This is a genomic window from Kribbella sp. NPDC048915 (assembly GCF_040649595.1).
GTDB lineage: Bacteria > Actinomycetota > Actinomycetes > Propionibacteriales > Kribbellaceae > Kribbella.
In genome coordinates this window covers 1-56,049 of record NZ_JBEZFT010000043.1, presented here as the reverse complement: position 1 = coordinate 56,049, position 56,049 = coordinate 1, and the positions used below count along the sequence as shown (strand labels likewise).

Annotated in this window: 50 protein-coding genes and 1 pseudogene; 27 read left to right on the top strand and 24 right to left on the bottom strand. The window is 69.3% G+C overall.

Annotation, left to right across the window (positions count from 1 at the left end):
• Positions 1-169: 169 nt before the first annotated feature.
• Both AB0B82_RS21750 and AB0B82_RS21745 read left to right on the top strand, forming a co-directional pair.
• Positions 170-1,570, top strand: a complete 1,401-nt coding sequence (locus AB0B82_RS21750; RefSeq protein ID WP_360171249.1) for a 3' terminal RNA ribose 2'-O-methyltransferase Hen1 — start codon at positions 170-172, stop codon at positions 1,568-1,570.
• Positions 1,570-4,086 carry a polynucleotide kinase-phosphatase gene (locus tag AB0B82_RS21745; protein WP_360171246.1) on the top strand — a complete coding sequence of 839 codons (2,517 nt, stop codon included), beginning with the start codon at positions 1,570-1,572 and terminating at the stop codon, positions 4,084-4,086. Before AB0B82_RS21750 ends, AB0B82_RS21745 begins: the two co-directional genes overlap by 1 nt.
• Here the strand turns inward: AB0B82_RS21745 and AB0B82_RS21740 are convergent.
• Positions 4,083-4,652: a hypothetical protein gene (locus AB0B82_RS21740; protein ID WP_360171243.1), complete on the bottom strand. Its 570-nt coding sequence runs from the start codon at positions 4,650-4,652 to the stop codon at positions 4,083-4,085. The two genes, AB0B82_RS21745 and AB0B82_RS21740, sit on opposite strands and share 4 nt — an antisense overlap.
• A 180-nt stretch (positions 4,653-4,832) precedes the next feature.
• Here AB0B82_RS21740 and AB0B82_RS21735 point away from each other — a divergent pair, with 180 nt between their 5' ends.
• The 4 genes from AB0B82_RS21735 to AB0B82_RS21720 all read left to right on the top strand — a co-directional run bounded on the left by AB0B82_RS21735 (position 4,833) and on the right by AB0B82_RS21720 (position 8,332).
• On the top strand, positions 4,833-5,747 hold the full coding sequence (locus AB0B82_RS21735) for an ATP-binding cassette domain-containing protein (RefSeq protein ID WP_360171240.1): 915 nt from the start codon (positions 4,833-4,835) through the stop codon (positions 5,745-5,747).
• Positions 5,744-7,021, top strand: coding sequence for an alpha/beta fold hydrolase (locus tag AB0B82_RS21730; protein ID WP_360171237.1), 1,278 nt, complete (start codon positions 5,744-5,746; stop codon positions 7,019-7,021). The genes AB0B82_RS21735 and AB0B82_RS21730 overlap by 4 nt, the downstream gene beginning before the upstream one ends.
• Before the next feature lie 41 nt (positions 7,022-7,062).
• A complete protein-coding gene (locus AB0B82_RS21725; protein ID WP_360171234.1) occupies positions 7,063-7,749 on the top strand; it encodes a GntR family transcriptional regulator in 687 nt (228 codons plus the stop codon).
• Between the two features lie 268 nt (positions 7,750-8,017).
• Complete coding sequence (locus AB0B82_RS21720) at positions 8,018-8,332, top strand: hypothetical protein (protein WP_360171231.1); 315 nt, start codon at positions 8,018-8,020, stop codon at positions 8,330-8,332.
• A gap of 143 nt (positions 8,333-8,475) precedes the next feature.
• Here AB0B82_RS21720 and AB0B82_RS21715 read toward each other — a convergent pair whose 3' ends face one another.
• On the bottom strand, positions 8,476-9,456 hold the full coding sequence (locus AB0B82_RS21715; protein WP_360171228.1) for a carbohydrate kinase family protein: 981 nt from the start codon (positions 9,454-9,456) through the stop codon (positions 8,476-8,478).
• Between the two features lie 109 nt (positions 9,457-9,565).
• Here AB0B82_RS21715 and AB0B82_RS21710 point away from each other — a divergent pair, with 109 nt between their 5' ends.
• The 6 genes from AB0B82_RS21710 (at position 9,566) to AB0B82_RS21685 (ending at position 13,732) form a co-directional block, all read left to right on the top strand.
• Positions 9,566-10,201 (top strand): class I SAM-dependent methyltransferase, encoded by a 636-nt coding sequence (locus AB0B82_RS21710; RefSeq protein WP_360171225.1) that lies wholly within the window; start codon positions 9,566-9,568, stop codon positions 10,199-10,201.
• Between the two features lie 13 nt (positions 10,202-10,214).
• On the top strand, positions 10,215-10,859 hold the full coding sequence (gene ccmA, locus AB0B82_RS21705; protein WP_360171222.1) for a heme ABC exporter ATP-binding protein CcmA: 645 nt from the start codon (positions 10,215-10,217) through the stop codon (positions 10,857-10,859).
• Complete coding sequence (locus AB0B82_RS21700; protein ID WP_360171219.1) at positions 10,856-12,457, top strand: DUF6297 family protein; 1,602 nt, start codon at positions 10,856-10,858, stop codon at positions 12,455-12,457. Before ccmA ends, AB0B82_RS21700 begins: the two co-directional genes overlap by 4 nt.
• A 71-nt stretch (positions 12,458-12,528) precedes the next feature.
• A complete protein-coding gene (locus AB0B82_RS21695; protein WP_360171216.1) occupies positions 12,529-12,870 on the top strand; it encodes a PadR family transcriptional regulator in 342 nt (113 codons plus the stop codon).
• Entirely contained in the window at positions 12,867-13,169 is a 303-nt protein-coding gene (locus tag AB0B82_RS21690; protein WP_360171213.1) for a hypothetical protein, read from the top strand. Before AB0B82_RS21695 ends, AB0B82_RS21690 begins: the two co-directional genes overlap by 4 nt.
• Entirely contained in the window at positions 13,166-13,732 is a 567-nt protein-coding gene (locus AB0B82_RS21685; protein WP_360171210.1) for a hypothetical protein, read from the top strand. The genes AB0B82_RS21690 and AB0B82_RS21685 overlap by 4 nt, the downstream gene beginning before the upstream one ends.
• On the opposite strand, the gene AB0B82_RS21680 is transcribed toward AB0B82_RS21685, so the two are convergent.
• From AB0B82_RS21680 to AB0B82_RS21670, 3 genes are all read right to left on the bottom strand, one after another.
• A complete protein-coding gene (locus AB0B82_RS21680) occupies positions 13,720-14,025 on the bottom strand; it encodes a pyrophosphatase (protein ID WP_360171207.1) in 306 nt (101 codons plus the stop codon). The two genes, AB0B82_RS21685 and AB0B82_RS21680, sit on opposite strands and share 13 nt — an antisense overlap.
• Positions 14,026-14,079: 54 nt before the next feature.
• A complete protein-coding gene (locus AB0B82_RS21675; protein ID WP_360171204.1) occupies positions 14,080-14,952 on the bottom strand; it encodes a peptidoglycan recognition family protein in 873 nt (290 codons plus the stop codon).
• A 108-nt stretch (positions 14,953-15,060) separates the two neighbouring features.
• Positions 15,061-16,110 (bottom strand): LLM class flavin-dependent oxidoreductase, encoded by a 1,050-nt coding sequence (locus tag AB0B82_RS21670; protein ID WP_360171201.1) that lies wholly within the window; start codon positions 16,108-16,110, stop codon positions 15,061-15,063.
• 735 nt (positions 16,111-16,845) lie between these two features.
• Here AB0B82_RS21670 and AB0B82_RS21665 point away from each other — a divergent pair.
• Positions 16,846-18,738, top strand: coding sequence for a glycoside hydrolase family 76 protein (locus AB0B82_RS21665; RefSeq protein ID WP_360171198.1), 1,893 nt, complete (start codon positions 16,846-16,848; stop codon positions 18,736-18,738).
• Between the two features lie 3 nt (positions 18,739-18,741).
• Here AB0B82_RS21665 and AB0B82_RS21660 read toward each other — a convergent pair whose 3' ends face one another.
• Positions 18,742-19,755: an aldo/keto reductase gene (locus AB0B82_RS21660; protein ID WP_360171195.1), complete on the bottom strand. Its 1,014-nt coding sequence runs from the start codon at positions 19,753-19,755 to the stop codon at positions 18,742-18,744.
• A 121-nt stretch (positions 19,756-19,876) separates the two neighbouring features.
• Here AB0B82_RS21660 and AB0B82_RS21655 point away from each other — a divergent pair, with 121 nt between their 5' ends.
• Positions 19,877-20,710 (top strand): helix-turn-helix transcriptional regulator, encoded by an 834-nt coding sequence (locus AB0B82_RS21655; protein WP_360171192.1) that lies wholly within the window; start codon positions 19,877-19,879, stop codon positions 20,708-20,710.
• On the opposite strand, the gene AB0B82_RS21650 is transcribed toward AB0B82_RS21655, so the two are convergent.
• Entirely contained in the window at positions 20,707-21,282 is a 576-nt protein-coding gene (locus AB0B82_RS21650) for a helix-turn-helix domain-containing protein (RefSeq protein WP_360171189.1), read from the bottom strand. The two genes, AB0B82_RS21655 and AB0B82_RS21650, sit on opposite strands and share 4 nt — an antisense overlap.
• 80 nt (positions 21,283-21,362) lie before the next feature.
• Here AB0B82_RS21650 and AB0B82_RS21645 point away from each other — a divergent pair, with 80 nt between their 5' ends.
• Positions 21,363-22,235, top strand: a complete 873-nt coding sequence (locus tag AB0B82_RS21645) for an aldo/keto reductase (protein WP_360171186.1) — start codon at positions 21,363-21,365, stop codon at positions 22,233-22,235.
• 202 nt (positions 22,236-22,437) lie between these two features.
• On the opposite strand, the gene AB0B82_RS21640 is transcribed toward AB0B82_RS21645, so the two are convergent.
• From AB0B82_RS21640 to AB0B82_RS21630, 3 genes are read right to left on the bottom strand one after another with little or no spacing between them, the layout of a single operon-like run.
• A complete protein-coding gene (locus tag AB0B82_RS21640; RefSeq protein WP_360171183.1) occupies positions 22,438-23,382 on the bottom strand; it encodes an alpha/beta hydrolase in 945 nt (314 codons plus the stop codon).
• 11 nt (positions 23,383-23,393) lie between these two features.
• Complete coding sequence (locus AB0B82_RS21635; protein WP_360171180.1) at positions 23,394-23,918, bottom strand: alpha/beta fold hydrolase; 525 nt, start codon at positions 23,916-23,918, stop codon at positions 23,394-23,396.
• Positions 23,915-24,049 carry a hypothetical protein gene (locus AB0B82_RS21630; protein WP_360171177.1) on the bottom strand — a complete coding sequence of 45 codons (135 nt, stop codon included), beginning with the start codon at positions 24,047-24,049 and terminating at the stop codon, positions 23,915-23,917. Before AB0B82_RS21630 ends, AB0B82_RS21635 begins: the two co-directional genes overlap by 4 nt.
• Before the next feature lie 195 nt (positions 24,050-24,244).
• Here AB0B82_RS21630 and AB0B82_RS21625 point away from each other — a divergent pair, with 195 nt between their 5' ends.
• From AB0B82_RS21625 to AB0B82_RS21615, 3 genes are all read left to right on the top strand, one after another.
• Positions 24,245-24,907: a sigma factor gene (locus AB0B82_RS21625; protein ID WP_360171174.1), complete on the top strand. Its 663-nt coding sequence runs from the start codon at positions 24,245-24,247 to the stop codon at positions 24,905-24,907.
• Between the two features lie 95 nt (positions 24,908-25,002).
• The gene (locus AB0B82_RS21620) at positions 25,003-27,756 is read left to right on the top strand and encodes an AAA family ATPase (protein WP_360171171.1); all 2,754 of its coding nucleotides are present in this window, start codon (positions 25,003-25,005) and stop codon (positions 27,754-27,756) included.
• An 85-nt stretch (positions 27,757-27,841) separates the two neighbouring features.
• Positions 27,842-28,744 carry an SDR family NAD(P)-dependent oxidoreductase gene (locus AB0B82_RS21615; protein WP_360171168.1) on the top strand — a complete coding sequence of 301 codons (903 nt, stop codon included), beginning with the start codon at positions 27,842-27,844 and terminating at the stop codon, positions 28,742-28,744.
• Positions 28,745-28,821: 77 nt separating this feature from the next.
• On the opposite strand, the gene glnA is transcribed toward AB0B82_RS21615, so the two are convergent.
• Positions 28,822-30,246, bottom strand: a complete 1,425-nt coding sequence (gene glnA, locus AB0B82_RS21610; RefSeq protein WP_360171165.1) for a type I glutamate--ammonia ligase — start codon at positions 30,244-30,246, stop codon at positions 28,822-28,824.
• Between the two features lie 210 nt (positions 30,247-30,456).
• On the opposite strand from glnA, the gene AB0B82_RS21605 reads away from it, so the two are divergent.
• Positions 30,457-30,918: an RDD family protein gene (locus tag AB0B82_RS21605; RefSeq protein ID WP_360171162.1), complete on the top strand. Its 462-nt coding sequence runs from the start codon at positions 30,457-30,459 to the stop codon at positions 30,916-30,918.
• 6 nt (positions 30,919-30,924) lie between these two features.
• Here the strand turns inward: AB0B82_RS21605 and AB0B82_RS21600 are convergent, their stop codons facing one another.
• The 3 genes from AB0B82_RS21600 to lipA all read right to left on the bottom strand — a co-directional run bounded on the left by AB0B82_RS21600 (position 30,925) and on the right by lipA (position 34,035).
• On the bottom strand, positions 30,925-32,220 hold the full coding sequence (locus tag AB0B82_RS21600; RefSeq protein ID WP_360171159.1) for a cyclopropane-fatty-acyl-phospholipid synthase family protein: 1,296 nt from the start codon (positions 32,218-32,220) through the stop codon (positions 30,925-30,927).
• A 121-nt stretch (positions 32,221-32,341) separates the two neighbouring features.
• A complete protein-coding gene (locus tag AB0B82_RS21595; protein ID WP_360171156.1) occupies positions 32,342-33,037 on the bottom strand; it encodes a DUF4191 domain-containing protein in 696 nt (231 codons plus the stop codon).
• 59 nt (positions 33,038-33,096) lie between these two features.
• Positions 33,097-34,035: a lipoyl synthase gene (gene lipA, locus AB0B82_RS21590; protein ID WP_360171153.1), complete on the bottom strand. Its 939-nt coding sequence runs from the start codon at positions 34,033-34,035 to the stop codon at positions 33,097-33,099.
• An 87-nt stretch (positions 34,036-34,122) separates the two neighbouring features.
• Here lipA and AB0B82_RS21585 point away from each other — a divergent pair, with 87 nt between their 5' ends.
• The 5 genes from AB0B82_RS21585 (at position 34,123) to AB0B82_RS21565 (ending at position 39,391) form a co-directional block, all read left to right on the top strand.
• Positions 34,123-35,487, top strand: a complete 1,365-nt coding sequence (locus AB0B82_RS21585) for a sensor histidine kinase (RefSeq protein WP_360171150.1) — start codon at positions 34,123-34,125, stop codon at positions 35,485-35,487.
• Entirely contained in the window at positions 35,480-36,154 is a 675-nt protein-coding gene (locus AB0B82_RS21580) for a response regulator transcription factor (protein ID WP_360171147.1), read from the top strand. The genes AB0B82_RS21585 and AB0B82_RS21580 overlap by 8 nt, the downstream gene beginning before the upstream one ends.
• 126 nt (positions 36,155-36,280) lie before the next feature.
• On the top strand, positions 36,281-37,162 hold the full coding sequence (locus tag AB0B82_RS21575) for an ATP-binding cassette domain-containing protein (RefSeq protein ID WP_360171144.1): 882 nt from the start codon (positions 36,281-36,283) through the stop codon (positions 37,160-37,162).
• Positions 37,159-38,325, top strand: coding sequence for an ABC transporter permease (locus AB0B82_RS21570; protein ID WP_360171141.1), 1,167 nt, complete (start codon positions 37,159-37,161; stop codon positions 38,323-38,325). Before AB0B82_RS21575 ends, AB0B82_RS21570 begins: the two co-directional genes overlap by 4 nt.
• Positions 38,326-38,434: 109 nt before the next feature.
• Positions 38,435-39,391, top strand: coding sequence for a LysR family transcriptional regulator (locus AB0B82_RS21565; RefSeq protein WP_360171138.1), 957 nt, complete (start codon positions 38,435-38,437; stop codon positions 39,389-39,391).
• A 23-nt stretch (positions 39,392-39,414) separates the two neighbouring features.
• Here the strand turns inward: AB0B82_RS21565 and AB0B82_RS21560 are convergent, their stop codons facing one another.
• The gene (locus AB0B82_RS21560; RefSeq protein ID WP_360171135.1) at positions 39,415-40,479 is read right to left on the bottom strand and encodes a hypothetical protein; all 1,065 of its coding nucleotides are present in this window, start codon (positions 40,477-40,479) and stop codon (positions 39,415-39,417) included.
• Between the two features lie 118 nt (positions 40,480-40,597).
• Here AB0B82_RS21560 and AB0B82_RS21555 point away from each other — a divergent pair, with 118 nt between their 5' ends.
• A complete protein-coding gene (locus AB0B82_RS21555) occupies positions 40,598-41,986 on the top strand; it encodes a sulfatase-like hydrolase/transferase (protein WP_360171132.1) in 1,389 nt (462 codons plus the stop codon).
• Here AB0B82_RS21555 and lipB read toward each other — a convergent pair.
• Entirely contained in the window at positions 41,968-42,684 is a 717-nt protein-coding gene (gene lipB / locus AB0B82_RS21550; RefSeq protein ID WP_360171129.1) for a lipoyl(octanoyl) transferase LipB, read from the bottom strand. The two genes, AB0B82_RS21555 and lipB, sit on opposite strands and share 19 nt — an antisense overlap.
• Before the next feature lie 163 nt (positions 42,685-42,847).
• On the opposite strand from lipB, the pseudogene AB0B82_RS21545 reads away from it, so the two are divergent.
• Positions 42,848-43,291, top strand: a pseudogene (locus tag AB0B82_RS21545) (protein kinase); the annotation flags it as partial.
• 756 nt (positions 43,292-44,047) lie between these two features.
• On the opposite strand, the gene AB0B82_RS21540 reads toward AB0B82_RS21545, so the two are convergent.
• Entirely contained in the window at positions 44,048-44,287 is a 240-nt protein-coding gene (locus tag AB0B82_RS21540) for a hypothetical protein (RefSeq protein WP_360171254.1), read from the bottom strand.
• Between the two features lie 1,209 nt (positions 44,288-45,496).
• Here AB0B82_RS21540 and AB0B82_RS21535 point away from each other — a divergent pair.
• Positions 45,497-45,754: a hypothetical protein gene (locus AB0B82_RS21535; protein ID WP_360171251.1), complete on the top strand. Its 258-nt coding sequence runs from the start codon at positions 45,497-45,499 to the stop codon at positions 45,752-45,754.
• A gap of 1,188 nt (positions 45,755-46,942) precedes the next feature.
• Here AB0B82_RS21535 and AB0B82_RS21530 read toward each other — a convergent pair.
• The 7 genes from AB0B82_RS21530 to AB0B82_RS21500 form a co-directional block, all read right to left on the bottom strand.
• Complete coding sequence (locus AB0B82_RS21530) at positions 46,943-49,048, bottom strand: DUF222 domain-containing protein (protein ID WP_360171126.1); 2,106 nt, start codon at positions 49,046-49,048, stop codon at positions 46,943-46,945.
• 277 nt (positions 49,049-49,325) lie between these two features.
• Positions 49,326-49,646 (bottom strand): hypothetical protein, encoded by a 321-nt coding sequence (locus AB0B82_RS21525; RefSeq protein ID WP_360171123.1) that lies wholly within the window; start codon positions 49,644-49,646, stop codon positions 49,326-49,328.
• Between the two features lie 272 nt (positions 49,647-49,918).
• Complete coding sequence (locus tag AB0B82_RS21520) at positions 49,919-51,085, bottom strand: hypothetical protein (protein WP_360171120.1); 1,167 nt, start codon at positions 51,083-51,085, stop codon at positions 49,919-49,921.
• Positions 51,082-51,597 carry a SigE family RNA polymerase sigma factor gene (locus tag AB0B82_RS21515; RefSeq protein WP_360171117.1) on the bottom strand — a complete coding sequence of 172 codons (516 nt, stop codon included), beginning with the start codon at positions 51,595-51,597 and terminating at the stop codon, positions 51,082-51,084. The genes AB0B82_RS21520 and AB0B82_RS21515 overlap by 4 nt, the downstream gene beginning before the upstream one ends.
• A gap of 80 nt (positions 51,598-51,677) precedes the next feature.
• Entirely contained in the window at positions 51,678-52,565 is an 888-nt protein-coding gene (locus AB0B82_RS21510; protein WP_360171114.1) for a TIGR01777 family oxidoreductase, read from the bottom strand.
• Positions 52,566-52,776: 211 nt separating this feature from the next.
• The gene (gene sucB, locus AB0B82_RS21505; RefSeq protein WP_360171111.1) at positions 52,777-54,708 is read right to left on the bottom strand and encodes a 2-oxoglutarate dehydrogenase, E2 component, dihydrolipoamide succinyltransferase; all 1,932 of its coding nucleotides are present in this window, start codon (positions 54,706-54,708) and stop codon (positions 52,777-52,779) included.
• A gap of 150 nt (positions 54,709-54,858) precedes the next feature.
• The coding region (locus tag AB0B82_RS21500) for a dihydrolipoyl dehydrogenase (RefSeq protein WP_360171108.1) at positions 54,859-56,049 on the bottom strand (1,191 nt) is incomplete at its 5' end.

Sequence of the window (56,049 nt, the reverse complement as noted above, 5' to 3'; positions counted from 1 at the left end):
ACCACTCCCCGAACACCTACGAAACCCTCTACCCCGCTACCCTCCCGTCAGCGGCGTAATCGACCACCCGTGTCCACGAACCGGGGGTAAGGCCCCTAGAACCAAACCGCCCGAACACGCCAGACCCAATCCCGCGTGTCTTGATCCGTGGGCGTGATCGAATACCTCAGTGTTCCTGACGCTTGGCACCGATCTGGCCGGAGTGGACGCGCCCGCGAGTGATTTCGGGTTCCTGTTGCACAAGAATCCGGCGCGACCGCAGGCGATCGACGTCACCGGCGGCTCGGCGCACGTCTTCTACCCCGAGGCGACCGACGAGCGCTGTACGGCGGCCGTGCTGCTCGAGATCGACCCGATCGGCCTGGTAAAGGCCGGCCGCGGCAAGGCCGGCGAAGGATTCACGCTCGGGCAGTACGTCAACGACCGCCCGTACGCCGCTTCGAGCCTGCTCGCCGTCGCGCTCGGAAAGCTGTTTCGGACCGCGATGAACGGCCGCTGCGACGCCCGCCCGGAGCTGGCCGCGCGGCCGATCCCGCTCAACGTGCACATCCCCGCGCTGCCGTGCAACGGCGGCGCCGACCTCGCCGAACGCCTGTTCGCGCCGCTCGGCTGGACAGTCGACGCACGCCCGGTGCCGCTCGATCCGGAGATCCCCGCGTGGGGCGATTCGCGGTACGTCGACCTGCGGCTGGCCGGCGTACTGCGGCTCGCGGACGCACTCAATCACCTGTATGTACTGCTCCCGGTCCTGGACGACGCGAAGCACTACTGGGTCGGGACCGACGAGGTCGACAAGCTCGTCCGCGCCGGCGCGGGCTGGCTGGCAGCGCATCCGGACAAGGACGTGATCTCGCACCGCTACCTGGCGCACCGCCGCTACCTGAGTGATGCGGCCCTCGAGCGGCTGTCCGAATCCGACGGTGTGGAGCTGGCCGAGGAGTCGCCCGAGGAGGGCTCGGTCTCGCTGGCTGTGGAGCGCCGTACGACGGTGGCGGCCGTGCTGAAGGAGCTCGGCGCACGCCGGATCGCGGACATCGGCTGCGGCGAGGGTGCGTTGGTCGGCGAACTCCTGAAGGACCCGATGATCGGCGAACTCGTCGCGACCGACGTGTCGGCGCGGGCGCTGATCGCGGCGAAGCGGCGGCTGCACTACGACGACCTCCCGGACCGCCAGCGGGACCGGTTGAAGTTCCTGCAGTCGTCGGTGACGTACGCCGACGACCGGCTGGCCGGTCTGGACGCGGTCGTCCTGATGGAGGTCGTCGAGCACGTCGATCCGCCGCGACTGCCGGCTCTGGCGAACTCGGTCTTCCGGGCCGCGCGTCCGGCCGCGGTCGTCGTCACTACACCGAACAGCGAGTACAACGTGCGTTTCCCGTCGCTGCCCGCCGGTAGGTTCCGGCACCCCGACCACCGCTTCGAGTGGACCCGCGCGGAGTTCCGTTCCTGGGCGCAGGACGTGGGTGCGACCTACGGTTACACGGTCGAGTTCCGTCCGATCGGGACCGTGGATCCCGAGGTCGGTGCGCCGACCCAGCTGGCGCTGTTCCGGCGGGAGGTGAACGGCTGATGGAGATCCCGAGCCTGGCACTTGTGGTGCTCGTTGGGGCCAGCGGCTCCGGCAAGTCGACGTTCGCGCGTAAGCACTTCCTGCCCACCGAGGTGATCTCGAGCGACTTCTGCCGTGGTCTGGTCTCCGACGACGAGAACGACCAGGCCGCGACCAAGGACGCCTTCGAGGTCCTGCACTTCATCGCCGGCAAGCGGCTCGCGGCCGGTCGGCTGACCGTGATCGACGCGACCAACGTGCAACCGGAGGCCCGCAAGGAGCTGGTGCAACTCGCCCGTGAGTACGACGTTCTCCCGGTCGCGATCGTGCTGGACCCGCCGGAGCGGGTGTGCATCGAGCGCAACGAGCGGCGGGCCGATCGGCAGTTCGGGTCGAAGGTGATCACGCGGCAGCGGTCGCAGCTCAAGCGCGGGCTCCGCAGCCTGAAACGCGAAGGGTTCCGCACGGTCCACGTGCTGAACAGTGTCGAGGAGATCGATGCCGTCAGCATCGAACGGACGCGGCTCTACAACGACCTCACCGATCGGACCGGCCCGTTCGACATCGTGGGCGACGTCCACGGCTGCCGCGACGAGCTCGAGCAGCTGCTGACCGACCTCGGGTACACGCTGGTCCGCGACGACGCCGGCCGCCCGGTCGACGCCGTCCATCCCGAGCGGCGGGCGATCTTCGTCGGTGACCTTGTCGACCGCGGTCCGGACAGCCCCGGCGTACTGCGGCTCGTGATGGGGATGGTCGCAGCAGGCCATGCGTACTGCGTGCCGGGCAATCACGAGGACAAGCTGCTGCGCGCGCTGCGCGGCCGGAACGTGCGGATCAGCCACGGCCTGGAGACCACGCTTGAGCAGCTCGCCGCGGAGCCGCCGGAGTTCCGGGCCGAGGTCGAGGCGTTCATCGACAGCCTGATCTCGCACTACGTGTTCGACGGCGGCAACCTGGTCGTCTCGCACGCCGGCCTGGTCGAGCGGATGCACGGCCGGACGTCGGGGCGCGTCCGCTCGTTCTGCCTGTACGGCGAGACGACGGGGGAGACCGACGAGTTCGGGCTGCCGGTGCGCTACCCGTGGGCCAACGACTACCGCGGCCGCGCGACCGTCGTCTACGGTCACACGCCGACCCCTGAGCCGGAGTGGATCAACAACACGATCTGCGTCGACACCGGCTGCGTCTTCGGCGGATCGCTGACCGCGTTGCGCTACCCGGAGCGTGAGCTGGTGTCGGTGCGGGCGGCCCGTGAGTACTACGCACCGGCGAAACCGTTGCACGTAGCAACCGCACCGACGCGCGAACCCGATGTCCTGGAGCTGACCGACGTGACCGGTCGCCGGGTGATCGAGACGGCGACGCACGGGCGGTTGAGCGTCCGCGCGGAGCAGGCGGGTGCGGCGCTCGAGGTGATGAGCCGGTTCGCGATCGATCCGCACTTCCTGCTGTACCTGCCGCCGACGATGAGCCCGGTCGCGACCTCGCCGGAGCCCGGGCTGCTGGAGCACCCGCGGCAGGCGTTCGAGGCGTACCAGGCGCAGGGCGTGACCGAGTTGGTGTGCGAGGAGAAGCACATGGGTTCGCGGGCCGTCGTGCTGCTGATGCGCGACGACGACGTGGCGGAGAAGCGGTTCGGCCTGGCCGGCCGAGGCGCGATCCACACGCGTACCGGGCGCTCGTTCTTCGATCCGTCGCTGACTGACGAGTTGCTGCTCCGACTGCGTGGGGTCGCCGAGCGGGCCGGGATCTTCGACGAGCTCGGCACGTCCTGGCTGCTGCTCGACGCCGAGCTGCTGCCGTGGAGCGCGAAGGCCGAAGACCTGCTCCGGAACCAGTACGCCGCCGTCGGCGCGGCCGCCCGTACGTCGTTGCCCGCAGCAACTGCAGCGCTGCGATCGGCTGTGGACGCAGGGCTCGAGGTGGGGTCGTTGCTGGAGTCGGTCGAGCGGCGGTCGGTGAACGCGGAGCGGTTCACGGCGGCGTACCGGCGGTACTGCTGGCCGACCGACGGGCTGTCCGGCGTCCGGCTCGCGCCGTTCCAGGTGCTCGCGTCGGAAGGTGCGACGTACCACGATCGACCGCACGCTTGGCACCTGGCGCTCGCCGATCGGATGGTGGCCGACGGCCCGGAGCTGATCACGCCGACGCGCAGGCTGTACGTCGACGGTGACACGTGGGACGCCGGTGTCGCGTGGTGGGAGGAGCTCACGAGTGCCGGGGGAGAGGGCATGGTCGTGAAGCCCGCCGCGAACCTGACCCGCACGGCGAAGGGGCTCGCCCAGCCGGGTCTGAAGGTGCGCGGGCAGGAGTATCTGCGGCTCATCTACGGTCCGGACTACACCGAGCCCGCCAACTTCACGCGCCTCCGCGACCGCAACCTCGGCCACAAACGGTCGCTCGCGCTCCGCGAGTACGCGCTCGGTCTGGAGGCGCTGGAGCGGGCGGCCCGCGGGGAGCCGTTGTGGCGCATTCACGAATGCGTCTTCGCCGTACTCGCCCTGGAGTCGGAGCCGGTCGACCCGCGGCTTTAAGTGGTACGGCGGCGGACGATCAGGAGTGTGCCGACGCCGATTGCCAGCATCACCGCGGGGATCGCCATCGGGAATCCGAGCGGGTCGTTCCTGATCAGGAGTGCGTTGCCGAGCGCGGTCGGGGCGAGCCCGGCCGCGACGAGCAGCGCTCCGGTCCGGTCGCCGCGGTGCACGACGTACAGCAGCAGCGGCACGAGTAACCACGCGCCGAGCACGATGAGGAACCCCAGCTCCGCCGGGTCGTAGCTCTTGCCGGCGCCGTTCTCCAGCAGCCAGCCGAAACTGGCGACCGCCAGCACCACGACCGCCACGGTCACCGGTGCCCAGCGCATGACTGCACGCAGGTCGAGCGTCCGGGCGGCGACGGCGTAGATCAGGTACCACCCGATCACCACCAGTTCCATCCCCACCGCCGCCAGGACCCCGTGCAGCGGCTCGACCGGCCCGCTGTGCCGGTCCACCGACGGCGGGCACGGCGCATCCATACAATCCGGCGGCTGCCCCGGCACGATCTGCCAAGCGAGCACCAGCAACGCAATGCTGAGTGCGCTGACGGCAGCTGTCACCCGGAAGAGATTGCCTGCGGCCGGTGACCTCGAGGCGTGGCGCAGGGCGACAGGAGTAATCACCCCACCACCCTCCAACCTCAGAGGTCCAGTTGGAGTGATCGGGTGGTTCGTTTCCGGGGTGTAAACGTCTGGCGTTACCACTTGGCAAGGTGTGACATTGCACTTAAGGTCTGTGCAATGTCACACCGTACAAAGCTGGAGAGTCCGTCGGTGCAGGTGACCGGCGGGCTGTTGCGCCAGTGGCAGGAGCGGAACCGACGGGCCACGATCCCGCACGCGATCGCCGAGCTGCGCAAGGCCGGGAACGTCACCCGCGGCGAAGGAGTCAAGGCGCGCCGGACCACGTTCACCGCGGTCGACGACGTCAGCTTCGAGGTCGCACTCGGTGAGACGCTGGCGATCGTCGGCGAGTCGGGCAGCGGCAAGTCGACGACCGCGCGGATCGCGGCGCGGCTGCTCGAGCCGACCGCCGGTACGGTGCTGTTCGACGGACACGATGTGACGCGGGCGCGCGGCAAGGAGCTCGCGGCGTTCCGGAACAACGTGCAGGTCGTGTTCCAGGACCCGTTCTCGTCGCTGAACCCGCGGTACACCGTCGAGCGGATCGTCACTGCACCGCTGACCTACCAGGGCATCAGCCCCAAGGGCGGCCGGCGGGCGTTCACGCAGGAACTGATGGAGCGGGTCGGGCTGAACCCGGACCAATACTGCCGGTATCCGGCGCAGTTCTCCGGTGGTCAGGCGCAGCGGATCGGGATCGCGCGGGCGCTCGCGGTGAACCCGAAGCTGGTGATCTGCGACGAGGCGGTGTCCGCGCTCGACGTGTCGATCCAGGCCCAGGTGCTGGAGCTGCTGAGCCGGCTGCAGCGCGAGAGCGGGTTCAGCTACATCTTCATCGCCCACGACCTGGCCGTCGTCCGGCAGATCTCGCAGCGGGTCGCGGTGATGAACCGAGGCAGAATCGTCGAGGTGGGGACACGCGACCAGGTGTTCGGCAATCCCCGCCATGAGTACACCAAGACATTGCTGGCAGCCGTACCGCGGATCAATCCCGAGTGGGACGCACGACGCCGACTGAAAGAGGGCCGATGACGAGCTACACCATCCCTGGCATGCACGTCCGTGAGCACACCGTCGAGGTGCCGCTGGACTGGAACGCGCCGGGTGAGACGATCCAGGTGTTCGCCCGGGAACTCGTCGACCCGACGCGCAAGGACGAGGACTTGCCCTGCCTGGTGTTCCTGCAGGGCGGGCCGGGCGGGAAGGGGCCGCGGCCGACCGGACCGGACGGCTGGATCGGGCAGGCGCTGAAGAAGTACCGCGTCGTGCTGATGGACCAGCGCGGTACGGGCCGTAGTACGCCCGTGACCGGGCGGCGGATGGCGGCGATGTCGGCCGAGGCAGGCGCCGACTACCTGGCGTGCTTCCGGGCGGACTCGATCGTCGCGGACGCGGAGCACCTGCGGAAGACGGTCTTCGGCGGGAAGCGGTGGTCGACGCTCGGGCAGAGCTACGGCGGCTTCCTCACCCTCACGTACCTGTCGAAGGCGCCCGAGGCGCTCACCGCCTGCTACGTGACCGGCGGGCTTGCTTCGATCGACCCATCGGCGGCCGAGGTGTACCGGCGGACCTATCCGCGGGTCGCGGCCAAGAACCGTGAGTTCTACCGGCGGTACCCGCACAACGTGGAGCGGGTCGGCCGGATCGCGGACGTGCTGGCCGAGTCCGACGTACGGCTGCCGGACGGGGACCGGTTGACGGTACGCCGGTTCCAGTCGCTCGGGATCGACTTCGGAATGAAGCCGGGGTACGAGCGGATCCATTGGCTGATCGACGAGGCCTTCGACGGGAACGAGCTGTCCGACACCTTCCGCGCGCAGGTGCTCGGGCTCTCGGCGTACCTCGGGAACCCGCTGTTCGCGGCGCTGCAGGAGAGCATCTACGGCTCCGGCGACGGCGCGACCGCGTGGGCGGCCGAGGCGGAGCGGGCGCGGCATCCCGAGTTCGCCGAGGACGCCCGGCCGCTGCTGTTCACCGGCGAGATGATGTACCCCTGGATGTTCGCCGAGATCCGCGGGCTGCGGCCGTTCCAGGGCGCCGTCGAGGTGCTCGCGCAGCGGTCGCACTGGCCGGAGCTGTACGACCTGCAGCGGCTCGCCGCGAACGACGTACCCGTGGCCGCCGCGGTGTACTTCGACGACATGTACGTCGACTCCGGGTTGCAGCTCGACACCGCGCGCCGCGTCGGCAACGTGCAGGCCTGGGTGACGAACGAGTACGAGCACGACGGGATCGGGGCGCAGCGGGTCTTCGAGCGCCTCACCGAACTGGTCGACGCGATCGGGGGTGGCGTCCGCGACGCGTGACGATTGTCGTTCACAATAGGCGGCGACCCAGGAGGTGAACCATGGCTGCCGATTCGATCGGGCCGCTGCCGAGCGTACGGCGGCTGGCGCAGCGCGAGAACCTGCGCGACAGCGTCGCCAACGCGCTTCGGGCCGCGGTGATCTCGGGCGAACTCAAGCCGGGGGAGGTGTACTCGGCGCCGATGCTCGGTGCCCGCTTCGGGGTTTCCGCGACCCCGGTCCGCGAGGCGATGCTGGACCTGGTCCGCGAGGGCCTGGTGATCTCGCTGCGGAACAAAGGCTTCAAGGTCACCGAGGTGTCCGACGAGGACCTCGACAACCTGGCGGCGCTGCGCCAGCTGATCGAGCCACCGACGATCCGCGCCGTCGCCCCGGTGATCCCGGCGGCCGACCACCCGCGGCTGCGGCAGCTGGCCGAGGACATCGTGGTCGCGGCGGAGGCGGGCGATCTGATCGCGTACATCGAGGCGGACCGGGTCTTCCACGTCACGCTGCTCGCGTACTCCGGCAACTCCAAGCTCGTCGACGTGGTGTCGGACCTGCGCTCACAAACCCGGCTGCTCGGGCTGACCCCGCTGGTCGAGAGCGGTCGGCTGGTGCCGTCCGCCACCGAGCACCACGAACTGCTCGACCTCGTGGAGGCCGGCGACGCCAAGGGCGCCGAGCAGCTGATGCGCCGGCACATCGGGCATGTCCGGGGTCTGTGGGCGCGCTCCCAGGAGACCTGACGCAGCTGACCCAGCTGACGCTGACTGACAGCTTCCGGACACCCGGCCCCGCGGCGGCTCCGGCGTCGGCAGGCTGGTCGGCATGGGTGTTCTGCGATGGTCAGGCGTGGTGGTGGCGGCAGTCGTGCTGGCAGGCTGCGGCGGTACGGACCCCGGTGCCGGGGAGACACCATCCGCCGGTACGCCGACCCGCCAGGCGACCCCGTCCGTAAGCCCGTCAGTAAGCCCGTCAGTAAGCCCGTCGGTTGTCCCGTCTGTGGCCCCGAGTGTGACGCCCACGCCCATCCCCAGTCCCAAGCCGAAGCCGACGGCGCCGGCTGCGGACTGCACCGGGGCGTTCAAGGACGGGGCGTTCAACTTCTCCGGCCGGAACATCTTCATGTCCGACTACGGCTTCAGCTGCAACGGCGGGCCGATGGTCGGGTACCAGCGGAACCGATCGTCGATCACGTTCTCCGTGGGCTCGAAGCGGGTGACCCTCGGACCGAAGAAGTCCGCGACCATCGGTGGCTACCGGATCCGGGTCGGCCTGGCGAACAGCAGGCAGGCCACCTTCACCATCGACCGCGTCCGAGCGGCCTGATCAGTGTTTTGATCGGGTCTGCTGACTGATGTGGGGAGGTCGGGTTCTGCGGGAGCAGGTGTTGTCGGGGCCCGCCGGGTGTGGATCTTTGGAGGGTTTCTGCGTATCGCGGGCAGAGTCCTCCAGTGTCGTGCGCCGTTTGATCACAGTGACTTGAGGGCCTGCTTCGCGGTCGCGGCGGCCTCGTTGCCGTACGCGCTGGTAAGCCGATCGAGGAACGCTGGGTGGTCGAGCGTGTACTCCTGGGTGCCGACCGTCTCCAGGACGGTGGTCGCCAGCGTGCAGCCGAGCTGGGCGGACGCCTCGTGGTCCAGGCCCGAGGCACGGCCGGTGAGGTAGCCGGCGCGGAACGCGTCGCCGCCGCCGGTCGGGTCGACCAGGTTCGGCGCGGGCACCGCGGGCACCTTCGCGAGGATGCCGCCGGCGTCCTCGATCACGACGCCGTCGCCGCCGTGCGTGGTGACCCGGACACCGACCCGGTCCAGGATCTCAGCGTGGCTCCAGCCGGTCTTCTGCACCATCAGCCCGGACTCGTACTCGTTGCTGAACAGGTACGTCGCGCCGTCGAGCAGGGTCCGGATCGACTCGCCGTCCATCCGCGCCATCTGCTGTGACGGGTCGGCCGCGATCGCGATCCCGTGCCGCTTCGCGAGCTGGGTGTGCTTGAGCATCGCGTCCGGGTCGTCGGCGCCGATCAGCACCAGGTCGACGCCACCCGCGGCCTGGTGGATCGCGCCGAGGTCGAGCTCGCGGGCCTCGGCCATCGCGCCGGTGTAGAACGAGGCGATCTGGTTCGCGTCCAGGTCCGTCGTACAGGTGAAGCGGGCGGTGTGGACGTTCGCACAAACACGGACGTGGGAGATGTCGACACCGGCGGCCGTCAGCGCCGCGCCGTACTCGGCGAAGTCGGCGCCCACCGACCCGACCAGCAGCGACGGGAAGCCGAGCTGCGCCATGCCGTAGCAGATGTTCGCGCCGACGCCGCCGCGGTGCACGACCAGCTCGTCGACGAGGAACGACAGCGAGACCTTGTGCATTTGTTCCTCGAGGAATTGGTCCTTGAACCGGCCCGGGAACGTCATCAGGATGTCGGTCGCGATCGAGCCGGCGACGGCGATGCGCATACGGGGTGCTCCCTAGGAATTCAGCACTGCGGTGGGGTGGGTGAACTGCCAACGGACAACCCATAGAGACTACAGGCGACCGATCTAATACACAGAGGGGCGGATTTCCATGGGCCATCAGGTACCGGTGACCGAGGAACTGCACGAGTACATGCTCGCCCACGGCATGCCGCTGGACGAGATCGCCACCGAGTTGCGGGCCGAGACCGAGAAGCTCGGCGGCCCGGCCCGGATGCTCACCACCGCCGATCAGGCCGGTCTGCTGACCATGCTGACCCGGCTGATCGGCGCCCGCCGCGCCGTGGAGATCGGGACCTTCACCGGGTTCTCCGCGCTGGCCATCTCTCGCGGACTGCCGGACGACGGCGAGCTGATCTGCCTGGACGTGAGCGACGAGTGGACGTCGATCGGCCGCCGGTACTGGGAGCGGGCCGGCGTCGCGGACAAGATCGACCTGCGGATCGGCGACGCGCACGAGTCGGTGACCAAGCTGGACGGCGCGTTCGACCTGGCGTTCGTCGACGCCGACAAGGACTGGTACATCCAGTACTTCGAGACCGTCCTGCCGCTGATCCGCCCGAACGGGTTGCTGCTGTTCGACAACACGTTGGCCGGCGGCCGCGTGGTGGACGCGGACGGGCCGGCGGACCGCAAGGAGTTCAACGCGCACGTCGCGCGGGACGAGCGCGTCGACGTGATCATGCTCGGGATCGGCGACGGGCTGACCCTGATCCGGAAGAAGTGAGGACCAGCACTCCATGGCCACAAAGGCCGCACCTCGGCTCGCGGTGACGCAGCTGCAACACAAGTACGGCGACCGTCCGGTGATCGAGGGCCTCACGTTCACGCTCGCGGCCGGCCAGGCAGTGGCGCTGGTCGGCCCGAACGGCGCCGGTAAGACCACGGTGCTGAAGTGCATCGTCGGCGCGGCCGAGCCGGCGGCCGGGAAGATCCTGCTCGACGGGCAGCCGATCGACGAGCGCGCCGAGGCGGTCCGGCGGGACGTCGCCACGCTGCTCGACGACCTGGACTTCTTCCCGGACCTGACCGCGGCCGAGCACCTCGACCTGCTGGCCCGCGCGCACGGCAATCCCGCCCCGGAAGATCTGGTGGACACGACGCTGCACGACATCGGCCTGCTGCCGGCCGCCGATCAGCTGCCCGGGTCGCTGTCGTCCGGGCAACGCCGCCGGCTCGCGCTGGCCACGGCGCTGGTCCGGCCGCGCAAGTTGATGGTCCTCGACGAACCCGAGGCGCGCCTCGACACCGACGGCGTGCAGTGGCTGTCCGATCGGCTGCTCGAGGAGAAGAAGGCCGGTACGGCGATCCTCTTCGCCAGCCACGACCCGGACCTGGTCGAAACGGTCGCGGACTCCGTCGTCACGCTCACCCCGCTGCCATGAGCGCAGCCGACGAGCCGGTGCGGTTCGATCCGGCGGACTTCGGCGCGATCCCGTCATCGCGGTCCCTGCGGCAATGGATGCGCACCACCCGGCGCCGGCACGCGGACCGGTCGTTCTGGGAGATCTTCGAGAGCGCCTACCTGGTTCTGTTCACGATCGCCATGGTCGCCGCCACCGGCGGCAACGTCGTCCGGCAGCTGAACGCCGGCGCTGCCGGCTGCACCGGGCTCAGTTGCGGCCGGCTCATCGGCTCGACGCCGTGGATCGCCTTGCCGTTGCTGTTGGCAATCACCCTGCGGGTGCTACTGGCGGTCGGCCCGGTGTCCGCGACGCGCGCGACCGGTTTCTGGTTGCTGGGAACACCGGTCGACCGGGCTGCGCTCTTGCGCCCGACATACCGGTTCGTGATCGGGGGAGCGGTTGTCACCGGAGCGCTCATCGGTGCGGTGGGATGGGCACTGCTCGGCGCGCCACTGTACGAGGTGGTCCTCGCGGGTGCGCTGATCGGCGCGGCGCTGGTGTGCATGGCGGTCGCCACGGTGTGGGCCCAGCAGTCGACGGTCCGTTCGCGGTGGACACTGCGGATCGCTGATGGCTTGCTGGCGGTGGCCGTGATACCGGCGGTACAGCTCGCTGTCCAGCAGCCCAGGTCGACCATGACCACCACGATCATCAGCAGTTCGACCTTCTCCGGGGCCGACAATCACCGTGTCAACGGCGACGGCGTCGTCCTGGCCCTCGGGGAGGCGGGCGCAGCCGACGGTCCGAGCTCCACACAGCTTGCCGTCGTCGCACTCGCCGTGGCTCTCGTCGTCGGCGCTGTCGTACTGGCAGTGCGGACCTCGCGGCGGCTGGATCGGTTGGGGCGGGTGAGTGTGGTGGCGGGTGGGGAACTGCTGGCCGGGCTGGCCGGCGCGGCGAGCAGTTTGGACATCAGCATGCTCGGGGACGTGATCGCGAGTCGACACTGGCGCCTCAAGGGCCGGGTCCGGTCGCGGCGCGGCCGCGGGGCCCAGGGCGCGGCGATCGTGCACCGGGAGTTCCGGCGAATCCTGCGGTGGCCGCGGCGGCTTGCGGTTGCGGCAGCGCTCGTCGTCGTGCCGTACGCCATGCACGCCGCCGGTTTTCACGTCCTGGTTCCGATCGCGGCGGCGATCGCGGGCTTCATCGCCGTCCGTCCGATGCTCGACGGACTGCGCAGTGCGTGCCGCTCGACCGGGCTGGTGCGTGCGCTGGGCTGGGATCTGCGCGAGCTGCGCGTGGTGATGGCAGTCGTGCCGGGCCTGTTCACCCTCCTGTGGGCGGCGGCGGTGTTGCCGGCGATCGGCAGCGCTGCGGACACCTATGCGGTTGCCGCCGGCATCATCGCGGGCGCGGTACGGCACGCGTCGGCGCGACCGCCGTCGTACGCCGGTCCGCTGGTGACGTCGCCGATGGGCGCGATCCCGCCGGGCCTGTTCTCGCAGCCGGCCCGTGGGTTCGACCTGCTGGTCCTCTGTCTGGCGCCCGTTCTGCTCAACCTCAGCGACCTGTTGACGGTGGTGATCCCGTCGCTCGTGCTGGCGCTGATGTTCTCCGTCCGGCCGAAGACGGACTGATCGACCGGCCGACTGGCTGACGCGGCAAGCATCCTTGCTGGTTCTCGGTACGAACAGGTACCTTGTGTCGCATGGTAGCGGAGAAGGTCTTCACGCAGCTGCGTCGCGGGACCTTGGAGTTCTGCGTCCTGGCGCTGTTGCAGGGAGAGCCCCGTTACGGTTTCGAGTTGGTCAAGGCGCTCGGTGAGGTCGACGGACTCGTCACCACCGAGGGGACGATTTACCCGCTGCTCGCGCGACTGCGGCGCGAGGGGCTGGTGGAGACGAGTTGGCAGGAGTCCGAGTCCGGCCCGCCTCGGCGGTACTACACATCGACGGCCGAGGGGAGCCGGGCGCTGGCCGAGTTCACTGCGGACTGGCGCCGGTTCTGTACGTCGGTCGACAAGATCCTGCAGAGTGGGAGACAGGAATGAGCGAAGAAGCACTGAAGGCGGAACCGCGGCTGCGGCCGTGGGACTGGGGCGCGTTGGTGTTGCTGCTGTTCGGCCCGTTCCTGCTGATCGTCGGGTGGCTGGTCGGCGTCTGGTTGCTGTGGACGTCGAACCGCTGGACCGTGACCTGGAAGATCGCCGGCACCCTCGCGTGGCCGATCGGCTACCTCGCGATTGTCGGTGCCGAGTTCTTCCAGCCGCCGGTGTGGCTGGGCGTGCTGATCGGCACGGTGATCGAGCTGGCGGTTCTCGTCGCGCTGTACAAGGAGGCGCGGGCGTGAACGTGCGCCAGGACGGCGACCGGCTCGTCGACGCCTATCTGGCGAACCTGACGAAGGCCGCCGAGCCGTTGCCGGAAGCGCGGCGTGCCGATCTGATCGCGGACGTGACGTCGCACATCGCCGAGGCGCGCGCGGCCGGCGCGACCTCGGAGGACGACGTCCGGCGGATGCTGCAGAAGCTGGGCGATCCGGACGAGTTGGTGTCGGCGTCCACGGACGGGCTCGTCCTGGTCGAGGTGCCGACCTTCCGCGGCCGTGAGGTGCTGGCGCTCGCGCTGCTGCCGCTCGGCGGGTTCATCGCGGTCGTCGGCTGGGTCCTCGGCGCGGTGCTGCTCTGGACGTCGGACCGGTGGACACGCACCGAGAAATGGCTGGCCACACTCGTGTGGCCATTCGGCTTCGTGTCCGTGTTCGTGCTCGTCGAGGTCTCGCGGCGCGTCGATGTGAGTCTTCCGGACCCGCTGAGCCTGGTGGTCTGGCCCTTGATCGTGGTCGTACCGCTCGTCGTCCTCGGCCTGCTGTTCAAGAACGCCGAGCCGGGGCGCGGCGCTCAGGACTCGTGAACCAGCCACTTCCGCTCGACCTCGCGGGGGAGATCGACGTCATGGTGGCGAGCGAGCAGGAGGAGCTGGCAGAGGACGTCGGCGAACTCCTGGTGGAGCGTGTCACGGATGTCGTCGGGGGTCGCCCCCTTGCTGCGGGCGCGCCCGGTGTGCTGGAGGTAGGCCTGGGTCAGTTCGCCGACCTCTTCCTGGAGTTTGAGCAGGAACCAGTCGGCGTCACGCTCGAAGCCGAGGCGTTCGCCGTACCGGACCGAGATTTTCTCCAACCGCTCCGACAGCTCTTCGAGATCCACCTCGACACTCAACCAGACCCCACCGACAAAAGCCGAGTGGGGGCCTGGGACCGATCACTGGGGCGCGTCGGTTGCTTCGTCGGCCGGGACCGCCGGGAACGGTTCGAGGTCCGGGAGAGCCAGCTCGGGCTCGGCGCCCGGATCCGGCGTGGCCGGCTCCGCCTGGGTGGGCGCGCCGTCGGTCTGCAGGCTCTTCGGGGCGGTCGCCCAGACCGCGGCGGCCGCCCGGGCCGCGTCGGCGGCGTCGGTCTGCCGCTCGAAGTTCTTGATGTCGAGCGCGTACGCCTTCACCACCGCGGACAGATCCTTGCGCAACTGCCGGTGCGTCCACAGCGCGTAGGCCTGGGTGCGAGCCTCGATGAAGTTCTTCAGTTCCTGCATCTGGGCGGGGGTCATCTCGTCGTCCTCCGAGTGGCCGGGGGTGAATTCGCCGCGGGCGAGTGCGGCACGGGCAGCGGGGCCGGGGCAGTCGGTCCCGTCCGGGCGGACCGCGGAATGCGGCCGGATCGCCGTACCGCGCGGGTAGAGCTTGCGGAAATCGGCGATTACCGCGCGGGTGGTCGCCTTCATCGCGGCCGACGGCTGCTCCCCGGTGACCAGGATCAGCAGCACTGCGCCGTACCGTTCGTTCAGATCATTGTTGCCGTTAGCACCGGATTGGGTGCGTAGCCCGCGCAACGTCCAGGCCCGTCCGGCCTGGTCGACCGCGACCTGGTACGCGATGTCCGACCAGCCGCGGTCGTCCATGTGGTAGTTCTGCCAGCCGCGCAGTGCGGAGGCGACTGCTGCCTTGGAATGGATCGGGTTCGTCGACCCGGTGCCCGGCCAGTGGATGACGGCGCCCTCGACGCGCGACACGGTCAGGTTCCCCGGTCCGCCGTTGGGCGGTCGCGCGTTCCACGCGGACCGGGGCAGGTATTCGACCATCAGTGCTCCTCACATGCCTCACCACGCCACATACCCACAGCTGGCGCTCGGTAATCAACCGATCACAATCGGCATGCGCACGTCAAGCGACCGCCTCATCCAATCAGGTCAGGAGAGCAACGGGAGCAGTTGGTTGCCGATCCGGATGGTTTCTTCGCGGTACGGCGTGTCGGACAGGATGAAGTGGGTGATGCCGAGATCGCGGTAGCGCCGCAGCGACTTCGCGACGTCGTCGGCGGATCCGACCAGCCAGGTGGTGCCGGCCCCGCCACCGCCGTACTTCCCGGGCGCGGTGTAGAGGTTGTCGTCGAGGACTTCGCCGCGTTCGGTCAGCTCCAGGAGTCGCTGCTGTCCGACCGCCTTGAACCAGCGACCGTCCCGCGTCCCCGATTTCTCGGCCATCTTCGCGACCTTCGCCTCGGCGTCGGCCCAGGCCTGCTCGGTGGTGTCGCGCACGAGCGTGGTGATCCGCAGCCCGAATTCGAGTGGCGCGTGCTCCCGGACGAGCTCGTTCTCCAGTTCGCGCAGCCGGGCGATGCGCGCCGCGATCCCGTCGAGCGGCTCACCCCAGAAGAGTTGTACGTCGGCATCCGTCGCCGCCACGCGTTGCGCCGCGTCCGACGCGCCCCCGAAGTACAGCTTCGGATGCGGTCGCCCCTCCCGTACGACGGGGCGCGTCGCGACCGTGGAGTTCGTCACCGAGAAGTACTCGCCGGAGAACGTCACGTCCTCCTCGGTCCACAGCCGCCGTACCAGTTGGAGAAACTCCTTCGTACGGGCGTAGCGCTGCGGCTGATCGCCCTCGCTGTCACCGTACGCCGCGAGGTTGTCCTGGCCGGAAACGATGTTGATCAGCAGCCGCCCGCCGCTGAGCTGATCGAGCGTGCTCGCCGCGGACGCGAAGTGCGCCGGCTGCCAGTACCCCGGCCGAATCGCGGCCAACGGCTGGAACGTCGTCGTCCGCGCCGCCAGTGCGGTCGCCACCGTGAACGTGTCGGGCCGGCCCCACCCGGTCCCGATCAGCGCCCCGCCCCACCCGTGCTCCTCGGCGACCCGCGCCAGGTCGGTGAGCCGCTCGATGCTGTTGTGTCCCTGGACGGTGTCGTCCCCTCGATGCCCGGGGTCGACCTGGTTCGGGATGTACCAGAGAAAAGTCATACAAAGTAGTCTAAGTAGATTTATTTAGTAGACATTAAATGTCTCGCGGGCTGGGCGACGTCAACCGGACAGACCCCGACCCCCGCTCCGCCGACCCCTGACCTCCCACCGCAACCGTCCACACCCCACCGCGACCCTCCACAGTCCATCGGGACCTTCCATACGGTATTGCCTGTGGAAGGTCCGCCCGGTTTGTGCAACGTCAGCCAACGGTGTGGACCGGGGCCGCCAGGGGTGGAGCGTCACGCCATCCGGTCGCCACCCACACGACGCGGCCACCATCGACACCCCGCCGTGACCGCCCACGCCGTACGGCGACCGTCCACGCCGCACGGCGTCCCTCCACACTTCAGCGGGACCGTCCACACCGTACGGCGACCGTCCACGCCGCACGGCGTCCCTCCACGCTTCAGCGGGACCGTCCACACCGTACGGTGACCCTCCACGCGGTATTGCGTGTGGAAGGTCCACGCGGCCTGTGCAACGTCACCCAGTGGTGTGGAACGTGCCGGCGGGAGCGAGGCGCCGCGTTGCACGGACACGCCCTGTCGGTATCGAGATGTTCCGCAAGCTGCTCGACGAGGGCTCCGGCATTGACATCGTTGTCTGGGGCGGCTTTGATACATGCTCAAGCCCTGCTGAAACGTTTCCAAGCCGCCTTGGCCGGACCGTCGAGAGCGGGCTGGTTCCACCTCGAACAGCCCTGCCGCCACGAAGCACCTCGAGGAGATGTTCATGGTCCTACGTCCCTTTCTGCGCGTCGCGCTCGCCGCGGCGGTGATGCTGTCCTGCGGGCTGGCATCGCCCACGGCCGGCGCCGCCTCCGCCGATGCGAACGACGCGGCCGGCGCGCCTGGTGACGCGCCGGCCGCCGTCGCGCGCGCCCGCGTCGCCGCCGACCAGCTGATGAGTTCGTACGAGCCGAACAAGGCCTGGTTCCCGTCCAGCTGGTGGAACTCGGCCGTCGCCCTGCAGACGATCGGCGACTACATGCAGCGCACCGGCGACCGCCGGTACCTCTGGCACCTCGACAACACGTTCGAGAAGGACAAGGGTGCCTTTCCGGCCGGGTACCTGTCCGGCGACGAGCTGTGGGGCAACTTCACCAGTCGCGCCATCGACGACTCCGAGTGGTGGGGTCTGACCTGGATCCAGGCGTACGACCTCACGAAGGACCGCAAGTACCTCGACATGGCGGTGACGATCGCCCGCTTCGTCGAGGGCTACTGGGACGACACGTGCGGTGGCGGTGTCTGGTGGAACGGCGAACGCACGTACAAGAACGCCGTCACCAACGGCCTGTGGATCCGCCTGACCGCCGAGCTGCACAACCGCCTGCCGGGCGACAAGTACTGGCTCGGCCGCGCGAAGCAGGGCTGGAACTGGTTCAACGCCAGCGGGATGACGAACGCCGACGGTCTGGTGAACGACGGCCTCAACGACAACTGCGAGAGCAACGGCGACACGGTCTGGACCTACAACCAAGGTCTCGCGATCGGCGCCGGCCTCGAGCTCTGGCGCGCCACCCGCGACCCGAAGCTGCTGACCACGGTCCGTCGGCTGGCCGACGCCGCGATCTCGCCGGGCGGCCTGGTCACCGACGGCGTGCTGACCGAGTACTGCGACGCGCCCGGCCGGATCTGTGACGACAACGGCAAGCAATTCAAGGGCATCTTCCTGCGCTACTGGATGGACCTCGCCGACACCACCCATGACCGCCGGTACGTCGACTTCGTCAAGAAGCAGGCCACCACGATCTGGGAGCAGAACCGCGACGCCTCCGACCGGCTCGGCGTGCACTGGTCCGGTGCCACCCCGAACGTCTTCGACTGGCGTACTCAGGCCAGTGCGCTCAGCGCGCTGATCGCGGACGTGCCGAAGCAGGCGCCGCTGCGGTCGTTGTCCGCGACAACGGATCCGGCGCTGCCCGTCGTGATGCCGGCGACCGGTGCGACGACTCAGCAGAAGATCAAGGTCGACGTCCAGGCCACTGGTCCGGTCGGTGACCGGATCAAGGCCGACGTGAAGGCGACCGCTCCGGCCGGCTGGACGGTCACCCCGAGCCGCTCGACCGTGACCTTGCGGACGCGCGGCAACGCCGTACCGGTGCAGACGTCGGTCGAGCTCGACGTGACGATCCCCGCGGGGACGGCGGACGGCCTGCACTCGGTCACGGTGACGGCGACGTCGAAGTCGCTCCCGTCGTACAGCACGCGCGCCGACGTCCTCGTCGCGCACGACGCCGACTTCGACACCGGTACGCCGGCCGAGGTGCCGTGGTTGTACGACGCCGACGGTTCGCAGAGCAACGGCGTACAGAACCGGTTCGCCGACGGCAATTCGTACTTCGTGTACCGCTTCCCGTTCCCGTCCGACGCCACGTCGGCGTCCGTCGCGCTGACCATCGACAACTCGTACGTCGTCGAGGTCAGCGGTGACGGCGAGAACTGGACCGAGGTGGCGCGCGAGGCCAACGAGGTCCACGACGGTGAGAACAAGGCCACGCTGACCTTCGACCTGACGCCGTACCTGGGCGCCGGGAAGGCCGGCTACGTCAAGGTCTCGGACTCGTTCCCGAACGACGGCTGGGGCGGCCGGGTGTACCACGTCACGGCGTCGTACCAGTAACAGCTAGGCAGCAGCGCGATCGTCCACCGGGCGGCGGCGCAGGCTCGCGTCGAGGACTGCGGGAGTGTCGTAGTCCATGTCGAGGCGGCCGACGTCGGTGCCCGGTGGCACGATCTTGTCGATCTGGTCGAGGACGTCGTCGGCGAGGACGACGTCCGCACCGGCCAGCGCGTCGTCGAGCTGTTCCATCGTCCGCGGACCGATGATCGCGGACGTGACCGCCGGATGCGCAATCGTGAACGCCATCGCCAGATGGGTCAGCTTGAGCCCGGCCGCGTCGGCGACCGGCATCAGCTGCTCGACCGCCTCGAGCCGGCGCGGGTCGGACATGTGCTTGAAATGCGCCGTCCGGCTGAGCTCCTCGGGTGACCGGCCGGTGAGCTGTCCCTGCGCCAGTGGGCTCCAGACCAGTACGCCGAGACCGTACTTCTGCGCCATCGGCAGCACCTCGCGCTCGATACCCCGGTCGAGGATCGAGTACGGCGGTTGCTCGGTGCGGAACCGTTCGTACCCGCGGCGCTCGGCGACCCACTGCGCCTCGACGATCTCGCTCGCCGGGGTCGTCGACGAACCGATCGCGCGGACCTTGCCGCTGCGCACCAGGTCGGTGAGCGCGGACAGCGTCTCCTCGATGTCGGTGTCGGGGTCCGGGCGGTGCATCTGGAACACGTCGATGTAGTCGGTCTGCAGCCGACGCAGCGAGTCCTCGACCGCGGTCATGATCCAGCGCCGGGAGTTGCCGCGCTGGTTCGGGTCCTCGCCCATCGGCAGGTTCGACTTGGTGGCCAGGACGATCCGGTCGCGGCGGCCTTTGAGCGCCCGGCCGACGATCTCCTCGGATTCGCCGTGCGAGTACATGTCCGCGGTGTCGACGAAGTTGATCCCGGCCTCGAGTGCCTTGTCGACCATTCGCAGCGACTGCTCGTAGTCGTTGTTGCCGACGGCACCGAACATCATCGCGCCGAGGGCGTACGGGCTGACCTTGATGCCGGTCCGCCCGAGAGTGCGGTAACGCATGTGGTTCTCCTCCTTGGGTTACCTCCACTGTTGCCGTGGCGCGGGTGGGGGAGAAGGTCCACTTCATCCACGGACAGGTTGTCCCTGGATGGCGTTGGGGCGGTCACGCATGATGGAAGACGTGATCGATCGAGACGGGCTGGCCGATTTCCTTCGCCGGCGCCGCGAGCTGCTCCGGCCGGCGGACGTGGGGCTTCCGCCCGGTGCGCGCCGCCGTACGCCGGGATTGCGCCGTGAAGAGGTCGCGCAGCTGGCGGGGATGTCGACCGACTACTACTCACGTCTCGAGCAGTCCCGCGGTGCGAACCCGTCGGAGCCGATCGTGGCCGGGCTGGCCCGCGCTCTGCGGTGCAATCTCGACGAGCGCGACCACCTGTACCACCTGGCCGGCTTCAGTCCGCCGCTGCGGCGGGCCGACCGGCACATCCCGCCCAGCCTGATCTCCCTGGTCGAGCGGCTGACCGACATCCCGGTCGCGATCACCACGGACATCGAGGACGTGCTGTGGCAGAACCATCTGGCCGAGATCGTCATGGGCGCCCGTCTCGGGGTCGGCGTGGGGCGGAACGTCACCTGGGCCTGGTTCACCGAGCCGGAGACGCGCCGACTGTTCCCTGAGGAAGACTGGGCGGCGCATTCGGCGGGGCACGTCGCCTCGCTACGCGCCACGCACGCTCGTCGTCGGGGCGACCGCGATGTCACCGAGCTGGTCGACAACCTGCTCGCGGCGAGCCCGGAGTTCCGCGCGCTGTGGGAGGAGCACAGAGTCACCGGCAGTGCCATGGCGAGCAAGCGGATCCTGCACCCGGAGGTCGGCGTTCTCGATCTCAGCTGCGAACTGCTGCTGACCCCGGAGGCCGACCTGCGGATCCGTGCCTTCGTCCCACTCGAAGGCACCGACGCCCGCGAGAAGCTCGAGCTCCTCCGCGTGATCGGCACCCAAACCTTCGCCTAGGGCGGGTTTGGGTGGTGCCGGAGGCCGGCGATCAGCAGGTCGAGGAGACGTTCGGTCTGCTCGCGCTGCTGATCGGGGGCGGCGGTGAGGACGGCTCCCGCCATGGCGGCCACGACGTCGTCCGCGGGAACGTCGTCCCGCAGTACGCCGGTCCCGGCATCGAGAAAGTGCTGGATCGCCTCGGCCAGTCGCCGTCGGGTCTCGACCTGCCGAATAGCGCCGGAGGCGACCATGTTCCGCAGGTCGAGCCCCATGACCCGCTTGGAGTCGACCCAATCGAGGTACCGGTGCATCCACGCGCGGAGCGCCTCATCGGGCGCATGGTCGGCGGCCAGTCCGGGTGCGGCGTCGCAGAGGCGGTCGAGTTCGGTGCGATAGACCGCCTCCAGCAGGGCCTCCCGGGTGGGGAAGTGGCGGTACAGGGTCGCCACCCCGACACCCGCGCGCGCGGCGACCTTGTCGAGTGACAACTTCGGTGCCTCGCCGTCGCGGGCAGCCGCCGCCAGGTCGGCCAGCTCGCCCGCGGCCGCGACCACGATCTGCTCACGTTTGCGCACCGCGTCCGCTCGCATAAGTGGAGAATCCTCCATCTAGTGTGTACCGTAATCGGAGAAATCTCCGTTTACACGACTCTATCGCGAGGACACCAGTCATGACCTCTGACCGACCGGGTGGAACCGTCAAACTCGGACCGTACGAGATCGGCCGCATCGGGTACGGCGCGATGCAGCTCGAGCACGTCGACACCGCCGCCGCCACCGCCGTCCTGCGCCGCGCCGTCGAGCTCGGCGTCAACCACCTCGACACCGCGTCGTTCTACGGCGACACCACCGTGAACCGGCACATCCGCGCCGCGCTGCATCCGTACCCGGACGAGCTCGTCATCGTCAGCAAGGTCGGCGCCCGGCATGTCGACGCCCCGGTGCCACTCACCCTTGCGCAACGCCCCGCGGAGCTGCGAACCCAGATCCAGCTGGACCTCGACTCCCTCGGCCTCGAGCAGATCCCGGTCGTCAACCTCCGCCGCGCCGACCAGGGGCCGGGGCTGATCGCCTCCGGCGACCAGGTCGTCCCCATCGACGACCAGCTCGCCGAACTCATCGCCCTGCGCGACCAGGGCCTGATCGGTGCGATCGGCCTCAGCAACGTCAGCCTCGACCAGCTCGAGCATGCGCTCCCGGCCGGCATCGTCTGCGTCCAGAACTCCTACAGCCTCCTGGACCGCACTTCGGAACCCCAACTCCAGACCTGCGCCACCCAGGACATCGCCTGGATCCCGTACTTCCCACTGGGCTCCGCCTTCGCCCAGATCCAGTCCCCGACCGAGCATCCCGCCGTCCAGGACCTCGCCGCCCGTCTCGGCGCGACCCCGGCAGCGGTCAGCCTCGCCTGGATCCTGGCGCACGAGGACCACACCGCCCTGATTCCCGGCACCCGCACCATCGCCCACCTCGAAGACAACCTCCGCACCGCCCAGGTCCCCCTCGACGACAACGCTCTCGCGATCCTCGACGCCGTCGCCTGACGACAGCTGCCCCGGTCCCGGCAGGTGTGGACCGGGATACCGGTGTCACGGGCGGGAGGTTCGTCCGGTCAAAGGGATGTGGAGTGAGGGTCGAGTCGCAGGTAAGGACGGGAATCACCGGGTTTCACCGGGGCGGACCGACACCGGTACGCCAGGCCGGAAGCAGAGAGCGACTGGACCCGCTCGTCACCCTCCTCCACTCTCAGCGCAAGGCCTTGCGGAGGACGTGGACCGCCTGCTCGATCGCGGCTGTGGCGGCGGCTGAGGACCGCAGTGGGTTGAGCATCATGAAGTCGTGGATCGTCGCGTTGTAGCGGACTGTCGTCGTGCGTACGCCGGCTTCGACGAGGCGACGTCCGTAGGCCTCGCCCTCGTCGCGCAGCACGTCGTTCTCGTCGACGACAAGGAACGCGTCCGGCAGCCCGGCGAGGTCGTCGAGTGACGCGCGCAGTGGCGACGCAGTGATCTCGTCGCGGCGGGCGCGGTCGGGAAGGTACGCGTCCCAGAACCAGGCCATCGACTTGGCGAGCAGGAACGGTCCGTCGGCGAACTCGCGGTAGCTGTCGGTGTCCTGCCCGGCATCGGTGACCGGGTAGTAGAGCGACTGGTGGCAGAACGCCACGTCACCACGCTGCTTGGCCATGAGAACAACTGCGGCGGCCATGTTGCCGCCGACCGAGTCCCCAGCGACTGCGAGGCGGGCCGGGTCGAGACCTTCGTCCACGCCGTACGCCGTGATCCATCGCGCGGTGGCGTAGGCCTGCTCGATCGCGACCGGGTACCGCGCCTCGGGGGAGCGGTCGTACTCGACGAACGCGACCGCGGCGCCGACCCCGGTCGCCAGGTCCCGGACGAGGCGGTCGTGGGTCCCGGCGTTGCCGAGAACCCAGCCGCCGCCGTGCAGATACAGGATCACGGGCAGCGGACCGGCGGTACCGAGCGGCCTGACGATCCGCACCCGGACGTCACCGACCTCGGCAGCGACGACGACCCATTTCTCCTCGACCTCGGGGAGCTCGATCGGCTCCGATTGCACCGTGTCCAGGACCTTACGGGCCTGATCGGGGGTCATTTCGTAGAAGTACGGCGGATTCGCTGTCGCATCGGCCAACTCTTGTGCCGCGGGCTCCAGGTAGTGCTTGCTCATTCGGGTCTCCTTCAGATCGGTGCGGAAATGTCGTCAGCGGGTCGCGCGGACCGCCGAGTGACGACTCGGGTGACGGCGGTGGGGTCGGTGATCAGACCCAGATGGCCGGCCCTGAAGCGGACGACGGTCGCTCCCGCCTTCGCCGCCATGTCGCGCTGCGCCTGCTCGGGGATGACCCGGTCCTGGGTGCCGATGAGGTACCAGCTCGGAATCGTCTGCCAGGCGGGCGTGCCGGACGGCTCGTTGAGGGCGCCGAGGGTGATCGGTCGCTGAGTGGCCCAGCGGGCCTTGGCCTTGGCGCGGCCGAGTCCGGTGGCGAACGAGGTCAGGAACGTCGACTGTTTCAGGTAGACGTCGCTGTTCGCGGTCGGCGGCAGGTGCGCCGGGACGAAGTCGAAGATCGTGGTCGGGTCGGACACCGACAGCGCGGACTCCGGGCCGGCCAGCTCCGCGACCGTCTCGCCCTCGGCGGGTACCGAGCCGTTGACGAACACGAGCGCTTGTACGTCGGGATCGCCGGTCGCGGCGTTGGTCACGACGCTCGCGCCGTACGAGTGTCCGACGAGTGCACGGCTGTCGTACCGAGCGTGAGAGTTCCGGCCAGCAGCGCGGCGCGGAGCCGGCGGCGGCGCGCCCGGCGCCGAGCGGAGTGGGTTGAGGCAGTCATGGTGGCGTCCTGTTCTGAAGTAGGGACTGACGGGGAGGACGACCGGGGACCTGGACAGCGCGTGACAGGTACGCCGGCCGCCGCCCGCCCACCCCGTGGTGACCACGGACCGACCACGAACTCTCGTGGCGCGAGGCACAGCGCGGTGGAGCCACCGTGAACAGAACGCACCGTTCACGACGAGGGAGCCAGCCGATGCCCGCCGACCCGCCGGACACACCCACTGCAGATGCCGACATCGAGGTGGCAATCGAAGTCTTCCTCGCGGAGCGGTCCCGCCTGATCCGGATCGCCCGCCGGATCCTCCGCAACCCCGAAAGCGCCGAGGACGTGGTGCAGGAGACGTGGCTGCGGTGGCAGCGCACCGACCGAAACGCGGTCAGGAATCCCGCGGCGTTCCTGGCGACGACCACGACCCGTCTGGCGCTGAACGTCGTGCAGTCGGCGCCGTGCCGACGCGAGGCTCCGACGGACCCGGCGCTGGTGACCGTCATGGACGCCGCCGACCCGACCCGGCCGGCGGAGCAGACCACCGCGGTCGAAGAAACGCTGTACCTGTTGATGCGCAGACTGCGTCCGGCCGAACTCGCGGCCTATTTGCTGCGCAAGGGCTTCGACCGACCGTACGGCGACATCGCGGTCCTCCTGCACACGAATGCGGTCAACGCACGTCAGCTGGTGCGCCGGGCCCAGGAGCATCTGGGCGGCGACCGGGTCCGTGAGTTCTCACCGGACGCGCACCGGGACCTTGTCGTCGCCTTCCTGGCCGCCGCCCGCGAGGGCGACTTCACCGACCTCGACCAACTCCTGCTGGGCGCGCTACGGCACCCGCGGCCTGCGGAGCTGCGGGTTGCCTGACGCTCGCTGCGTGCATCCCGACGGCAACGTCAGGCGGCCGGATCCGCGCTATCGTGAGCAGTCCGATGCGTCACCTGCCGTGATGGGCGTCGTCCATGACCGATCTGCATTCGCCGGCGGCCCTGCTGGGCCGTGATCGAGAGCTGTCCCAGTTGCTGACCCTCGTTCGACATGCCCACGCGGGCCGCAGCGGCACGCTGGTCGTGACCGGCACCGCGGGGATCGGCAAGACGGCGCTGCTCGACCGGCTCGCCACACTGGTTGCCGGGGACATGCGAGTGGTCCGCATGGTCGCGGCCGAGAGCGAGATGGAGCTGACCTACGCGGGGCTCCAGTTGTTGTGCGGTCCGCTGATGCCCTCGGCGGAGGGACTTTCGGCGCCGCAGCTGGAGGCGTTGGACGCGGCCTTCGGCCTGCGTGGATCCGAGGCGCCGAACCCGCTTGTCCTGAGCCTCGCGGTACGCAATCTGCTCGAACGCGCGGCCGGCGCCGGCTCCTTGCTCTGCATCATCGACGACGCCCAGTGGCTCGACAACGTCTCGGCGAGAACGATCGCGTCGGTCGCGCGCCGGTTGTCGGACGAGAGGATCGCGTTGGTGATGGCCAGCCGCCGGCAGGCGCCACCCCTCGACGACCTGCCGCATCTGACGGTCACGGGTCTCGCGGACCACCACGCGCGTGCGCTGCTCCGCGGCGCGCTGGCGGGAGCGATCGACGAACGGGTGGCCGACCAGCTCATCGTCGAGTCGAGCGGAAATCCACTGGCGTTACGGGAACTGCCCCGGTCGCTGAGCCCCTCCGACCTGGCCGGCGGGTTCGCCCTGGCAAGTTCGATCCCACTCGAGAGCCGCATCGAGCAGAGCCTTCTCGCGCAGTTGGCCACGATTCCCGCGGCGACCCACACGCTGCTGTTGCTGGCTGCCGCCGACCCGACCGGGGACACCGGGCTGCTGTGGCGTGCCGGGGCGATCCTGGGGCTCGGCCCGGAGCACCTGGATCACGCCCAGCAGGTGGACGCGCTCGTGGTGTCAGGGCGCGTCAGCTTCCGGCACCCCTTGATCCGTTCCGCGATCTACCGCTCGGCGTCACCCGCCGAGCGGCGGGCGGTGCACGCCGCCCTGGCCGATGCGACGTACGAGGAGCGGGACCCGGACCGACGAGCCTGGCACCGGGCGAGCGCCACGGTGCTGCCGGACGAGGACGTCGCGGACGGGCTCGTGCGGTCCGCCGATCGGGCCCGGACACGCGGCGGAATGGCTGCCAGTGCGGCCTTCCTGGAGCGCGCCGCCGAGCTCACTCCGGATCCTGAGGTCCGCGCCGACCGGGTCCTGGCCGCTGCCGAGTCCAAGCTGGACGCCGGCGCGGCCACGGACGCACTCCGGCTCGTCAACACCATCCGGGACCTGTCCACGTCACGGCAGGAAGCCATGGTGGACCATCTGCGGGCGCGAGCTGAATACGCGCTGCGAAGGGATCGAAGTGCGCCGCGCCGGTTGCTCCGGGCGGCCCAGGCGCTCGAACCGTACAACCCTCAGCTCGCGCGTGACACCTACCTCCTGGCCCTGACGGCCGCGACCTACGCGGGCAGGCTCGGCGAACCCGGCGCAGCCAAGGAGATCGCGGCCGCGGTGCTCGCGGCGACCGACGACGATCGGCTGCCGAGCGCGGGTGATCTCATCCTTCGCGGGCAGGCATTGCTGTGCGGTGAAGGTCCGGCGGCCGCCCGTTCGACCGTACGGCAGGCGATCGACGCCTTCCGGACCGCGCCGGCCGGGGCCGGTGAACTGCAGCGGATGTGGGTCGGCGGGCGTGCCGCCCAGGACGTCTGGGACGCGGACGGACTGCGTGCGCTCGCCGAGCGTCAGGTCGAGGTGGCGCGGTCGACCGGGGTCCTGACGGTGCTGCCGATGGCGCTCAACCTCTTGATGGTGGTCCGGACGTTCGACGGTGACCTGGACGAGGCCGAGCGGATCTGCGACGACATCGACGCGATCCTGTTGATCACCGGGCATTCGCTGCCGCCGTACGGGCGGGCCTTCCTTGCCGCCTACCGCGGCCGGGTCGAGGAGGTCGAGCTCCGCGCCGCCGAGCTCCGTGCCGACGCGCAGGCGCGCGGCGAGGGCTACGGCTTGACTGTCGCGAACCTGGCCGAGGCCCTGGTGTACAACGGCGCCGGACGGTACGAGGAGGCGGTGGCGTCGGCGCGGGGTGAACTGCCGTACGCGCACGAACTGGGCCACGCGATGCGGACCCTGCTCGAACTGATCGAGGCGGCGACCCGTACCGGTGAGAAGGCGTTGGCGGAGGTGGCCTACGAGCAGCTCACGCTGGTCACGCCGCCGAGGGGTGAGAGCGACTGGTCGGACGCCTTCATGGCGCTCGCGCAGGCGCAGCTGTGCGACGGGGACGAGGCCGCGCGGCTCTATCAACGGGCGATCGAACTCTTCGGGCTCATCCGCGTTCCGATGCTCCGGGGCCGCGGCCAGTTGCTGTACGGCGAGATGCTGCGTCGGCAGGGACGACGGATCGAGGCCCGCGACCAGCTCCGCGCGGCGTTCGACGTCCTGACGAAGTGTGGGATGGCCGGATTCGCCGACCGGGCGCGGCGGGAGCTGAACGCGACGGGGGAGAGAGTGCGTCCGCGGACTGTGACCACGACCGAGGAACTCACCGACCAGGAACTCGCCATCGCTCAGCTGGCCCGGGACGGGCTGACCAACCGGGAGATCGGTGCCCGGCTGTTCATCAGCGCGCACACGGTCGATTGGCACCTGCGCAAGGTGTTCACCAAGCTCGCCATCAAATCGAGGAAGGAACTGCACCTGGCCCTCCGAGGTCCACGGGCGTAGCCCGGCGTTGTCACAAGGCCCGGGGCCGGCCTGTCATCCCAGAGAGATCTCCGACGGCGAGATCCCTGGATGATTGGAGTTCTTGATGATCCCGTTCTCCCCGAGAGCAACCGCGGACGAGGTGCTCGCCGGTGTCGACCTCTCCGGTCGCACAGTGCTGATCACCGGGGGAGCATCGGGCTTGGGTCTGGAAACGGCGCGTGCGCTGGCTCGTGCCGGGGCCGACGTCACCGCTGCGGTGCGCAGGCCTGCACCGGCGAGCGCCGTACGGCAACTGTCGCTGGACCTGGCCGATCTCGCGTCGGTGGGCCGCTTCGTCCAGGCGTGGGACCGGCCGCTCGATGTCCTCGTTGCCAACGCCGCAATCATGGCGATCCCCACGCGGCAGACGACCCGGGCGGGGTGGGAGCTTCAGCTGGCAACCAACTACCTCGGGCACTTCGTGCTCGCTCTCGGGCTGCACCGTTCCCTCGCGGAGGGGGCCGAGGCGCACGGCGAGGCGCGCCTGGTCGTCGTCAGCTCCGGAGCGCACCGGACTGCCCCGCTCGACCAGCAGGATCCCCAGTTCGAGCGTCGCCCGTACGACCGCTGGGAAGCCTACGGCCAGTCCAAGACCGCGGACATCCTGTTCGCGGTCGAGGCGGCCCGGCAGTGGTCGGCCGACGGGATCGTCGCCAACGCGCTCAATCCCGGCTTCATCAACACCGGCCTGCAGCGCCACGTGGACGCCGAGACCATGCGAGCCCTCGGCGCGATGGATGCCGACGGCAACCTCATCGAGGGCGACCACTACAAGACGCCGCCCCAGGGAGCCTCCACCTCCGCTCTCCTGGCCGGCTCCCCGTTGGTCGCCGGCATCAGCGGGCGCTACTTCGAGGACAACCAGCAGGCCGAAACTCTGGCCGAAGGCGACCACGGCGTCGCCCCGCACGCGGTCGACCCAGCCACGGCGGAGTGGTTGTGGAAGTACGCCGCGGACGTGACATGACGGATGGCCGGTCCCAGGGGAGGGAACCGGCCATCCGTTGCCGAAGCCGATCTACCGGGGCCGAGCCCGGTCACCGATCAGACGTCGTAGTACAGCTCGAACTCGTGCGGGTGCGGGCGAAGCTGGATCGGGGCGATCTCCTGCTCACGCTTGAGGTCGATCCAGGTCTCGATCAGGTCCTCGGTGAAGACGTCGCCCTCGAGCAGGAAGGCGTGGTCGGCCTCGAGGGCGTCGATCACGGCCGGCAGCGAGGTCGGGACCTGCGGGATTCCCGCGTGCTCCTCCGGCGGCAGCTCGTACAGGTCCTTGTCGACCGGGTCGACCGGCTCGATCTTGTTGCGGATACCGTCCAGGCCGGCCAGCAGTTGGGCCGCGAAGGCCAGGTACGGGTTCGCCGACGGGTCGGGGCAGCGGAACTCGATCCGCTTCGCCTTCGGGTTGGAGCCGGTGATCGGGATCCGGATGCAGGCGGAGCGGTTGCGCTGCGAGTAGACCAGGTTGACCGGCGCCTCGAAGCCCGGCACCAGGCGGTGGTAGGAGTTCACCGTCGGGTTGGTGAAAGCCAGCAGCGACGGGGCGTGCTTGAGCAGACCGCCGATGTACCAGCGGGCGGTGTCGGACAGGCCGCCGTACCCGGACTCGTCGTAGAACAGCGGGTCGCCCGCGCTCCACAGCGACTGGTGGCAGTGCATACCGGAACCGTTGTCACCGAAGATCGGCTTCGGCATGAAGGTCGCGGTCTTGCCGGCCGCCCAGGCGGTGTTCTTGACGATGTACTTGAACTTCATCACGTTGTCGGCCGACACCAGCAGCTCGTCGAAGCGGAAGTTGATCTCCGCCTGACCCGCCGTACCGACCTCGTGGTGGGCGCGCTCGACGACCAGGCCGGAGCGCTCCAGCGCCAGCGTGATGTCGTCGCGCAGGTCGCCGAAGTGGTCGGTCGGCGCGACCGGGAAGTAGCCACCCTTGTAGCGGACCTTGTAGCCGCGGTTGCCGCCGTCCTCGACCCGGCCGGTGTTCCAGGCGCCGGCGACGGAGTCGATCGAGTAGTGGCCGGAGTTGGCCTTGGTCTCGAAGCGGACGTCGTCGAAGACGTAGAACTCGGCCTCCGGCGCGAAGAACGCGGTGTCGGCGATACCGGTCGACTTCAGGTACTCCTGCGCCTTCCGGGCGATGTTGCGCGGGTCGCGCGAGTACGCCTCACCGGTCAGCGGGTCGTGCACGAAGAAGTTGATCGCCAGCGTCTTCGTCCCGCGGAACTCGTCGACGAAGGCGGACGTGGGGTCGGGCAGCAGCTTCATGTCGGACTCGTGGATCTGCTGGAACCCGCGCACCGACGACCCGTCGAACATCAGGCCTTCTTCGAAGACCTCGGGTCCGAACGACGACACCGGGACGGTGAAGTGCTGCATGATGCCGGGCAGGTCGCAGAAGCGGACGTCGATGATCTCGACGCCTTCGTCCTTGACGTAGGCGAGCAGCTCCTCGGCGCTGGAAAACATACGTACTCCTAGGGTGGCTCAGAGATTGCATCTGAACGTAGGGCCCGCCGGTTTCTCCGTCGTGACCCTGATGTTTCGCGGATGTTACGCCCAGCGTGTCCGCGCTGACCCACTGGTGTACGCCGGTCACGCCCTGAGATCTCGCAGCCGCTGTCGACCGGCTGCCGACCGGTTGCGGCCCGCTCGGGGCATGTCCGTAGGCTAGACATCATGGCATCATCCCCGGCGGCCGCAACCGGACCCACCGAAGAATTCCGTTACCCGGGCAATCGGCTGGGCCTGCCCGCGGACGGTTCGGGCTCGGTCGCGAGCTGGGGCCGGCGCGTGCTCGCGCTGATCGTCGACTGGCTGATCGCGGGCCTGATCGCGTCGGTGCTGACCGGCCGGCCGATGTGGGCGGGCGGGAACTCGTACAGCCTGACGCATTCGGCGATCTTCTTCTTCGTCACCGCAGTCCTAACCGCGCTGCTCGGCGGCACCATCGGCCACCGGATCTGTGACCTGCGCGTCGCCGTGGTCCGGGACCAGAAGGTGCACACTGTGCCACCGGGCATTCTCCCCAGTGTCGTCCGCGCCCTGCTGATCCTGCTGGTCATCCCCGCGGTGGTGTTCGACCGCGACCGCCGCGGCCTGCACGACCTCGCCGCGAAGACGATCGTCGTACGCCGCTAGACCGCGTCAGCGCCGGGTCAGGAGCAGCTGGACGTCGTCCAGGTAGCCGGTCCGGAAGCCGGCCTCGGAGTAGGCGAGGTAGAACTCCCACATCCGCCGGAACGTGTCGTCGAAGCCGAGCGCCGCGATCGCCGGCCACCGGTCGATGAACCTGTTCCGCCAGACCCGCAGCGTCCGCGCGTAGTCGCCGCCGAGGTGCCGGATCACCTCGGCGCGCAGGCCGGTGTGCTGCGCGGTGACGTCCTCGATCACCTTGATCGACGGGATCAGCCCGCCGGGGAAGATGTATTTCTGCACCCAGGTGAACGTGTTCCGGGTGGCGAGCATCCGCTCGTGCGGCATCACGATCGCCTGCACGACGCCGACCCCTCCGGGCGCGAGTCGCCGCTCGATCGCGTCGAAGTACACCGGCCAGTACTTCTCGCCGACCGCCTCGATCATCTCCACGCTGAGGACGGCGTCGAACTCGCCGATCTGGTCGCGGTAGTCCCGCAGCGCGACCTGTACGCGGTCGCCCACCCCGGCGTCGGCGACGCGGCGCTGCGCGAGCAACGCCTGCTGGGACGCGATGGTGATCGCCGTCACCCACGCGCCGCGCTGGGCGGCCCGGATCGCGAGACCGGCCCACCCGCAGCCGATGTCGAGCACGCGGGACCCCGAGCGCACCCCGGCGGCGTCGAGGATCGAGTCGAGTTTGCGCAGCTGGGCCTGGGTGAGCTCGTCGTACGACGCAGTTGCGAGGTCCGCCGTGGCGTCGCCGGCACCGAAGTACGCCGCGGAGTACGTCAGCGTCGGGTCCAGGAACTCCGAGAACATCGCATTGCTCAGGTCGTAGTGGCGGCTGATGTTCTCGCGGGCGCCGGCCCGGTCGTTCTCCTGCTCGCCGGGCTGCGACTTCGTCACCAGCCAGCGCAGCGACTGCGCCCACTTCGGCAGCAGATGCCGGGTCTCCTCGTTGCTGAACCGCTCCGCGAACGGCACCAGCAGATCGGCCAGGTCGGTGCCCGGCTCCGGATCCCAGTCGCCGGCCAGGTATGCCTCGCCGAACCCGGATCCGGCGTCGTGCCCGAGCCGGTCCAGGAAGGCCGCGGTCCGGTGCACCCGCATCGCGGGGCCGCCCAGACCGTACGACCGGTTGCTGTCGAGATGGATCGTCGCGGGCAGGTCTTTGGCGATCATCCGGATCGCGGTGGCCGCGCCGTACCGACGGACCGGATTGGTCCGCGGACGGGCCAGCGTCGGCCACGCGTCGGCGGCCGGTTCGTGCACGGCGGGCTGTGCTCGCGGCATCAGATCCGTCATCTCAGCTGTTCCCCTAATCCGTCCTGGTCGCACCCTAAGGGCAACCAGCCTCCCCACGGCGCATCTCCGAACAGATCAACTGCCGACCCAGCCGGTTGGTTACCGCCTGGTCACGATGCGGTCACCGGCCGCGCATGGCCTGGCGGGCCCCCTTCAGGCTGGTCGGCACCGGCCCCTTGGGCATCGGCACCTGCGGGCGGACCGCGTCCAGCGCCTTCAGCCGCTGCAGCAGGTCGGTGATCTCCGACGGCTGCAGCACCGCCGGGAGCTTCATCACGTGCTTGGTCAGCTTGCGGATGTCGACCGCGTCCTCGCCCTGACCGGCGATGATCTGGGTCACCGGCGCGCCGCCGGCGACCCGGGCGTGCTTCTTGGCCTCGGCCGCGAGCAGGTTCTTCACGCGGGTCGGGGCGCCCTCGCCGACCAGGACGATGCCCGGGCGGCCGACCACGCGGTGCACGATGTCCTGGTTCTTGGTGACGGCGACGGCGGGCGTCACGTTCCAGCCGCGGCGCAGCGTCTGCAGCGCGGACGCCGCCGCACCGGCCTGGCCCTCGATCTGGTTGTACGCCGCCTTCTCGACCTTGCGGCCGAACACGATGGTGGCAGCCAGGAAGCCCAGCGCGACGCCGAGCGGGATCCACACCAGCAGCGGGCCGACGAAGATCCCGCCGAGCACGGCCAGCGCGACGATGCCGAAAAAGATCCCGGCCAGCACCAGGCCGACCAGGGGCTCGGACTTCTTGGTCAGCTGGTACGCCGACCGGATCTGCTTCAGCCGGCTGGTCTTCGCTTCAGGGGCGTCGTTCTTGGCCATCTCTACCCTTTGTCCTGTTGTGCTTCGGCGGTACTGCTGTGTACGTCGGAGCTTGTGTCCTACTGCTGCGCGCTGTTCATCCGTGACTCGACGGCCTGACGGTACAGCCGACCGGCCCGGTACGACGAACGCACGAGCGGACCGGACATGACTCCGGCGAACCCGATCTCCTGCGCCTCGGCGTCCAGTTCGACGAACTCCTCGGGCTTCACCCAGCGCTCGACCGGGTGGTGCCGGACAGACGGCCGCAGATACTGCGTGATCGTGATGATCTCGCACCCGGCGGCGTGCAGGTCCTTCAGCGCCTGGCTGACCTCGTCACGGGTCTCACCCATGCCGAGGATCAGGTTCGACTTGGTGACCAGGCCGTAGTCGCGGGCCTGGGTGATGACGTCCAAGGAGCGCTCGTACCGGAAACCGGGCCGGATCCGGCGGAAGATCCGCGGCACGGTCTCGACGTTGTGCGCGAACACCTCGGGCCGCGACGAGAACACCTCGGCGAGCTGCTCGGGGACCGCGTTGAAGTCGGGCGCCAGCATCTCGACGCCGGTGCCCGGGTTCAGCTCGTGGATCTGGCGGATGGTCTCGGCGTACAGCCAGGCGCCGCCGTCCTCCAGGTCGTCGCGGGCGACGCCGGTCACGGTCGCGTAGCGCAGGCCCATGGTCCGCACCGACTCTGCGACCCGGCGCGGCTCGTCGCGGTCGAGCGCCTCCGGCTTGCCGGTGTCGATCTGGCAGAAGTCGCAGCGCCGGGTGCACTGGTCCCCGCCGATCAGGAAGGTCGCTTCGCGGTCCTCCCAGCACTCGAAGATGTTCGGGCAGCCGGCTTCCTGGCACACGGTGTGCAGCTGCTCGGACTTCACGAGCTTCTGCAGCGCCTGGTACTCCGGGCCCATCTTGGCGCGGGTCTTGATCCACTCGGGTTTGCGCTCGATCGGGGTCTCCGCGTTGCGCACCTCGAGCCTGAGCAGTTTCCGTCCTTCTGGGGCGATCGTCACGCCTCCCAGGGTACGCGCCGCGGCTACGGGGCCGTTCCACCCCCAGGATGATCCGCCCGGCGCCGATCCCCCCGTAGGCTGAGGAGAATGTGGACACGTCCCGCGCCGAGCGCTCGTGAGCAGCGTGCCGACATCCTCCTGGGGCTCGGCATGGCGGTCGCGGGCGCGTTCGCGACCGAGCTGGCCCGCGGCGCCTACCCGAGCCAGGTCGACCTCGGCATCGGCGGCGTCGAGCCGTACGTGCTGAGCGCGGCGGTCGCGCTGCCGCTGTGTTTCCGCCGCCGCTGGCCGGTCCCGGTGCTGCTCGCGGTCGCGGTGCTGTTCGTGGTGAACGGCGAGCGGGCGATGTTCGCGTACGCCGGGAACCTGGTCACCCAGGCGACGATGTTCATGGCGATCTACGCGGCGGTGGCGTGGGCCCGTGAGCGGCGGGCGATGAAGGCCGCGATCGTCGTGGTGTTCGTGGGGATGTTCGCCTGGCTCACGATCGGGTTCGTCGAGGCGCTGCGCAACAACGCCCTCGACGGGCCGAACCGCGCGTTGTTCTCGCCGTACGTCTCCGGCGTGATCCTGACGCTCGCGCTCAACGTGCTGTACTTCTTCGGCGCGTACTTCTGGGGCCGGACCTCGTGGGCGATCGCCCGGCAGCGGCAGGAGCTGCAGCAGCAGGCGGCGGAGCTGTCCGCGCAGCAGGAGGCGAACGCACGGCGCGCCGTGATCGACGAGCGGCTGCGGATCTCCCGGGAGCTGCACGACGTCGTCGCGCACCACATCAGCAGCATCGGGATCCAGGCCGGCGGCGCGCGGCGGGTGATGGACACCGACGCGGACGCGGCGAAGAACGCGCTGAACGTGATCGAGGAGTCCAGCCGGACGGCGGTGAACGAGATGCGCCAGCTGCTCGGCATGCTCCGCTCGGCCGACCCCGAGATCGAGGTCGGCGCGCCGGACCCGAAGGAGCCGCAGGCGGGCGCGGACCGGCTGCCGGCGCTGATCGCGGAGGCGAACAGCCTCGGACTCGAGGTCGGGTTCCACCAGATCGGGGCCCCGGCCGAGCTGCCGAAGACCGTGTCGGTGTCGGTCTACCGGATCGCGCAGGAAGCGCTCTCGAACGTCCGCAAGCATTCCACGGCACGGAGCGCCCATCTCACGCTGCGTTACCTCGGTGACGCCGTGGAGTTGGAGGTGATCGACGACGGGCGGCCGAAGCACGCACCGGTCGGTAGCCGGCTGGGGCACGTCGGCATCCGGGAGCGGGTCGGGCTGCTCGGTGGCGAGGCCGAGATCGGCCCGCGGCCCGTGGGAGGATTCCGGGTCCGGGTGCGGATTCCGCTGAACGGACCGCTGCAGATCCCTGACGCAGTCCGCGATCCAGGGGAGAGGATCCCTGGCGCAGTCAGCGACCCGGGGGAGAGTAGGACCGCGAGGCCGATGGGGGTGGCGAGTGACTGACGACCCGTTGCGGGTGCTGCTGGTCGACGACCAGGACCTGGTCCGGGCCGGATTCCGGATGATTCTGTCGGTCGAGCCGGACCTCGAGGTGGTCGGCGAGGCGTCGGACGGCGAGAAGGCGATCGACCTGGCGCTGGCGCTGCGCCCGGACGTCGTACTGATGGACGTCCAGATGCCTGGGATGGACGGAATCACGGCGACCCAGCGGATCGTCGCGGAGGACGCCGGGAAGGTGGTGATCCTGACCACCTTCGACCGGGACGACTACCTGTTCGAGTCGCTCGGCGCCGGGGCGAGCGGGTTCTTGCTGAAGAACACCGCGCCGGAGGACCTGGTCGAGGCGATTCGGATCGTGCACTCCGGCCACGCGCTGCTGGCGCCGGAGGTGACCCGCCGCGTCATCAAGCGGTTCGCCGGCGGGGCAGAGCGGGTGTACCGGCCGGACCTGCTCGCCGACCTCACCGAGCGGGAACGCGAGGTCCTGGGCCTGATCGCCCGCGGCCTGACGAACACCGAGATCGCCGCCCAGCTGTACGTCGGTGAGGCGACCGTGAAGACCCATGTGTCCCGCGTGCTGCTGAAACTCGGCCTGCGCGACCGCGTCCAGGCGGTCGTGTTCGCCTACGAATGTGGATTGGTGACGCCGGGCGACGACCCGGTCGGGTAGTCCTCCGTCCCGCGGATGACCTCACCGATCACCCTTGCGGGCGACGTACCGACGTACCTCGGCTGACTAGCTTGGTCAGTGTCGGGCGGCAGGCGTCCGGCCGTGCTGATGGGAACGGTGACACACATGCTCAGGGTGGAAGGGCTCACCCGGCGGTTCGGTGATCATCTGGCGCTGGACGACGTGACCTTCGACGTCGTGCCGGGACGGATGACCGGGTTCGTCGGGGCGAACGGGGCCGGGAAGACGACGACGATGCGGATCATCCTCGGCGTCCTGGCCGCGACCTCGGGCGAGGTCCGCTGGAACGGTCAGCCGCTGACGCGGGAGGTACGACGGGACTTCGGCTACATGCCGGAGGAACGCGGGCTGTACCCGAAGATGAAGATCCGCGACCAGTTGGAGTTCTTCGGCCGGCTGCACGGACTCGACCAGGACCGGGCCGCGGAGCGGACCGACAAGATCCTCGGCCGGCTCGGGCTCGCCGAGCGGGCGTCCGACGTCCTCGAGACGCTGTCGCTGGGCAACCAGCAGCGCGTGCAGATCGCGGCGGCGCTGGTGCACGAGCCGATCGCGCTGGTCCTGGACGAGCCGTTCAGCGGTCTGGACCCGCTCGCCGTCGACGCGATGGTCGACCTGCTCCGCGAGGAAGTCACGCCGCAGGTGCCGGTGCTGTTCTCGAGCCATCAGCTCGACCTGGTCGAGCGGCTGTGCGACGACCTGGTGATCTTGTCGCGGGGCAAGGTCGTTGCCGCGGGCGCCGTGTCCGAGCTGGCGGCCGCGTCGTCGACGACGTACCGCCTGGTGGTGGACAGCGACGCCGGCTGGCTGCGCGACCTGCCGGGGATCGAGGTGCGCGACGTGGCCGGCGGTACGGCGCTGTTCGAGGTCCTCGACCGCTCGATGGAGCAGACGATTCTGCAGCAGGCGCTCAGCCGGGGCGCGGTCCGCGAGTTCGGGCCGGAACGGGTGGCGCTCAGCGAGGTCTTCCGGGAGGCGACCCGATGAACGTGGTGGACAGGCCGTGGGTGCTGATCGCCGAACGCGAGATCAGCACGAAACTGCGGGACAAGACCTTCATCGGCTCGACGCTGGTGATGCTGGTGATCGTCATCGCGGCGACGATCATCCCGGCGCTGATCGTCGGCAACAGCGGACCGGACAAGATTGCGGTCGTCGACGAGGCGAGCGCGACGATCGTCCAGAAGGCGTCGGCCACATCAGGCGGCGACGGCTTCGAGGCGACGCGGTACGCCGATCGCGCCGCCGCAGAGCAGGCCGTGACCGAGGGTGACGTGAAAGCGGCGTTGGTGCCGGGCCAGGACGGGTACGTCGTGGTGGGCGATGACGGCGTCGACTCGAGCGTGGAAGGCGCACTGCGGGAAGCGGTCGCGACGACGGGCATGGAGGCGAACGCTGCGAAGGCCGGTCTGTCGCCCGAACAGCTGCACGCCGGCACGAAGCTCACGGTGCAGCTGCTCGAACCAGGACCGCTGCCGGATATCCTCGCGCACTTCGTGAACATCGCCCTGGCGCTGGTGTTCTACATGACCGCGCTCGGCTTCGGCATGATGATCGCGCAGAGCGTCGTCCAGGAGAAGGAGAGCCGGGTCGTCGAGATCCTGGCCGCCGCGGTGCCGATCCGCTCGCTGCTGTGGGGCAAGGTCCTCGGCAACACCGTGCTGGCACTGTCCCAGATCGTGCTGATCGCGGGTGTCTCGCTGCTCGGGCTGCTGGCCACCGACCGCGCCGACATCCTCGAGGTGGTCGCGCCGGTCGCCGGCTGGTTCGTGGTGTTCTTCGTGCTCGGGTTCGTCGCACTGGCTGGGTTGTGGGCGGTCGCCGGATCGCTGGCGACACGGCAGGAGGACCTCGGGTCGACCACGCTGCCGGGGCAGATGATCCTGATGATCCCGTTCTTCTTCGCGGTGTTCGCGGGGACGTCGGCCAAGACCGTGGCGTCCTTCGTCCCGATCGCGTCGTCGATGTCGATGCCCGGACGGATGCTCACCGAGGACGTTCCGCTCTGGCAGCCGCTGGCGGCGATCGCGCTGCTGCTGGTCACCACGGTCGTGATCGTCCGGGTCGGCGCGCGGCTGTACGAGCGCACGCTGCTGCAGACCGGTCGGCGGCTCGGGTACCGCGAAGCGCTGGCGCTCAAAACGTCATGACTAATCGTGGCAGCCGGGCCGGGTGTTACAACCTTCGGCCCGGCTGTGACGAAACCGCAATGTAGGGTCGCTGTGTGCTGTGCCTCGACCTCGACTACGGTTCCAACGCATGAACGTCGAGCTGCGCCACCTACGGGTGGTGGTCCTGGTGGCAGAAGCGGGGTCCGTCGGACGGGCCGCCCGCTGGCTCAAAGTCAGCCAGCCGAGCCTGACCGCGCAGCTGAAACGGATCGAGGCCGCGTTCGGCGGTGAGCTCTTCGAGCGGTCGCGCACCGGTGTCACGCCGACCGCACTGGGCCGGTACGCCGTGGATCGCGCCCGCGCGATCCTGGTCGACGTCGACCATCTGTCCGCGACCGTGTCCGCCATGACCGCCGTCGAATCGTCCGCGGTCCGGCTCGGTGGCTTCCCGACCGCGCCGATGTCCGGGATCGCGTCCCGGCTCCGCGCCCACGGTGAGATCGAGCAGGTCAGCATCGAGGTCGAGTGGTCGAGCAGTGTCCTGCTGCAGCAGCTCGAGAGCGGCCGGCTGGACTTCGCGTTGCTGCGCGAGTTCCCCGGCTTCGAGCTGCGGCTGCCCGCCGGCGTCGAAGCCACCACGGTCGTCGAGTCGGAATCGGCGTACGTCGCCCTCGCCGCGGACCACCCGGTCGCCCGCCGTACGCACGGTGAAATCGACCTGTCGCTGCTGAGTGACGAGGAGTGGATCGGTGAGCCGCCGGACGACAGTGGGTTCCATGTGCTGTTCCGGGCTGCTTGCGAGGCGGCTGGGTTCCAGCCGCGCGTCGAGCATCACTCGGTGGACACATCGGTGCTGATGGGGTTCGTCACCAGCGGTCAGGGCGTGGCACTTGTTTCGCCGACGTCGTACCGGATGCTCTCCTCGGATGTCACCACGCGGCGGCTCGCCGGGAACCCGATTCATCGCAAGCTCGTGCTTGCCTGGAGTACCGACTCACCGCGGGCGCAGATGTCGCGTGATGTGTTGCAGATGGCGACCGAGGCGTACGAAGAGGCCACCACCCAGCAGGCGAATCCGAACCAGCAACGGATGCACGTCGCCTGATGGTGTCGTGACCTCTCGCTGTTTCAGGCAGGCCGGATGATCGGGTTCTCGAAGGCCAGGTGGAACTCGCCGGTGTCCTCCGGGTCCTCCATCCGCTCCCGGTACTGAGATCCCATCTGCTCCTGCGGCGAAATCCTCCGCTCCGCTGTCCGCTGCTCGGCCTGCTGTTCGGCTTGCTGCGCTGTCTCTTGCTCTGTCTGCTGCGGTGCGTTCTGCTTTTCAGGTTCCGTCTCCGGCTGGACCGGCGCGGGGGCGTCGGTCGCAGCCTGAGGAGCAGCCGCAGCCTGAGGAGTAGCCGCGACCGGCTGCGGCTGCTCAACCGAAGCTGCCGGCTGCTCGGGCTCCTGGACAGGCTCCTGGGCGGGCTCCTGGACTGCCTCCGGTACGGGTGCCGGCGCGACTACGGTTTCGTCGGCGGAGTGGTTGCTGTCGGCATCGGCCTGCGGGAACTGGCGGGTCTGCTCGACCTCCTCGGCCTGCACGGGGAACTGCCGCGTCTGCTCGTCCGCCTGGTTCCGCGGCTGCACCGGCGCCGGCTCCGCGAACAGATCGTCGTACGCCGATCGGCGCTCGTACGCGGCCGGCTCCTGATAGGTGCCACCGGCAACCGGGTACACGGCGGCGACGTCCGCCTCCTGCTGCGCCTGCGCGGCTTCCTGCTCGCGCTGCAGCCGCTCGGCCTCGACCCGCTCCCGCCGCCGGCGCTGGACGCTCAGCACGATCAGTTGGATCGCGTACACCAGCGAGATGACGCCGAGGATCGGGACGACGCCGTTCAGCGTGTACTGCTTCGACCCCTCGATCATCCCGTTGGTGACACCCGGGACGTCGTTCAGGAAGTTCGTGGTCCGGTTCGGGATCCAGAGCCAGCAGTAGACGAGCGTGCCGAAGGCGACGAACGCCCCCAGCGCGCCGGCGCCCGAGAAGTACGACACCACGGCCCAGAAGATGAGCGCGCCGATGCCGAAGGCCAGCGCCATCCCCTTCGCGTTCAGCTCGATACCACCCGGCGCCGCGAGGACTCCGAACACGGCCGGACCGGCCAGAGCAACCGCTACCCCGAGCAAGAACCCAAGAAATTTGGACACAACCCCAAGGTAGCGACGAACCGCCGCCACACCGCGCCGACACTTCGGCGGGGCGCCGACAGGCAACCGCTTGCCTAAGGTGGACCCCAGACCCAGCAGCCGCTGAGAGGATGGGCCGTTGTCCGCTCCGAACATTCTCCTGATCGTTTCCGACGACCACGGGTACGCCGACCGCAGCGCCACCGGCGTGCACGCGGAAGTCCGTACGCCGGCCCTCGACCGCCTGGCCGCCGAGGGCGTGACCTGCACGGACGCCTACGTGACCGCGCCGATCTGCAGTCCGTCACGCGCCGCGATCATCTCCGGGCGGTACCAGCAGCGGTGGGGCGGCCAATGGTTCGACTCGGCCGCGTTCCCGCCGGACGACGTACCGACGCTGGCCGAGCTCCTCCGCGACCAGGGGTACCGCACCGGCTACTTCGGCAAGGTGCACTACGGCCAGGAGGACGTGGGGGACAGAGCATGCCCACCGCACCACGGCTTCGACGAGACGCTGTACGGACTGGCGGGGCAGTCGTTCGGGCGGCTCAACTACCTGCACCACTCCGAGGACGCCGTCGCGTCGTACGGTCAGCCGTCCGCGCACCACATGGCCGTGCAACCGTTGCTGTCGGGCGACGAACCGGTCGAGCACGAGGGCTTCCTGACCGCGGAGTTCGGCCGACGCGCGACGGACTTCATGGTCGCGGACGACGAGCGGCCGTACTTCTGCATGGTCGCGTTCAACGCCGTACACAACTTCTGCTGGCAGCTCCCGGACTCCGAATTGGAGGCACGCGGCCTGCCGCCGTTCCGCGACTGGTCACCGGACCTGTACGGCTCGTCCAGCTCGTTCACCGAGTGGTACGACGACGTGATCGTGCCGAATCTCCCGCACGGCCGCGAGTACTACCTGGCGCAACTGGAGCTGATGGACGCGGAGATCGGCCGGCTGCTCGACGCAGCGGGCGACGACACCATCGTGGTGTACCTGACCGACAACGGCGGCTCCACGTGCAATTTCGGCGACAACACTCCACTGCGCGGGACGAAGTACACGCTCTGGGACGGCGGCATCCGCATCCCCATGCTGTGGCGCTGGCCCGGCCGCCTGCCCGCGGGACGCCGTACGGACGCTCTCATCAGCTCAATGGACCTCGTACCGACGCTGGCTGCCGCAGCTGGTGCATCCGTTGCGGGCTGCGACGGCCTGGACATCCTGCCGGTGCTGGACGGCACAGCCGACGCGGCGCATGACGAACTGCACTGGGACTGCGGCTTCCAGTGGGCTGTGCGGTCGGGTGAGTGGAAGCTCAGCTGGGTCGCGGACAACGAGAACACGCGACACCTGCGCGACTACGAACACGCGCCGATCGGGGAGGGCTGGTTCCTGGCGAACCTCAGCGACGACATCGGTGAGGCTGTGAACCACCTGTCGGCGCAGCCTGAGATCGCGGCCGGACTGCGCGCCTCACATGATGCCTGGCGCGCAGAGGTCGGGCTGGAGGCTCAGACCGTCAACCCGTAGGTGATCGCCGTCGGCGGATCGTCGTGGTGGTCGATGTCCGGGCTGCGCTCGTACTCGTTCCAGGCGAGCAGTTCGTCGAGGTGCCGCCGTACCGGCTCGAGCGCCTCGGCGATCGTCACCTCACGACCCAGCTCCTTGGAGAGCGTGGTGACGTCGGCGTCGGAGATCCCGCACGGAACGATCCGGTCGAACCAGGCCAGGTCGTTGTTGCAGTTCAGCGCGAACCCGTGCATGGTCACGCCCTGCGCGACCCGGATCCCGATCGCGGCGATCTTCCGCTCCCGCCCACGGTCGTCGGCGGCCACCCAGACCCCACTACGGCCCTTCACCCGCCCGGTCTTCACCCCGAGCTCCGCGCAGACCCCGATCAGCGCCTCCTCGAGCCGCCGAACGTAGTCCACGACGTACACATGTGAGGCGAGCTTCACAATCGGGTACCCGACCAGCTGCCCAGGTCCGTGCCAGGTGATCTTGCCGCCCCGATCGACGTCCACCACCGGCGTACCGTCCATCGGCCGCTCGTGCGGCTCCGTGCGCTTACCCGCCGTGTACACGGGCGGGTGCTCGAGCAGGATCACCGTGTCCGCCCCGGTGCCCTCGGCAACCTCCCGATGCAACCGGCGCTGCTCGGCCCACGCAGTTTCGTAATCCACCGCATCGGCCCCGAAGCCGGCTTCCACATACCTGATAGCCCTCACACCCCGAGTGTAGGCGCGCACTCCTTGACCTCCGAGTCCGAGGGCATCCGGACCGCTGTCCACGCTCAGCGGATCGCTGTCAGCGCTCCGGGGGAGTCGGTCGCACGTCAGGGCTGTGGATAACTTCGACGGGCGATGTCGCGATCGATGCATCCTCTTGGGCATGGACCTCGCAGACCTGACCGGTTACAGCCTGCGGCGGCAGCTCGCGTCCGGACCGGCCGGCACCGTCTGGCAGGTCCGTGACCGCATCACCGGCCGCAACGCCGTACTCAAACACCTCCCGTTCACCGCCCGTCCCGACCGCCCGAGACTCCGCGCAAACCTCAGCCTCCTCGCCCGCAACCCCCACCCACACCTCGCCCGCCTCATCGAGTACCACGAGTCCGCCACCGGCTGGCTCCTCATCACCCAACACCTACCCGCCGGCTCCCTGGCCGCCCTCCTCACCCGCCGAGGCCCGCTCACCCAAGGCGAACTGATCACCCTCCTGGCACCCCTCGCCGACGCACTGGCCCACCTCCACACAGCAGGCCTCAGCCACGGCGCCATCACCCCCACCAACATCCACTTCGACGCCGACGGCCGCCCTATCCTCACCGACGCGGCCCTCCACCCTGCCGCTCCCGCCGCGGACCTGAAGTCTCTGGCTGAAATAGCCCGCCAAGCCGCCCAAGCCCTCAACCCATTCCCCGAGGCCTTCTTCACCACCCCACCTATCCACTCCCTCCCTCACCGCCTCCTAACCCAATCCCAAGCCCTCCCCATAGACCTGACCCCCTTAAACCCCACCCCACCACCCGCCGCCACATCCCACCCCTGCCCGGCCGTGGACGTGCGCCGCGCCGCGCCCAACCCCACCGCGCCCGACCCCACTGGGCTGGACCCCGTCGCGCCCGACCTCACCGCGCTCGGCCCCGTCGCGCTGGACCCCGTCGCGCCCAACCTCACCGCGCTCGACCCCGCCGTGCCAAACCCATCCGACCCCACCAGATCCCATGCCCCCGCCGACCCCGAGGTCACGTCCTCCATCGAGCGAGTCATCCGCGCCGGTTGGGCCCCGACGATCCACGCCCTGAACCAGCCGACGCCACCGACCGAAGCCACACGCGCTTCCCGGCTCCCCAACCCAGAGACCGCACCCAACTCCAGACTCCTGCCCACCTCCGAACCCTCGCCACGCCACGACCTCGGCAACACCCACGAACACCCGGCGCACCCGGACACCCCGCCAGACGACGATGACGACGAGCCCCTCGCCCTCTCTCGCGCCCCACTGGCCCCACCTCCAGCCAATCCACCCGCAACACCCCCCACTCACCCGAGCCGACCGCAACCCTCCGTACCTTCCGCCAAAGCCACCTCAAAACGCCCCCGCCCGACCCGCCGCCGCAATCCCCGCCGCGGAGGGCCATCTCTGCGCCAAAGCCACCCAGCCCACGCCGACGACCTCACCCACGCGGCGGACCGAGCCGACGCCGACGACCTCACCCACGCGGCGGACCGAGCCGACGCCGACGACCTCACCCACGCGGCGGACCGAGCCGACGCCGACGACCTCACCCACGTGGCCGATCGAGCCGACGCCGACGACCTCACCCACGCGGCCGACCCAGCCCACGTGGCCAAACCAAGTGACCGCGCCGACCAGGGCCTGGCACCGTTCGCCCGGCTGTCCCGCCCGGCCATCCGCCGACGACCGGACACGGTCTTCTCCCAGCCTCCGCACCTCAACCCTCTGTGGCCTCAACCCACCCCACCCGGCCGACCCACAGAGCCGTCCAACCCAGCCGAGGCTGCACAGTCCGCCATGCGCAGCGACCACACTGGTTTCGCCCGGGCGACCGAGACCGGGCAGTCCGTCGACCCCACCTGGGCCTCCTCGGCCGCAACGCATGGTCGCGAGAGTCCTCCGTCCCGCAAACTCCTGGGAGTCCTCCCACCACACCGACGCTCAACGGATACGAACGACGGGCTCCCAACACCGACGACCGCCCGCGGCGCGCCAGGCGCAACCCGCGGTCGAATGCCTTGGTCTGCCGTGCGACGCGTAGTCCACACACTCCGCCGCATTTCGGCCAAGGCAGCACCTGGGCAGGCTCAGGACGCGCGTCACAGGCGCCGGATGCGCACAGCCCAACGTCGTTCGGCGGTGGTACCGGCGGCCCGTTCCGGTCACCAGGCCTACGGCGTACTGGCCTCTGTCGGCGTGGGCGTTCTTGTTGTGCTCGCGATCAGCATCGCGGTACTACGCACGATCGACGCATCAGCCAACGCCAACCCCGATGCCCGTTCACAGCCCAACTCCGACAAGGGATCCGGAGCACCGACCGCCTCGCACACAGACGGAGCCGAGCCACGGACCACCTCGCCAACCGCGTCTCGTCCGCCAGTCGCGCAGCAATCGACCGGCGCGGAGCAGTCGCCCGCGCACTCAGCAAGCTCCCAGCCGTCGAACAACCGCCTCCCAACAGCACAGTTGCCGTCCAGCCATCCGACGTCGGGCCGTCAGCCCTCGGGCCGTCCGTCCGCAATGCAGACGCCAGGGGCCCACCCGACCGGCGCCCACCGGCCGACCTCCGAACGCTCCGAGTCGCCAGCTACTGCGCACACCACAGCACCGCCGCACAGCGAATCTGCACCGTCACAAGCAGACCTGGCTGCCTGGCTCCGAACGCTGCAGGCACTGGACGAACAACGAGCGCTAGCGTTCAACACCCTAGATTCCAGAATCCTCGACCGGACGTACGTTCCGGAGACTCCACCGTGGAGGGCCGACCGTGCACTCCTCTCGAAGTACCGCGAGCAGAACGTGCACGTCGAGAATCTGAAGATCACCATCGAAAGCATCACGCTGACGCGCCGCACTCCCACCACGGTCACGCTCAGAACGGTCGACCGCCTGACAGGAGGCCAACTCGTAGACCGGTCCGGCCGCAGAACCGCGCTGCCTCTCGGCTCCCCGACAACGAGACTGATCACCCTGACAGCCGCCATCCGCACCACCGAAGCGATGCCAGGCCAGAGCCGCAAGCCAGCCTGGCGTATCAGCACGATCACTCAGCCGTGATGCCAATGTCGACCGGCATTGAGTACTCGGGGCGTGAGGGCTCACCCGCGGTCGCCTGAATCGCGGCTGACAGCGTTCCGGGATCGGCGCGGGCACCTTGGATGAGCCAAGGACGCGTTTCGTTGCCGGCGGCACACTGTCGGATCACCGCGCGCAAACGCTGTGGGGTCGCGGGGCGGAGGTGCTGTGGGGTCGCGGGGCGCAGACGCTGTCGGATCGCTGCGCGCAGCAGCCGTCGGATCGTCGCGTGTGGCCGGGTTCGGTGGTCGTTGGCGGGATCGTTATCGGAAACCCGGCGATGTGCGGTGTGCCGCCGTCGGTGTCCCTCAGAGGTGGAATCGCACACCACCCGGCGTCCGCCGGCCTCGACGGAAGCGCCAGCGGCCGCGGGGCATCACTCATCATCAGCAGTCGACGCTGCTGCCGCCGCGGTCGTCGGCCGTACTGTTCTTCGACCTGCGGCACGGCCGTGAGGTCCCTTCTTGTGGGCAGCGCGACTGGTTCGGCTTCCGGAGAACGCGATCGGCTTGTCGTCGGGACAACACGACTGGTTCGCCTTGGGGAACGCGCGACTGGTTCGCCTTGTGTGTTTGCTTGTGCGACGCATGTGCAAGACGTGCTCGCCCGTGACGAAGTAAGCCCGCGCACGGCGCAGCGCTCGGCGACGCCATTCAAACAAGGGCGGCAGCTACGGCCGTCCTCGAACGTGACACGCTCATAGCGTCGAGGCGGCAAGGGTGCCGCTCGTTTCCCGAGCCTGGTCCAGGGCGATCGGCTCTCGATCTCGACGAACCCACCTGTTCGACGACCATCAGTGAAACGTGAGTGGCCACCCACAGGAACGCGCGGCCACCCACGGGAACGCGCGGCCGAACAGTGGGACGCGCGGGGCCGCACAGTGGCAGGGCAGCGGCCACGCAGTAGGACGGCAGCGGTCGCGACCCGCACCTTGCCTTGCCGTGGTCCATCTGGTCCAACTGCCTCACCCGGGCGCGGACGCGCCGACGCCCGTGCCCCTCGTCGCGCTCCGGCCGGCACCTCGTCGCGGTTGTTCAAAGTGATGGCGGGACTTACCAGGGTGGGACTTACCGGGGTGGGACTTACCGGGGTGGGACTTACCGGGGTGGGACTTACCGGGGTGGGGCCAACCAGGGTGGGGCCAACCAGGGTGGGGCTTGGAAGGTGGGCTTAGAAGGGTGGAGGTTCGTTGGGTGGTGGAGCGGTGCGGTGGGGCGGGAAGTCTGGCGCCAGGTGGGCGGCGGTTGGGGCGATTGGTCCCTGGGCGGGCGGGGTTGTTGTGTAGCGGTGGCCGGTGGGAGTGGTGAGGGTTACGGAGCCGTTGGGGTCGGTGGTGGCGGTCCAGCCCCAGGCGGGGGTGTCTTTGATGACGTGGTGGTATTCGCAGTAGGGGACGAGGCCGTTGAGCCTCGTACGGCGGGACTTGGCGAACGGAGTCGCGTGGTCACGGTCGCAGTCGCGGGAGGTGCGGTTGCAGCCGGGCCAGGCGCAGGTGGGATAGCGGGCGAGCAGGGTCTCCGTGACGAGTGCACCCGGGTCGTGGCGCTTGGTGGAGGCTTCGAGGACGGTGCCGTTGGTGGGATCCGTGAGGAGTCGCCGCCAGGTGCCGTCGGAGGCGATACGGCGGGCCATATCTGCGGTGATGGGGCCGTAGCCGGTGAGTTCGCAGGGGTCGTCGTCCATGCCGAGCAGCGTGGTGACAGGAATCAGTACTTCGATGTGAGGGCGTCGGCGATGGTTGTCGGGCAGGCGGCGGCCCAGCCAGTCCAGGCCGTTGTGCAGCATGTGTTCGAACAGGTCCGCGACCACGTCCGCACGCCGTTGCGGTGCGGTCCGTTCATCGCGCGTCTGCTGCGCAGTGCGTTCTGCGCGAGCGTCGCCTGGATCTCGCGCAGTATGTTCGTCCTGGGCATCGCTGGGGTCGCGTGCATCCCGGGAACTGTGTGCATCCCGGGAACCATGAGTGGCTGGGGAACCATCGGGATCCGGAGAGCCGAGTGCATCCGGAGAGCCGAGTGCATCCGGAGAGCCGTATGCATCCGGGGAACCGTGCGTATCCCATGAGCCGGGGGCGTCCCGCGGACTCCGTGGGCCTGGGGCGCATTGTGCTTCTCGTGTACCTCGCGGTTTCTGGGGGAACGGGGCGGGCCGTTCAGCATGCTGGTTCTGGGCAGCTTGTTCAGCTCGAATGTCGTGGTCAGGTTTGGCATTCGAGTGCTGGTGGAGATCCGCGGCAGTCGTGTTCCGGTCGGCGTTGCGCGAGTCACTTGCGTTGTCCGCGTTGCCCGACGTGCTGGACGTGCTGGACGTGCTGGACGTGCTGGACGTGCCTGACGTGCCAGACGTGCTCGAGTCGTCCACGTCGCGTGTTTTGCGTGCTGTGCTGGAGGGGGCTGGATCGTCCGTGGTGGGGCGTTTGGCCAGGTTGGCCATGGCTTGGATGGTTACCCACATTTGCTGGATCTTGTCTGCGGTGTGGACTACCCAGAGGCCGGCCATGCCGTGGGGGAGGGGGACGATGGTGCAGGTGCGTTCGGTGACCGCTTTGCGGTGGTTGTCGGCGTCCTCGGCTGCGGTGTACTTGGCGACCTGGCGACGTAGAGAGGTGGCCAGGTTCTTGTGGGTTTGGCCTGGTGCGCGGCGGAGTACGTGGGCTTCGACTGCCTGGGCATCGGCCGGCGCCAAGGAGCGGGTCGACTCGGAGATTGACAGGGCCTTGGACCAGGACAGGGCGCCGCAGCGTAGTGCTGAATGGGTTGCGGTCAGGGTGCCGGTCAGGTGTACGGCGGTCTCGATGTGGCGAGCTGCAGTCTGGTGGGACAGGTGGAGGGCGGCGGCGATTTCGGCGATCCAGGAACGTTCGGGGTCGACGGGGCGGCCCGATGAATCGATTTGGCTGGGTCGGGGGATCTCGGTGAGTTGAGCTTTGCGCTGGCGTACGAACGAACCCATTGCGGAGGCTTTGAGAGATGCTGCCCAGGACTCGAGGCGGGAGGCTGCCTTCAGCAGTTCGATGAGGGCGATCGGGGACTCGTACTGAGGGCGGACCGGTGCCAGGGCTGCGGCCAGTTCTGGGCCTGGGGGGAGGAAGACCCAGGCGGGGGCTTTGCGGTGGAGCATCTCGCGCTCGGCGTCGTCTTGTTCGGAGCCTGCCCAGAGTTCCCATTCCAGGGCGTCCACTTGCGACATCGGCGGAAGGTCGTCGAAGACGTCTTCCTCGGGGAGGAAGCGAGGTGGGTGGGGGTCGTCCGGGTCGTACAGGTCGTCGGGCGGCAACTGCGCGGCGAGGTACGGGTCAAGGGAGGGGCACGGCGCAAGGGTTGGGTGTGGCGCAAGGGTTGGGTTTGATGCGGGGGTTGTGTCGGGTTGATCTGGGTGGGTGACGGCGCGCGTGGGCGGGACGGCGCCTGGCCCGGTTGGCGAGGGGACGCGGAGGGGTGGGTGGGTTGAGATCGCCGCCATGTGTCTATATTAGAACGTATGTTCGATTGAATCAAGGCTAGTGCTCGCACGTAGTGCTCGCACGTAGTGCTCGCACGTAGTGTGTGATGTCTCAGGACATCGGAGTGCTCGCACGTAGTGTGATGTCTTTGGTCGTGGGTGACAGTTGAGGTCTCAGGGCTTCGGTGACGGGTCCGGGTGGTTTGGCGTTGCCGACGTAGGCGGTGCCGGGTGCAGGCCGGGTGTACTCGATGAGGATCTCGCCGCCGGTGTTGGTGACGGTGATGGTGACGGTGATGGTGTCGCCCGGTTTGTCACCCTTGGTGATGACGAGGACCTGCTGTAAGCCGTGCCGGTGTGGGCCGGGGTTGCTGGTGCCGGGCCGGTGGATGCGGGGCTGGTGGATGTCTCGCCGAGCACACCAGATCCGCACCCGGAGTGACCTACGTCGGCAACGCCCGCTCCCGCCAGGACCCCTGAACCGTTACCGATGTCCTGACACGTGAGGTCTTGGTGGTGACACGGCCAGATGTTGTGGGGACTTTGGGCATCCGCTCGGTCCGTAGACCCCGTGGTCTGCGAAGCGTCCACGGTCCTGTCCGCCCATCGGTTCCGTGCGCCCCTCCTGGGTCAGTTGCCGGTCGACGCGCGCAGCGCCGCGGCGAATGACTGCTCCACGGCCCGACAGACTGGACGACATCCTGATCAGGCGAGGTCGATGATCGGCCGTCCGGTCGGCAGGGCGAAGGACGCCAGGCGTGGGGGCGTTGAGCTGAAGCCCTGTGTGGTGAAATGCGACACCGCGACCTTCGTGGCGCCGGTGCGGGCGTTGACGACGAGGAGGTCCAGCGTGCCCATCCTCGGGTATTCGGCCGCGATGGTGCAGGTCTCGTCGTCGATCCACTGGCCGAAGTAGAAGCTGAAATAGGTCTGGTCCGGCAGGCCGATACGGTTGCCGGACGCGGTGTCCGCGAGGTGGAGGCCGGCCCACAGCGGCTGGATGCCTGGGTGTGCGTCGTTCGGCTGGCTCGCCAGATACGCCGCCGTGGGGGAGGGAAACGCCTGTTGACCGAGGAGGCGGACCGACGGCCTGTCGGTCACGGTCTCCGCGATCGTCAGGTCCACCGCGGGCGGGCGTTGCTCGAGTGGCTGCTGGAACACGATCTGCCCGGCTGCCACGGCGCGGACGGTGTTCGTCGGCACCTTCGCGAGCAGCTCGCCCCGGTTCGCACGGATGTCCCAGCGGTACGGGCCGTCGACTGTGTCGAAGTACGCCGTACCGCCGTCGATCGCGATGATCCGTGAGCGGAAGACGAGGCTGACGTTCGGCGGGACCTTGTTGCCGACCGCGGTCCGCACGAGCTCGCGGCCCGCGGCGACGTCGTACACCACCGACTCGTTGTGGTCGTTGAAACCCTCGACCCAGCCAACCAGGGTGCCGTGGAAGTCCGCGGTGAGTTCCCAGCTGTTCTTGCCCAGGCTCCGGGTCCCCGAGCGATCGGCCACGTGGATGTTGTTGCTTGCGTCGAGGAAGACGAAGCCGGCATCGGTCTGGACGAAGGCGGTGATCTTGTGGGGGGCCACGGAGAGGACTTCGTCGCCGTAGTGGATGGTGCTGCCGAGGGCGTAGGTCGCGCGGCGCTGGGCGAACGGGGCCGGCTTGGCCGGTTGGGGCTGGGATTCGCGCGGGCGGACGACGGTTGCGGTACCGATCGTGACGGCGGCGGCCGCAACCGCGCCGCCGAGGGCGCCGATGGCGCGCCGGCGGGAGATCCGGCGGTTGCCGGCCGCAACGAGGGCGTCGAGGTCGAGCGGCGGGGGCTCGGCGCCGGCGGCGCGTTCGGCCAGCGTGTCCTTGAGGAGGTCGTTCATTCGCTCATTCCTGCCTTCAGCACGACGTCGGCGCCCAGCCGGGCGCGAAGCTTCTTGAGCGCGTCGGAGACCTGGCTCTTCACGGTCCCGACGCTGCAGTCGAGGATCTCGGCGGTCTGCGGCTCGGTGAGGTCCTCGTAGTAACGCAGTACCACCGCCGCCCGTTGCCGGGGCGGCAGCTGCTGCAGTTCCTGCCACAGCCAGACCCGCGCGCTCGCATCGTCGGCGGTCGTCGAGTCGGCCGGCCGATCGGGTACGTCGTCGTTCGGCCGCTCGGCGCGCCACGATTTCCGGCGCCACCAGCCGATCGCAGTGGTGGTGATGACCCGGCGCGTGTACGCCTCGGCGTTGTTCGGGTCGCGGAGCCGGTGCCATCCGACGTACGTCTTCACCAACGCTTCCTGGACGAGGTCCTCGGCCAGACCGCGGTCCCCGGCCAGCAGGTAGGCGTACCGGTAGAGCGCGCCGTGTCTACTGGTCGCGAACTCGGCGAACGCCGTCGAGTCGGCCATCTCTCGTCCCCCCTCGGGTGTCTGTCTACCCTCCCTGATGGGACGACGACCGCAAAGGGTTGGGCGCCAGGGGGTGGATGTTACGCGAGGGCGGCTGAGATTGCGGCGGTGGCGGTGGGGTGGTGGAAGGTGAAGTTGGTGGATTGGAGGCGGGTGGGGAGGGCTCGTTTGCTGCCCAAAAGTTCCCAGGCGAACTCGCCGAGGGTGAGTTTCATGAGCGTGGCGGGGACGGGGAGGAACGCGGGGCGGTGCAGGGCGGTGGCGAGGGCCTCGGTGAAGTCTGCGTTCGTGGTCGGAGTGGGGAGGCTGACGTTGACCGGGCCGCTCACGGTGTCGGTCTCGGCGGCGTGCTGGACGGTGCGGATCCAGTCGGTCAGGGAGACGACAGGGAAGTACTGCGTGCCGGGGCCGAGGCGGCCGCCGAGGGCGATGCGGAACGGCAGGGAGAGGAGCTGGAACGCGGGGGCCTTGCGGTCCAGGACGACGCCGGTGCGGAGGGCAACGACTCGGCTGCCGGCCTTCTGGGCGGGTTCGAGGGCGCCTTCCCAGAGGCGGACGACCTCGGCCAGGAAGCCGTCGCCGAGCTCGGAGTCCTCGGTGAGGATCTCGTCGCCGCGGTCGAGGCCGTACCCGCCGATGCCGCTCTGCGTGATCACGACCGGGGGATGCTCGAGGCGGGCGGCCGCGGCGGCGAGGGTGGACGTCGTCGAGACGCGACTCTCGCGGAGCGTCAGGCGGTACGTCGGGGTCCACGGGCGGCCGATGTTGGCGCCCGCGAGGTTCACCAGGACGTCGGGATCGCCGAGGGACGCCGCGTCCAGGTCGCCGGCGGCGGGATCCCAGCGGAGTTCGTCGGGGGCGGACGGGGTACGGCGTACCAAACGGGTGACCTGGTGGCCCTGGGCACCGAGTTCACGGGCCAGCGCTTTGCCGAGGAAGCCGGATGCACCGGCCAGCACGTACTTCATCCCGCTCTGCTCCTTGTCCGACGGACGGCGGTCGGGTGGGTCGTGGGTAGGTGGGTGGAGGACAGTCAACCAGCTGGAAAGTAAACAGAAGGCGCCGGTGCCCGTCTCGGGGGAGACGGAAACCGGCGCCGGGTTGCCTGCGCGGTTCAGGCGGCCAAATCAGGCGGCCAAGTCAGGCGGCCAAGTCAGGCGGCCAAGTCAGGCGGCCAGATCAGACCTCGAACTGGGCCTCTTCGAGGCGCTGCTTGACGGCCGTCAGGTAGCGGGCCGCGTCGGCGCCGTCGACCAGGCGGTGGTCGTAGGTCAGGGCCAGGTACACCATCTGCCGGATCGCGATCGTCTCGCCGAGCTCCGGGTGGGTGATGACGACCGGGCGCTTCACGACGGCGCCGGTCCCGAGCATGCCGACCTGCGGCTGGTTCAGGATCGGGGTGTCGAACAGGGCGCCGCGGCTGCCGGTGTTGGTGATGGTGAACGTACCGCCCGCCATCTCGTCCGGCAGCACCTTGTTGTTCCGGGTCCGGTCGGCGAGGTCGGCGATCTTCTTCGCCAGGCCGGCGATGTTCAGGTCGCCGGCGTTGTGGATGACCGGAACCATCAGGCCGCGCTCCACGTCCACGGCGATGCCGAGGTGCTCGGCGGCGTGGTACGTGATCTCGCCCTTCTCCTCGTCGATCGACGCGTTCAGCTTCGGGTACTGCTTCAGCGCGTCGATCGCGGCCAGCGCGAAGAACGGCAGGAACGACAGCTTGACGCCCTCGCGGGCCTCGAACTCCGCCTTCTTCGCCGCGCGCAGCTTGGCGACCTCGGTGACGTCCACCTCGACCACGGTGGTCAGCTGGGCCGAGACCTTCAGGCTGTTGACCATGTGGGTCGCGATCGCCTTGCGGATCCGGCTCATCTTCTCGGTCGTACCGCGCAGCGGGCTGACCGCCGGAGCCTTCGCGGCCGGGGCCGAGCTCTGCGCCGCCGCGGGCTGGGCGGCCGGAGCGGAGGCTGCAGCCTTCTTGGCCTCGGCGGCGGCGATCACGTCCTGCTTGCGGATCCGGCCGCCGACACCGGTGCCCTGGATCGAGCTCAGGTCGACGTCGTGCTCGGCCGCGAGCTTGCGAACCAGCGGGGTGACGTAGTTCGGGCCGTCCGCGGACGCGCCGTTCGGCGACGGCGCAGCGGCAGCGGGAGCCTGAGCCGCCGGAGCCTGAGCTGCCGGAGCCTGAGCTGCCTGAGCTGCCGGAGCCTGGGCCGCGGGGGCCTGGGCGGGAGCCGGGGCCTGAGCGGGCGCAGGAGCGGCGGCCGGAGCGGCAGTTGCCGCGGCCGGTGCGGAGGTGGCCGGCGACGACGGGGAGGTCTGTGCGGCCTGCGGCGCCGGAGCGGACGCGGCCGGAGCAGCCTCAGCCGGGGCTGGAGCAGCCTCAGCCGGCGCAGCCTCGGCGGAGCCGACGACGGCCAGTTCGGCGCCGACCTCTACTGTCTCGTCCTCGGCGACCTTGATCTCCAGGAGCTTGCCGGCGACCGGGCTCGGGATCTCGGTGTCGACCTTGTCGGTGGAGACCTCGAGCAGCGGCTCGTCGACGGCCACGTCGTCGCCGACCTGCTTCAGCCAGCGGGTCACGGTGCCCTCGGTGACGCTCTCACCCAGTGCGGGCAGCGTTACCGACGTACCGGACGTCGCCTGGGGCGCGGCCTGCGCAGGGGCGGACTCCGCGGCGGGGGCGGACTCCGCAGCCGGTGCAGACTCCGCAGCCGGTGCAGACTCGGCGGCGGGGGCGGATTCAGCCGGTGCGGACTGGGCCTCGGGAGCGGCCTCGGCCGGTGCTGCCTCGGCAGGTGCTGCCTCGGCAGGTGCCGGCTCGGCAGGGGCCTCGGCGGGGGCTGCGGCCTCGGGTGCGGGGGAATTCGCTTCGCCGGCGTCGCCGATGACGGCCAGTTCGGCGCCGACCTCGACGGTCTCGTCTTCGGCGGCCTTGATCTCGAGCAGGGTGCCGGCGACGGGGCTCGGGATTTCGGTGTCGACCTTGTCGGTCGACACCTCCAGCAGGGGCTCGTCCACGGCAACCGTGTCACCGACCTGCTTGAGCCAGCGGGTGACGGTTCCTTCGGTGACGCTCTCCCCGAGGGCCGGCAGGGATACAGAGGTCGGCATGACGGTCGTTGCTCCTTCGTCTGATCGGTCGAGTGTCAGCCTACGGTGCCGCTGGAGCGGGCGGGATCCGGGTCACGGGCGTCCCACACGCTCCCAGCAGGGTCAAACCTACTCGGGCGGCCCAGCGAGTCGCCCGGTAGATGTCCAATCTCAGTCATGGAAGTGCAGGGGTTTGCCGGCGAGTGCGAGGTGGGCTTCGCCGAGGGCTTCGTTTTGGGTGGGGTGGGCGTGGACGAACGGCGCGATGTCGGCGGGGTAGGCCTCCCAGTTGTAGATCAGCTGGGCTTCGCCGATCAGCTCACCGACCCGGGAGCCGACCATGTGTACGCCGATCACGGCGCCGTCGCGGGCGCGGACGAGCTTGACGAAGCCGGAGGTCTTCAAGATCTGTGACTTGCCGTTGCCGCCGAGGTTGTAGTTCAGCACCTCGATGTCGCCGTAGGTCTCGCGCGCCTGTTCCTCGGTGAGTCCGACCGAGGCGATCTCGGGTTCGGAGTAGGTGACGCGTGGGATGCCGGCCTCGTCGATCGGTGTGGGTGCGAGTCCGGCGAGGTGTTCGGCGACGTAGATGCCTTGCTGGAAGCCGCGGTGCGCGAGTTGCAGGCCGGGCACGATGTCTCCGACCGCGTACACGCCCGGCACCGACGTCTGCAATGTGCCGTCGACGGTGACGAAGCCGCGGTCCAGCGCGACCCCGGTCTGCTCGTATCCCAGGCCGGTGGTGTTCGGGCCGCGGCCGACCGCGACCAGCAGCACCTCGGCCTCGAGCACCTCACCGCCGGCGACGGTGACCCGGACGCCGGTGCCGGTGACTTCGACGGATTCGAACGGGGTGCCGGTCTTGACCGCGATCTTCCGTTTCCGGAACGCCCGTTCCAACGCCTTGGAACAGTCCGGGTCCTCGGCCGGCACCAGCCGCGGCAGCGCCTCCACGACCGTCACCCGGGTCCCGAACGAGGTCCAGGCGGAGGCGAACTCGACCCCGATCACCCCGCCGCCGAGGATCACCGCCGACTCCGGTACCCGGTCCAGCCCCAGCGCGTGCTCGCTCGCGATCACCCGGTGACCGTCCAGCTCCAGACCCGGCAGCGACTTCGAGTACGACCCCGACGCCAGGATCACGTTCCGCCCGGTGTAGGTGGTGTCGCCGACCTGCACCGTGGTCGGTGACGTCAGCCGGCCCTCGCCCTCGATCACCGTGATGCCGCGGGCCTTCAACTGGCCCTGCAACCCCTTGAACAGCCGGTCGACCACACCGTCCTTGTACTTGTTCACCCCGCCCATGTCGACACCCTCGAGCGACGTACGAACCCCGAACTGCTCACCCGCACGCGCCGAATC

Bases quoted from the DNA above. Each gene is read 5' to 3' on its own strand.
- AB0B82_RS21515 (WP_360171117.1), bottom strand. From the start codon at position 51,597: ATGGCCGACTCGACGGCGTTCGCCGAGTTCGCGACCAGTAGACACGGC.
- AB0B82_RS21670 (WP_360171201.1), bottom strand. From the start codon at position 16,110: ATGACTTTTCTCTGGTACATCCCGAACCAGGTCGACCCCGGGCATCGA.
- AB0B82_RS21585 (WP_360171150.1), top strand. From the start codon at position 34,123: ATGTGGACACGTCCCGCGCCGAGCGCTCGTGAGCAGCGTGCCGACATC.
- sucB (WP_360171111.1), bottom strand. From the start codon at position 54,708: ATGCCGACCTCTGTATCCCTGCCGGCCCTCGGGGAGAGCGTCACCGAA.
- AB0B82_RS21665 (WP_360171198.1), top strand. From the start codon at position 16,846: ATGGTCCTACGTCCCTTTCTGCGCGTCGCGCTCGCCGCGGCGGTGATG.
- ccmA (WP_360171222.1), top strand. From the start codon at position 10,215: ATGGCCACAAAGGCCGCACCTCGGCTCGCGGTGACGCAGCTGCAACAC.
- AB0B82_RS21660 (WP_360171195.1), bottom strand. From the start codon at position 19,755: ATGCGTTACCGCACTCTCGGGCGGACCGGCATCAAGGTCAGCCCGTAC.
- AB0B82_RS21675 (WP_360171204.1), bottom strand. From the start codon at position 14,952: ATGGTCGAATACCTGCCCCGGTCCGCGTGGAACGCGCGACCGCCCAAC.
- AB0B82_RS21615 (WP_360171168.1), top strand. From the start codon at position 27,842: ATGATCCCGTTCTCCCCGAGAGCAACCGCGGACGAGGTGCTCGCCGGT.
- AB0B82_RS21745 (WP_360171246.1), top strand. From the start codon at position 1,570: ATGGAGATCCCGAGCCTGGCACTTGTGGTGCTCGTTGGGGCCAGCGGC.
- AB0B82_RS21520 (WP_360171120.1), bottom strand. From the start codon at position 51,085: ATGAACGACCTCCTCAAGGACACGCTGGCCGAACGCGCCGCCGGCGCC.
- AB0B82_RS21645 (WP_360171186.1), top strand. From the start codon at position 21,363: ATGACCTCTGACCGACCGGGTGGAACCGTCAAACTCGGACCGTACGAG.
- AB0B82_RS21570 (WP_360171141.1), top strand. From the start codon at position 37,159: ATGAACGTGGTGGACAGGCCGTGGGTGCTGATCGCCGAACGCGAGATC.
- AB0B82_RS21700 (WP_360171219.1), top strand. From the start codon at position 10,856: ATGAGCGCAGCCGACGAGCCGGTGCGGTTCGATCCGGCGGACTTCGGC.
- AB0B82_RS21735 (WP_360171240.1), top strand. From the start codon at position 4,833: ATGTCACACCGTACAAAGCTGGAGAGTCCGTCGGTGCAGGTGACCGGC.
- AB0B82_RS21710 (WP_360171225.1), top strand. From the start codon at position 9,566: ATGGGCCATCAGGTACCGGTGACCGAGGAACTGCACGAGTACATGCTC.
- AB0B82_RS21600 (WP_360171159.1), bottom strand. From the start codon at position 32,220: ATGACGGATCTGATGCCGCGAGCACAGCCCGCCGTGCACGAACCGGCC.
- AB0B82_RS21595 (WP_360171156.1), bottom strand. From the start codon at position 33,037: ATGGCCAAGAACGACGCCCCTGAAGCGAAGACCAGCCGGCTGAAGCAG.
- AB0B82_RS21630 (WP_360171177.1), bottom strand. From the start codon at position 24,049: ATGACTGCCTCAACCCACTCCGCTCGGCGCCGGGCGCGCCGCCGCCGG.
- AB0B82_RS21620 (WP_360171171.1), top strand. From the start codon at position 25,003: ATGACCGATCTGCATTCGCCGGCGGCCCTGCTGGGCCGTGATCGAGAG.
- glnA (WP_360171165.1), bottom strand. From the start codon at position 30,246: ATGTTTTCCAGCGCCGAGGAGCTGCTCGCCTACGTCAAGGACGAAGGC.
- AB0B82_RS21695 (WP_360171216.1), top strand. From the start codon at position 12,529: ATGGTAGCGGAGAAGGTCTTCACGCAGCTGCGTCGCGGGACCTTGGAG.
- AB0B82_RS21650 (WP_360171189.1), bottom strand. From the start codon at position 21,282: ATGCGAGCGGACGCGGTGCGCAAACGTGAGCAGATCGTGGTCGCGGCC.
- AB0B82_RS21575 (WP_360171144.1), top strand. From the start codon at position 36,281: ATGCTCAGGGTGGAAGGGCTCACCCGGCGGTTCGGTGATCATCTGGCG.
- AB0B82_RS21730 (WP_360171237.1), top strand. From the start codon at position 5,744: ATGACGAGCTACACCATCCCTGGCATGCACGTCCGTGAGCACACCGTC.
- AB0B82_RS21510 (WP_360171114.1), bottom strand. From the start codon at position 52,565: ATGAAGTACGTGCTGGCCGGTGCATCCGGCTTCCTCGGCAAAGCGCTG.
- AB0B82_RS21715 (WP_360171228.1), bottom strand. From the start codon at position 9,456: ATGCGCATCGCCGTCGCCGGCTCGATCGCGACCGACATCCTGATGACG.
- AB0B82_RS21725 (WP_360171234.1), top strand. From the start codon at position 7,063: ATGGCTGCCGATTCGATCGGGCCGCTGCCGAGCGTACGGCGGCTGGCG.
- AB0B82_RS21605 (WP_360171162.1), top strand. From the start codon at position 30,457: ATGGCATCATCCCCGGCGGCCGCAACCGGACCCACCGAAGAATTCCGT.
- AB0B82_RS21640 (WP_360171183.1), bottom strand. From the start codon at position 23,382: ATGAGCAAGCACTACCTGGAGCCCGCGGCACAAGAGTTGGCCGATGCG.
- AB0B82_RS21625 (WP_360171174.1), top strand. From the start codon at position 24,245: ATGCCCGCCGACCCGCCGGACACACCCACTGCAGATGCCGACATCGAG.
- AB0B82_RS21565 (WP_360171138.1), top strand. From the start codon at position 38,435: ATGAACGTCGAGCTGCGCCACCTACGGGTGGTGGTCCTGGTGGCAGAA.
- AB0B82_RS21690 (WP_360171213.1), top strand. From the start codon at position 12,867: ATGAGCGAAGAAGCACTGAAGGCGGAACCGCGGCTGCGGCCGTGGGAC.